The sequence below is a fragment of the Nitrosospira sp. TNL300 genome (assembly GCF_055385915.1).
In genome coordinates this window covers 3162542-3218383 of the sequence record NZ_AP041005.1, presented here as the reverse complement: position 1 = coordinate 3218383, position 55842 = coordinate 3162542, and the positions used below count along the sequence as shown (strand labels likewise).

Here is a 55842-nt window from a genome sequence, read left to right as displayed (position 1 = left end):
TTTGCGGGAACAACACGGGGATGACCGGCAGCGCATGCATCAGGCCATGATGGATTTTTATAAAACGGAAAAAATCAATCCGATGGGGGGGTGCCTGCCCATCCTGGTGCAGATTCCGGTATTCATTTCGTTGTACTGGGTGCTGCTCTCGAGCGTGGAATTGCGCTACGCGTCTTTTGCGTTGTGGATAGAGGATCTTTCCGCACCGGATCCCTATTACGTGCTGCCGGTGATCATGGGCATTTCCATGTTCCTGCAACAGCGGCTCAGCCCCCCGGCGACCGATCCCATCCAGGCGAGAGTGATGCAGATCATGCCTTTGGCATTCAGCGTTTTCTTTTTCTTCTTTCCTGCGGGCCTGGTGTTGTATTCCCTGGTAAACAACGTGCTTTCCATTGCGCAGCAGTGGCAGATCACGCGCATGATTGAAGGTTCGGTCGCGAATACGAGCAAGCAGAAGAAAGCAAATTAGCGATCAGGGGAATTGCCGGCGCCACTCTCCTCCCTTCCCGCCTTCATAAAGGGGGGTGACATCGAACTCAGGATGATTCATTCTGATGTGATTGCCGCGATTGCAACGCCCCCAGGCCGGGGAGGCATCGGGGTGGTGCGTGTTTCCGGCAGAAACCTGCAATCGCTTGCTCTCAAGGTCGCAAGCTGTGTGCCGGAGCCCCGGCGCGCCAGCCTCACCCGATTTCGTGATGAAAATGGTCGCGTTATCGATCAGGGAATAGCGCTCTACTTTCCCGCTCCCCAGTCCTATACCGGAGAAGAGGTTCTGGAACTGCAAGGACACGGCGGCCCTGCAGTCATGAACCTGTTGCTGTCGAGTTGTCTTTCCGCTGGCGCGCGGCTGGCGCAGCCAGGGGAGTTTACCCTGCGTGCATTCCTGAATAATAAGCTTGACCTGGCGCAGGCTGAAAGCGTGGCGGACCTTATTGACGCCAGCAACGAGGAAGCTGCCCGTTGCGCCATCCGTTCCCTCCAAGGTGAATTTTCCAATACCATTCATGCTTTGGTGCAAGCATTTACTGACCTGAGAATGCTTGTGGAGAGTAGCCTTGATTTTTCGGAGGAGGAAATTGAGTTCATTTCTGGAAAGGAACTGGAAGTCAGGCTGGAGCGCATCCGGCGCCAACTTGAACAGGTGTTCAGCTCCGCCCGGCAGGGTAGCCTGCTGCGGGAAGGAATATGGATTGCTTTGGTCGGACAGCCCAATGTTGGAAAATCCAGCCTCCTGAATCGCCTCGCCGGGGAAGAAGTTGCTATCGTTACGGAAATCCCGGGCACCACAAGGGACGTTATCCGGCAGGCCATAGAGATCGAAGGTGTGCCCTTGCATCTTTTGGATACCGCCGGCTTGCGGGAGACGGAGGATGCACTCGAAAAAATGGGTATGGCACGCACGCGTTCCGCGATTGATAAAGCAAGTATCGTCCTGCTGGTTGTGGATAGCCGAGTGGGAATAACGCCAGAAGATCGGGCCATACTCGCCTCGCTTCCCGCGGGTCTGCGGCTCATTGTCGTCCATAACAAAACCGACCTGCTCGAACCGGTACTGAGTTCTGCCACCTCTACCACAGCCACCACAGATATCCGGGTTTCCGCTAAAACGGGTGCAGGAATCGGCTTGCTGCGGCAAAGGCTGCTGGAGATGATTGGATGGCAGTCATCAGCAGGAGAAGGAGCCTTTATGGCCCGCCAACGTCATCTTTCTGCATTGACAGCTGCCCAGGCGCATCTCGAAGCTGCTTGCGCGCTGGTAAACAGCATGGATCAACTCGATCTTTTTGCTGAGGAGTTGCGCCTTGCCCAGCTGGCTCTATCGTCGATTACCGGGGAATTCAACGCAGACGACCTGCTGGGCGAAATTTTTTCCCGCTTCTGCATAGGGAAGTAGCAGAACCTTCCCTCTCGCTCTCCGGGAATTCCTCCTCCCACTCAGGTTTCAGATTGACTCTCGCTTGCTTTGCTCTCGCCGCGGTTATCGGCGCTGGACATCATGTGGCGTGCCTCGGCGCCAAGTCCTTTCGCACGGTTGGCCAAGTCGCGTGACTTTGCATCGATACGCTTGCGGGTTTTAACGCCAGCGCTGTATATCTTGTCTCTTGCCAATGCGCGACGGCGTCTTCCTTTGTCGGGATCAAGGAGGAACATGGTGAGCGCGCCGAGTGCGAGCCCGCTGAACAACCAGTTTGCCCTGCCAGTCGAGTGTAGATTCATCTTCGTCTCCTTCTCATCAAATTTTCTGCATTAATCGAACTTGATTAGCTGTATAGATTTGCAATCGATCCTGTGCAGCAGATAGTTCCAGTTCAAGCACGGCTTATACCGTGCGGCCTTTTTATCGAAGCCCGAAGTGGAGCGCTTCTTAGTCGTGGATTAATTTCATGGTAGTACATATTTTTTAAAAGTACAGGCAACAACGCTCTTGGGAACAAACTTCTTAAAAAGATAAGGAGGGGTACAACAGAAGCAAGCATTCGCTCACGTCGCCGGTACTCCAATTTGAGGAGGGTTATCGATAGAGACAGGCGTGAGAAGCAGATTTACCTCGAGATGCTTCTGAATGGCCGTCACCGGCCAAGCGTGTCAGCATGGTAGGGTTTGGAGGTTGCCGTGTGGTTGCGCAGCATGCGATTCGGTTGTTAAGTCACCGAACTCTCAAATCCATATGGTACTTGTGACTCGCCATACGATCGGTCTGAATATTCCGGATGATGGAAGTGGGAACGAGAAATGCATATCAACTCCCTGGAATCTGTTTTCAGACCCATTCCAAGGAAGGTTGCGCGAATAGCAGATGTTATCGGAGAAATAATCGGGTTTCCGCCGATGAGGAAGTTCGGATCAAGGATTTTGGCGGTGGAGAGGTGAGTAGCAACGAGGTACGTTGCTGTGGCGGCAATATTAGAGGAGGCGTCCTGTATCTGGATCGTGAAGATCCGAATAAGCAATGCGTCGTCACGTTGTTTGAACAATCGTGACCGCATCTGATAACGGTCTGAGTTTAGGTATTAGATTACTGCCTGGGGAAACGGCAGCACGACTGGATGAGTATCTGCGCGATGCAAAGGGGGTCATTCGTGAGTTTTCTCGGTTCCGTTCATACAGCCCCTGTCGAGTTCGCCCTGGACTTCGACGCATCGGAGAGTCGATGCATGGAAGTAACAGGACTTGTTTGGTCGATAGATCCCGTCTACTGCATCGCTTCGATACTGGTAAGCGATGGCGAGTACAGCTTCGGATTGTCCCGGAAGCATAACCTGACCCCAGGGGAGAGCGAGGCACTCCATAGTTACCTTCATTCGCTCGGATTAAAGGAAATGTTCGTCGGTTGCACAAAAAAGCGGCAAGCGTAGAAGCTCTGTAATCGATTATTTTGGATGAGTTAAGGCATGGGTATAGGCTGAAACCAAATCTCGATGGAGAGGCTGGAGAGGCCACAGCAATTGAACAAGAAGTTGAATGGCTAGTGGAGATCGAAACAGGTTCAATTTTAAGCGGGGTAAGGCAATCTACCAAGACCATTAACGTTTCTACCGCTGTATGTGTTTCGCAGCGAGCAACTGCCGGTATTGTATTTGCACCCTTACTGGATCGACGCTGCTGGTTAAAGCGGCAGCGTGGACTGATCACAGGCGCGCATCATCCTGCACGGTGATTCCAACACTCGCCGCCAGAAGATGCTCAATTAGTGGGAGGGCATAATGTGGATACTGCAGGGAGCTGGAAAAGAATTTCAGTACTCCGTTATAGAGTGTAATTCCCTTGCCTTTCGATTTTCCCCTGCGGCCTTCTCACTAGCTTTTGTTTCACGTGAAACAGTTTTGCTTTGTTGTTTCACGTGAAACAAAGAGACACTGGAACTCCTTTACCGCAAGACCTTTCCATGATTCTTACATGGCTCCGCGTTTTGCCGTAGAATGGCGCTACTCCCATTAGGATTTCCATTTTTGTCCGATTGCTTCCATGGCGGTTCCTGAAATATTTGATGTGATAGTTATAGGCGGTGGACATGCCGGTACTGAGGCGGCGCTCGCTGCCGCTCGTATGGGGCAAAAAACGCTATTGCTATCACACAACATTGAAACCCTGGGGCAGATGTCGTGCAATCCTTCCATAGGTGGTATCGGCAAGGGGCATCTGGTGAAAGAAATCGATGCGCTCGGAGGCGTGATGGCGGCGGCGGCGGATGAGGCAGGTATACAGTTTCGCATCCTCAACTCGCGCAAAGGACCTGCGGTGCGCGCAACACGTGCCCAAGCTGATCGGGTCCTCTACCGACAAGCGATCCGGCAGCGGTTGGAAAATCAGCCGAATCTCTGGCTGTTTCAGCAAGGAGTGGACGACCTTGTGCTTGAAGGGGAGCGTGTGGCCGGGGTTGTTACACAGCTTGGCATTCGCTTTAACGCGCGTGCTGTAATCCTTACTGCCGGAACCTTTCTGGCTGGACTGGCTCACGTAGGCTCGGCAAATTTTCAAGCCGGACGGGCGGGAGACCCGCCATCCAATAGTCTTGCCGGCCGCCTGCGCGAATTGAAGCTTCCCGTCGGGCGGTTGAAAACCGGAACTCCACCGCGAATAGATGGCCGTACCATCGATTATTCCGCTGTTGCCGTTCAACCTGGCGACGCGCCTGTTCCCGTTTTTTCCTTTATGGGCAATGCTGCTTCCCACCCAAAGCAGGTGTCCTGCTGGATCACGCATACCAACAGTCAGACGCACGATATTATTCGCAGGGGTCTTGATCGCTCTCCTCTGTTCTCCGGCGCGATCGAGGGTATCGGACCTCGTTATTGCCCTTCTATCGAGGACAAGGTCGTGCGCTTCTCCGCTAAGGAATCGCACCAGGTTTTTCTCGAACCGGAGGGTCTCACGACCCACGAGGTGTACCCCAACGGAATCTCCACGAGTCTCCCTTTCGACATGCAGGTGAAACTGGTGCGTTCCATCAAAGGATTGGAAAGCGCCCATATCACCCGTCCCGGTTATGCGATCGAATATGATTATTTTGATCCGCGTGCTCTAAAAAGCTCGCTTGAAACCAGGATGATCGAAGGTTTGTTCTTTGCGGGACAGATCAATGGCACCACCGGTTATGAAGAGGCTGCGGCGCAAGGGCTGCTTGCGGGAATCAACGCCGCACTAAAAGCGCAGGATAGGGAACCGTGGTGTCCGCGCCGGGATGAAGCCTATCTGGGCGTCCTGGTGGATGATCTCATTACCCGGGGTGTCACTGAACCTTATCGCATGTTCACCAGCCGCGCGGAATACCGGTTGCAATTGCGGGAAGATAATGCCGATCTCCGTCTGACGGAAGCCGGGCGCAGGCTGGGGGTGGTGGATGACGCGCGCTGGGGGGCGTTCAATATCAAACAAGAGGCTATCGCTCAAGAGCAAAACCGATTGAAGACCACGTGGCTTAGCCCGAAAAGCCTTTCCGAAACAGATGCATTGCGTGTCATCGGGAAAAACATCGAGCATGAGTGCTCTCTACATGCTTTGTTGCGTCGGCCCAATGTGTCGTACGCGGAACTCATGACACTGCCCGGCGCAGGTGAACCTGTTACCGATTCCGCAGTGTCAGAGCAGGTCGAAATCCAGGCGAAGTATCAGGGATACATCGAGCGGCAGAAAGATGAAGTAGCACGTAATGCTTATTATGAAGACATTCGCCTGCCGCCGGACCTGGATTATAAAACCGTGCGCGGCCTTTCGAATGAAGTCCAGCAGAAACTTAATCAGTTCAAGCCTGAAACGGCAGGCCAGGCGTCCCGCATTTCCGGAATCACGCCTGCAGCAATTTCGCTATTGCTGGTCCATGTCAAGCGCGGTTTTTCCGGCGCGAATACGAAGAAAAGCGCGTGAATCCGGTTAAACAACTCGCTGACGGAATTGCGGCGCTGGGACTGTCTATTTCCGAGTCAAATCAGGGGCGCCTCCTGCAATACCTGGCGCTCATCCAGAAATGGAACCGGGTGCATAATCTGACGGCAGTACGCGAACCGGAAGCCATGCTCGCACTGCATGTGTTGGACAGTCTGGCTGTTCTGCCGCACATCAGCGGACCACGCATCGCTGATGTGGGCAGCGGCGCCGGCCTTCCTGGAATCCCTGTTGCGTTGGGCTGCCCGGAGTGGCGCGTGGCGCTAGTGGAAAGCAACCACAAAAAAGTCGCGTTCCTGCAACAGGCGCGGATTGAATTGGGGCTTGAAAACGTGGAAATCATTGACGAGCGCATGGAAAGTGTCCGTTCGAACACCGGCTTTAATACCGTTATTTCGCGCGCTTTTTCCGATCTGGCAGACTTCGTCAAGCTCGCGGGACATTTGTGCGCATTGGGGGAGGAGCAAGGGGCTGACTATGGACGGTTGGTGGCGATGAAAGGCGTGTATCCCCACGAAGAACTTGCACAGTTACCCGAGACATTCATTGTCGACAAAATATTGTTGCTAGCGATTCCCGGTTTGAGGGCGAAGCGCCATCTGGTTGTGCTCAAGCGTGCCGGACGGTAAAGTAAGATTCCTTGGCTTTTCGCCAAGTGTTTCATCTCGTATTGATCGGCTTCCGGTATTTCGGTTCTAGGAGTGGCGATGGCGAAAATTCTGGCAGTAACCAATCAAAAAGGTGGCGTAGGTAAAACGACCACCAGCGTCAATCTGGCGGCAAGCCTTGAAGCTGTGCAGCGGCGAGTGCTGTTGATAGATCTTGATCCGCAGGGTAACGCTACGATGGGCAGTGGCGTAGACAAGGGCGGGTTGCAGCACACGGTTTATCAGGTCCTGCTGGGAAGCAAGGGCGTCGTGGACGTAAGAGTGTCCTCCACCAGTGGCAAGTATGATCTGATTCCCGCCAATCGCGAGCTTGCCGGGGCGGAAATAGAGTTGATTGATTTGCCTGGGCGGGAAACACGCCTGCGGGAAGCGTTGCAGGAAGTCGAGCGGGAATACGACTTTATTCTCATTGATTGCCCACCCGCTCTCAATCTGCTCACGCTGAATGGTCTGTGCGCAGCCAAGGCTGTGGTGATCCCGATGCAGTGCGAGTACTACGCTCTTGAGGGATTGAGTGATCTCGTCAACACCGTTAAGAAAGTGCGCGCTCACTTCAATTCCACCCTGGAGATCGAGGGATTATTGCGCACCATGTTCGATCCACGCAATATCCTGGCACAACAGGTTTCCGACCAGTTGCAGCAGCACTTTGGAGACCGGGTCTACCGTACGGTAATTCCCCGTAACGTGCGATTAGCCGAGGCGCCCAGCTTTGGAATTCCGGTGCTGTACCATGACAGGCTATCCAAAGGTACGCAGGCTTACCTGGCACTAGCGCGTGAAATATCAGCCCGATACTTTCCGGAGAGCGCCAAGCCGGACCAGCAGTATGAACAGACACTTGAAGCCTAGAAGATATGAAGCCGGACGAAAGAAGAGTGAAAGTGAGAGGGTTAGGGAGAGGGTTGGATGCGTTGCTCGCGGGCAGCGGCGATAACGTTGTTGCGGAGGAGACGCTTCAGAACATCAAGGTCTCGCTGCTGCAGGCGGGGAAATACCAGCCGCGTACACGCATGGACAAGGAATCGCTGGGGGAACTGGCGGAATCCATCAAGGCCCAGGGTGTGATGCAGCCAATACTCGTGCGACCAGTCGGGGGTGGAAATTACGAAATTATCGCCGGCGAGCGCCGCTGGCGTGCAGCGCAACTGGCGGGATTGGGCGAGGTGCCGGCGCTGATCCGCGAGGTACCGGATGAGGCTGCGTTGGCGATGTCGCTGATCGAGAACATTCAACGTGAAAATCTCAACTCACTGGAAGAAGCACTGGGAATCCAGAGGCTTATCAGGGAATTCGGCATGACGCATCAGACTGCCAGCGAAGCCTTGGGTAGTTCGCGCAGCGCGGTTTCCAATCTCCTGAGATTGCTCAATCTGGCTGCGCCTGTCCAGGAACTGCTGATGCAGGGAAAGATCGACATGGGGCACGGTCGCGCATTGCTATCACTCTCCGCGGCCAAGCAGATAGAGACGGCAAATCTTGTAGTACATAAAGGACTTTCAGTACGTGAAACAGAAAAGCTGGTATATCAGATCGAACATCCGGTGGTAAAACATCATCCCCAGCGCGACCGTGATTTACTACGATTGCAGGAGAATTTCTCGGCAAAACTCGGAGCGCAGGTCGTGATAACGCCCGGGAAAAAAGGTAAAGGAACCATACTGATTCATTACGAAAGCCTGGAACAACTGGATGGAATATTGTCACGATGGTAATCCCCCGATTCCCAAATAATCCAGAGCCTCTTGCGGAGTAAGCGTTCACTTCTATATCGCAGACAAACTGCTTGACTTAAGTGCGGGACGGGGAGTAGTCTTTACGGGCTTATGGGTATGTAAAGTACTGGTAGTGGCAATATAGGTGGTACCAGGGAGGGATTTGGGGTATGGTCTGGTTGCCGCTATTTAGCGCTACCGGTATTGGGAAGTAAGCGACAGTTTGTTGTTTGTTCTTGCAAGCCATTTTTTGGGTAGTGGAAGCGGCAGCAAGCGGATATCGGAAGTTGGAAGTATCAGGCAGCATGAAGGGCAAGCGCTTCTGCCGGGGTTGGAGAGGGAGGAAGCGGCTGCTGGAAGCAAGGCAGTACTTGATTAACAAGATAGCAGGAGGAAGCAAAATGGCAACAACGATGGGAACGTCGAGCCAGGCCAAGACGAGTGGCCGGGACTACGACATGTCGCTGTGGTATGACTCGAAGTGGTACAAGTTTGGTCTGATCACGATGCTGGCGGTAGCGATATTCTGGATCTGGTACCAGCGCACGTTTGCCTACTCGCACGGGATGGACTCGATGGAACCCGAGTTCGAGAAAGTGTGGATGGGCTTGTGGCGTGTGCACATGATCGTGATGCCGCTGTTTGCGCTCATCACCTGGGGGTGGATCTGGAAGACGCGCGACACCAAGGAGCAGTTGGACAATCTTGATCCGAAGCTTGAAGTCAAGCGCTACTTCTACTGGATGATGTGGCTGGGCGTATACCTGTTTGGCGTGTACTGGGGCGGCAGCTTCTTTACCGAACAGGACGCCTCCTGGCACCAGGTCATCATCCGTGACACGAGCTTCACGCCAAGTCACGTAGTAGTGTTCTACGGCTCCTTCCCGATGTACATCGTCTGCGGGATAGCGAGCTACCTGTATGCGATGACACGCCTGCCGCTGTATTCGCGCGGCACCTCGTTCCCGCTGGTCATGGCCATTGCAGGGCCGCTCATGATCCTGCCGAACGTAGGGTTGAACGAATGGGGCCACGCCTTCTGGTTCATGGAAGAACTCTTCAGCGCACCGCTGCACTGGGGCTTCGTGATACTGGGCTGGTCGGGATTGTTTGCAGGCGGGATTGCGGCCCAGATCATCACCCGCTACTCCAACCTGACGGACGTCGTCTGGAACGGCCAGAGCAAAGTCATCCTCAACAACCGCATCGTACCGTACGACAAGAAGTTTTAGGATTGACTCGCTGCCATACGCAGTGAGATACGCAGTGAGCAGCACCTGGCCGCATCGCTCCCGCACGGAAGAGCGATGCGGCCAGCGGTAACACAACCAGGCAAGCTCAAGCAATGCGAGGCGGCGGCACCTGGAGCAAAAGGGGAAAGGAGCCGCTGAACCTGGGAGCAGCAAGGAAGCAGCAAGGGATTCATGCAGGATTTATCCAGTCATGTAGACCCTTGCTGAATCACGAGGTTCCCTGGAACTCGCAGCAACAATTGACAGTTTTAGTCGCGTAACATTTGAGGGAGGGTGCGATGAGCAGAACAGATGAAATACTGAAGGCGGCGAAGATGCCGCCTGAAGCGGTAAAGATGTCCAGGATGATAGACGTGATTTACTTCCCGATTCTATGCATTCTTCTGGTTGGAACCTACCACATGCACTTCATGCTGCTGGCGGGTGACTGGGACTTCTGGCTTGACTGGAAGGACCGGCAATGGTGGCCGGTGGTAACCCCGATCGTAGGGATCACCTACTGCGCTGCCATCATGTACTACCTGTGGGTGAACTACCGCCTGCCGTTCGGGGCCACCCTGTGCGTGGTGTGCCTGCTGACGGGCGAATGGCTGACCCGCTTCTGGGGCTTCTACTGGTGGTCGCACTACCCCATGAACTTTGTATTCCCCTCCACCATGATTCCTGGCGCGCTGGTGATGGACACCGTCATGCTCCTGACGCGCAACTGGATGATCACGGCTCTGGTTGGCGGTGGCGCCTACGGCCTGTTGTTCTACCCTGGCAACTGGACCATCTTCGGCCCGACCCACCTGCCGCTGGTGGCAGAAGGCGTGCTGCTCTCGGTAGCCGACTACACGGGCTTTCTGTATGTCCGTACCGGCACCCCTGAGTACGTGCGCCTGATCGAACAAGGGTCGCTCAGGACCTTTGGCGGTCACACCACGGTTATTGCCTCCTTCTTCTCCGCGTTCGTCTCCATGCTCATGTTCACCGTCTGGTGGTACTTTGGCAAGGTCTACTGCACCGCCTTCTACTATGTCAAGGGTGCGCGCGGCCGTGTCAGCATGCAGAACGACGTGACGGCATTTGGCGAAGAAGGCTTTGCCGAGGGGATCAAATAATGAACGCAAAGAACCTGTTCAAGAAGAGCATTGCAGGATTCTGCAGTATTGCCGCCCTGGGACTGGCGCTGACGCTTGACATCCAGCCGGCGGCAGCGCATGGAGAGCGTTCGCAGGAACCGTTCCTGCGCATGCGCACCATCCAGTGGTATGACATGAAATGGGGCCCCGAGACCACCAAGGTCAACGACATCGCCACCATGACCGGCAAATTCCACCTGGCCGAAGACTGGCCGCGCGCGGTGGGCAAGCCTGGTCGCGCCTTCTTCAACGTAGGCAGCCCCAGCCCCGTGTTCGTGCGCCTGTCCACCAAGCTCAATGGCGAGCCCACCTACATCTCCGGACCGATGGAGATCGGGCGCGACTACGCCTTTGAAGTCAGGCTCAAGGCCCGCATTCCCGGACGCCACCACATGCACGCCATGGTCAACATCAAGGACGCAGGCCCGATTGCAGGTCCTGCCGCCTGGATGAACATCTCTGGCAGCTGGGACGACTTCACCAACCCGGTGAAGCTCTTGACGGGCGAGACCATCGACACCGAGACCTTCAACTTCAGCAACGGCATCTTCTGGCACATCCTGTGGTTGTCCCTTGGCGTCTTCTGGATCGGCTACTACGTAGCGCGGCCCATGTTCCTGCCAAGGAGCCGGGTGCTGCTGGCCTATGGAGACGAGCTCCTGCTCGACCCCATGGACAGGAAGGTAGCGTGGGTGGTGCTGATCCTCACCTTTGGCATTGTCTGGGGCGGCTATCGCTACACCGAGAACAAGCACCCCTACACGGTGCCGATCCAGGCGGGCGAATCGAAGGTCGAACCGCTGCCGGTGAAACCCAACCCGATCGCAATCAAGGTCACGCACGCCAACTACGACGTGCCGGGACGCGCCTTGCGGGTGACGATGAGTGTGACCAACAGCGGCGACAAGGCCTATCGCATCGGGGAATTCACCACTGCGGGCGTGCGCTTCATCAACAAGGTGGGCTTGAAGCACCTGGACCGCGGCTATCCGAAGGAACTGGTGGCCACCGGCCTGTCGTTTGACAGCGATACGCCGATCCAGCCTGGCGAGACGCGCGAAGTCAAGATGGAAGCGAAAGACGCGCTGTGGGAAGTGCAACGGCTGATGGCGCTCCTGGGTGACCCGGAAAGCCGCTTTGGCGGACTTCTCATGACCTGGAGCGATGACGGCGATCGCAACATCAACAGCATCGCAGGTGCGGTCATCCCGGTCTTCACCAAGCTCTAAGGTCAAACCCCGGGGTCAGCCCCTATAGGGTCAAACCCTGGAATCAACCTTAAGCAGCCTGGCTCCTGCCCTGATCAGGGTGGGAGCCGGGGAAAAAGACTGGAACATGGCAACACGCAAACACCGGTCCGCCACCGTTACAGACGGCAAGGTGGATCGGTGTTTTTTTAACGAATCTAGAGAAATGCAAGCGAAAGGCACTTCGAGCAGACAAGGCAGCCGGGCAGGTGCCCTGGCGCTGCTGCTGATTACCACCCTCTACAGCGGGTTTGTCAGCGCGCACGGCAGGGAAACGCTGGAAGAAGACAGCTGCGTGCGCCGCATCGGCGAGAACATGGTGCATTTGAGCGCCTACCAGCCGCAATTTGAACCCACTGCACAATACTGCACCGAGATTCCCAAGGGAGGCGATACCTTCCTCGTGATAGACCTGGTCGACCCTGCCATGCGCGACATGCCCATTGGCATGAAAGTGGTGCGTGGCACGAGTGAAGAGGACGAAACGGTCGCGCAACTGAGTCCTGCCCACCATCCGGATGGCGTCATCCAAGGGCAGACCAGCCTCGATCAGGGACTCTACACCGTATTCATCACCGCAGAGGGCGTGCCGCCCCTGCGCTACCAGTATCCCCTGCGGGTACAGATGATCAACTATGCCGAAATATTCCGCGCCGCAGTAGGCCCCCTGATCGGCCTGCTGCTGCTTGCCGTGCTGGGATACAAGCTCATGAAATCCCCGCGCGTGCAACGCTGGCGCTCCTCGCGCAACCCGTGATGCAGGAAAGATCACCGGATAGAAAGATCACCGGATAACCGGCTCCTGCCGCAGCCGGGGAGACACTGGGCCCACCTGGCAAAACAGCGGCGGATAAACGCAACCGCGATCCTTCAGGATCATTGATTCACTGGCCCATCATACTTATAGAGGCGAATTGATAATGTTCTCATCCTCACTCAAACCTGCCTTGGTCGGACTGGTATTTGCCCTGTCCCTGCCCTTCTCCTCCCAGGTGGCGGCGCACGGCGGCCTGTCGCTTGCCGATGACATATGCAAGCTCACCATCGGCCCCTTCACCATGCACTTTACCGGCTACCAGCCGGATGCCACGCAGGAAAAGGAATTCTGCGAAGACATTCCTAATACCGGCCGCACCGTAGTCGCCCTGGACTACATTGAAGAAGCGCTGCGTCCCCTGCCCACCGAAGTGCGCATCATCCGCGACACCGGCTCAGGCGGACAGCCGGCCCCCGACGAACAGCAGAAGCTCGATGAAATCACCATCCTGCACATACCGCCCAAGGTCTATCCCAATGGCTCCATCAATTTTGAATACAACTTCACCCAGCCTGGCAAGTTCGTGGGGCTCGTGACCGTCACCGACAAGGAACCGATGGTCTCGCGCTTTCCCTTCTCCGTGGGTGAACCCAGAGGCATGTCGCCCTACCTCATCATAGTCATTGTGGCAGTGATCATAGGGGCGGCTGTCTTCTTCTTGCGCGGGCGTAAATCAGCCGGTGCGAGCGCCTAGGAGAGAAAAAAGAGAAGCAAGCGCTCACTGTCGTTCTCTGGGCAGGCCCGGCGCAACAAACAGATGACTGCGGGACTGCCGATGCAGCGCTGCACCGTGCAACGATACGAGGTGCTACCCCTTCGGCACATGCTCCGGTCGCAGCGCCTGCTTTCCGGTCACGCGCCGACTCTGCTCTGAACCATGCGCGCGGAGAAGAGTCCAAGGTTCAATAAGGCAAAAAGGGAAATGGGCAGGAAGGCAGGAACAGAAAAGACAGTAATAAAGCCGGGTGCAGACAATGAAACCGGGCGTGGATCAAACAGGAACAACCGGGGACAAATAAAAAAGACAAGGATCACAGTGGCTGCCCGAAGCCGATCTTCGGGTGCAGAGCCCATATATAAGAGGAGCAAAAATGCAACCATCGATGATATCTGCTGACAGGAGAACAAGGAGAGCAAGAACAGGAAATCGGCTTCACCTGCTGGCACCCAGTCTTTTGTCGTTCCTGCTGCTCGCGGCGGGGCTGCATAGCACACCGGTGCTCGCACACGCCATGCTGGTCAAGTCAGAACCTGCGCGCCGCGCGCAACTGACACAGGTCCCCGCCCAGGTACGGCTGTTCTTCAACGAAGAAGTCGAAAAGGACTATGCAGCGCTTTCCGTGCTCGACTCCTCCAAGGCGCCTGTCACCGAAACCAAGCCGCACGTCGATGCCGGCGACCCCAAAGCCATCGTTCTGCCCCTGCCGGAGTTGAATCCGGGCAAGTACACGGTCAAGTTCCGGGTGCTGTCGGTGGACGGACATGTGGTTGACTCGTCCTACGACTTCACGATAAAGAACAAAGCTGCCGCGAAATGATCGAGGTCATCGCGACGCTCCTGCGCTGGTCGCAGCTTGCGTCCAACATGATCCTGGTAGGCGGCTGCGTGTTTCTGGCCATTGCCGGCTCCGTCCACTCGCCCTGGGTCATGCGGGTGGAGCGCGCGCTGCCGTGGCTCGCCCTCATCCTGCTCGCCGGCCTGCTTGGCATCCTGGCGACCACCACGGCACAAGCCACCGGGATTGACGAGAACGCCTGGCATCCGGCCGCCTGGCTCTCCCTCATGGAAAATACGCGCATGGGGCATATCTGGCTCGCACGCGCCGCCTGCGCTCTCGTCGTCTTTGCCATTGCCCTCTACATCCGCTTCTCCCCGCCTGCGCGCTGGCAATACATCCTGTGCGCAAGCATGGCGGCCCTGACCTTAGGGGTCGGCTCGCTTGCCAGCCACGCCGCAGCCGAAGACCTCTCGGTCGTCTCGCTTCTGCCCTACGCCCTGCACATCATCCTGGGCAGCGTCTGGTTTGGCGCCTTGCCGGCTTTCCTCGTGGTCTGCTTTGCCTGCAAGCCCGAGAGCGAACTGAAACAGGCCTCCACCAGAAATACCGGCATACAGCCTGGCCTGCAGACGCAGGCGCTCCAGCGCATCCACGCCGTATTCCAGTCGCGCGAGGAAGCCTTCCGGCAGGATGCCCAGGCCCTGCGGCGCTTCTCCACCCTGGCGCTGCCCGTCATGCTGGCGGTGATTGCAACCGGCATCCTCATCACCTACCGCATGGTCGATGCCAACTACAGCGGACTGGTTGCCACCCAATACGGCTGGCTGCTCAATGGCAAGATCGCCCTGCTGGTGGTGGTGCTCATCATCGCCTCGCGCGCGCGCTCGAGCTGGCTGCCGCTGTTCTACAAGGACGCAGGAACAAAAGGAGCAGATAACGGCGGACGAAAGCTCAGGAAATGGGTGAGCTTCGAATTCGTGCTGGCCTTAGGGATAGTGCTGCTTGCCACCATCGTTGCCAACACGGTTCCTGCCAAGCACGCCCTGATCCAGGACTGGCCCTATTCCTTCCGTTTCTCCCTTGCCGCCACCTGGGGGGAGCCTGCCATCATGCTGCGCGTCTACAGCGGCATCGCCCTGCTCGCTCTGGCCGCGGCCGCAGTCTTCTTTGGGCGCAGGAAGCACTGGGACAAAAAGCTGCGCTTCGGGTTGCCCGTCCTCCTGGCACTCGCAGGTTTAGGCGTAGGCCTGCCGCCTTTGACGGTGGATGCCTATCCCGAGACCTACCGCAAGACCCCGGTGCCATTTGACACCATCTCCATTTCCAATGGCGCCGTCCATTTTGCCGAGAACTGTGTAGCCTGTCACGGGCTGCAAGGCAAGGGCGATGGCGTGATGGCCAAGAGCTTTGCCAAGCCGCCGGTGGACCTTCTGACCGAACCGCACACGGCCCGCCATACCGCAGGCGACTTCTTCCACTGGCTCTCCTTCGGCATCCCCGATACCGGCATGCCTTCCTTTGGCGACAAGCTCGATGAGGAAGACCGCTGGGACGTTGTGAACTTCCTGCACGCCATGTCGCGCGGCTACCAGGCGCGCCTGATGAGTCCCACTGTCAAGCCCGAGCAGCCGCAGCCCAACATGGGTCCGCCCAATTTCTCGTATATGGCGCAGGATGGCTCAAGCGGCACCCTGAAGGACTTCCGCAACCAGAAGAACGTACTGCTGGTATTATTCTCCTGGCCGCAATCGCGCGAGCGCCTGGCACAATTGGAAGCGCTCCATGCAGAACTGCAGGCCGGCAACACGGTGCTTCTGGCGGTGCCCGAGCATGATTTGAGCACAACCGCTCTTGGCCAGCTCAAAGCGAGCGTTCACTTCCCCGTCGTGACCGAAGGGGCGGAGGAGATCGTGCGCAGCTATGCCCTGTTCCGGCGCACGCTCTCCCATCCGGACCTCCTGGGTGCTGGCACGGTGCCTGACCACATGGAGTTCCTGGTGGACCGCTTCGGCTTTCTGCGCGCGCGCTGGATACCCGAATTCGATGGCGCGGGCTGGTCCAGCCCCGACATGCTGATGCAGCAGGTGGCGCAACTCAACCGCGAAGGGGAAATCCTCCCGCCGCCGGGCGAGCATGTGCATTAGCGACCAGCGGTAAAGAACGGATGTCTGCCTTGAAAGCGTTCGTCCTTTTTACAGGGCGATCCCCGGTGCCACTCCCCTTCGACAGGCATGTGCTGTGCCCTTCAGGCAGGCTCAGGGCGCGCAGATAAGAAAGGTGGAGTGACTGAGGCGGAGCACCGGGCGAATACAGCCGGAAAGCGGGAACACGCCGCGGGAATTCCAGAAAACCTTGGAGAAGAGAAGCAAGAGCAATCCAAGTAAGAGAAGCAAACGGCAATACGGTTCCCGCGATGGGGCACGCATTACAATTCTTCAATTCGTACCTACAAGGAGTAGAGCAAATGATTAAATCGATGGTCATGGTCTTGACGAGTGCTGTTCTGGCCGTGTCATTGCCCGCCTCGGCGCACACCGACGAATATTTCGACACCCATGCCGCGCCTCACGGCGGGCAGGTGCGTATGGCGGGACCCTATCATCTGGAGCTTGTAACAAAAGATAAAGAATTGACGGTTTATGTAACAGATCATGCAGATGTTCAGATCAAGACAGAAGGGGGCGTGGGCAAGGCAGCATTTCAGGTCGGTAAAGCCAAGCCGAAAACTTCCATAAAGCTCGAACCGGCAGGAAATAACATGATGAAAGGAACGGGAGATTTTGTCCTGACCCCGGATACGGTAGTCGTCGTATTTGTCAAATTGCCGGAACAAGAGGCACAGTCCGCCCGGTTCACTCCGTTGAAGGCTGCGGCAAAGGATTCGCAGAAAAAGGGCGATAAAAAATCAGAAGAGGGTCATGGCGACCACGCTGACCACGGAAATCATGGCGGCCACAGCGGGCACGGCCAAAGCGGGAACCAAGGCGGCGACCATAATCACCACATGCATCATTGATTATCACCGCGAGGTCAACAAGGATGGAACGGCGGGTATCTGCGTTTATAAAGAATAAGCGCAGATAAACGAGCAGCAACGGCGCCAGACTCAAAAAGGAGATAACAGACAGCTGAAACGGGAGGGTTGGCGATGTGGGGCCTTGCGGTCGATTGCTATCAGCGATTCCCGATATCGCTCACCACCGGAGTAATGGTGTTCAGTGCGGCCCGCCGTCCCCGTTGTATATCGATGCTCATCAATATCCCCAAGCCTATAATAAAATAACTGCCCGTAATCAACATGGCCAGCCGATGATCACCGCCGGAAATCCAGCTCACGATCCCATACGTGATCGGACCGAGTATCGAGGACAGATTGACTGCAAGTCCCCACAGTCCGAAAAATTCGGCGCGTCTCGCATCCGGACTGAAATAACCTATCAGTGCGCGCCCTGCTGATTGTGACGCTCCAAGGCAGAGGCCGGCGACATTGGCAGCGAGCCAGAACATGGGGCGTGTCGCAGCCATCCATGCCAGCAACACCATTACAATCCAGCCTCCGAGAGTCAGCGCGATGGTGGGAATATGGCCGATTCTGTCCTGGATATTGCCGAAGGCGAACGCACCGATTGATGCCGTAACGTTGACAACCAGAACCAGAAACATGGTATCGCCGGTATCAAAGCCCATTACCTGTTGCGCATATATGGCGGCTAAAGTAATTACGGTCTGAATGCCCGCCTGGTAAAACACGATACATGCGAGAAAGCGTAGGAGGTCGCGAAAATCGCGCACACGATGGAACGTGACGAGCAAGCGGGCAAATGCTTCGCGCACGACATTACGTTCCACCGGATGTGATTGCGGCAGCGCACGTTCCTTAAGAAAGAGAAAGGTCGGTATGCTCGAAATCGCGAAAAGTCCGGCGGTTATAAGCATTGTGCCCGGAACGAATTGCTCTGCAGGGCTGCCCTGGTTTTGTGCCCAGGTCACATAAGCCAACGACAATCCTAGGCTGATCAGCCCGCCAACATAGCCGAAACTCCAGCCCCACCCGGAAACCTTTCCCAATGCGTCGCCGTGTGCGAGTTCCGGCAGAAAAGCTGAAATCAAATTCGCGCCGCTGCTGAAGAAAAAGTTACTTAGCACGATCAATACCACGGCCAGCATCAGATCACCCGGACCGACAAAGTAAAGCAATGCGGTAAAAAGCACGCAACCGATTGTGCTCACCAGCAGCAAAGGCTTTTTCATCGCATACGCATCAGCATAAGCGCCTATCACCGGAGCAGTCACCATAATAAGCGCATAAGACACCGACAACGCTGCTGTCCAGGCAAATGTCCCCCAAGCTTCATTATTCGCCACCACCGCCACAAAATAGGCGTTAAAAATGGCGGTAATCACAACGGTGGTGTAGCCTGAATTCGCGAAGTCGAACATTGCCCATGACCAGACTTCACGCCGGCTTACCCCAGGAGCGAGGTAGCGCGGCTTATCTTGTACCTGCATGAGATCCGGTATGGTCTGATACGCTTGTTGGCCTGATTCGCTCTCGTCCAGCGCCCATAATTACCTGGGATAGGTGTGCTTATATGATACCCGAGTATCCTGGAAATACTCAGCCATAGCAAGTTCAGCACCCGCTATTCATGTTAAGTAAGCGCTTACTTATAAAAAACGTCAATGCTTTGACTGTCCTACCCCACCGCAGACGTTTACCAGGACGCCTATCAGATTCAGCATGCCTTCCATCAACACATTCAGGTGCTCCTCGGTACACTCAAATGAGCGTAGCAAGGTTAACGTGTCTATTACTGCAATCTCTCCGTGTTTCACCTGATGGTGAGCAAGATTTAATGCAAGCAGGCGCGCGCACTCCGCCAGTTCCTCTTTGGTCGCCTTCTTGATCAGTATATTCGCGAGATCGTACGCTTGATCGTAAGTTATCAGGTTATTCATCTTCAGTTGTCTATTATTGGTTTATCAAGCAAAGTCCCCTGGTCAGAGCCTGCCTCCCAGTAACAGGAGCAGGTCCCGGTACAACTCTTCCCTCCTGGCTGATACAGTTTAATTCCTCTCACCAGCAAGAGTTTCCAGTTCTCCATGGTAATCGCATCGCAGCATTTTACTATTGGACCTTGGTACGCCTATCGACACAGAGTGCTGAAATGGCAGCAAGAGGAAGCAAAAGAAGCACTACCCCGACCGCGAAGCGGGCATTGATTCACTGTCAAATGAAATATTGGTGCTGTTGAGAGGAGTCGAACCTCCGACCTACTGATTACGAATCAGTTGCTCTACCAACTGAGCTACAACAGCCTGAGAAGGGATCAGAATAAACCATGTCAATTATAGTCTTTTGGAAAACGGCGGGCAAACGTTCCCCATTCGGGAGCATCGTTCGCAGGTGAAAGAAGTAAAAGGAAAGCAGAGAAGTCGCTGTGCCAGTGCAATAGATGCGAACTCATCCAACCAAACCCCGCCATAAATCTCTCAACCCTCCATTCCAGCCCCCACAAAACCTGCGACTAATCCCAAATGTGACACCCTTTTTTCTCCAGAAAGGGCTCATCCGAGCGCTTGAATTCCCTGTTGAAATAAAAAAACGTAAATTCCAACATATTCGCCGAATGACCGAGAATCACTAGACAATTTCCCGTGATTGGGTCAAACTTGCCGCCATGAAAAATGGCTTAACCCCCTATAAAAATATTCTGGTCATCCATGGGCCGAATCTGAATTTCCTGGGAATTAGGGAACCTTCGATTTACGGGACTGTCACATTAGAAGAAATTAACGGAAATTTAGCGAAGTTAGCCGAAAAAGAGGGCGTTAGTCTTAATTACTTTCAAAGTAACGCTGAGGGAGAGCTGATAGACCGAATCCAGCAGGCGAGCGCTGAAAAAATAGACTTCATTATCATCAATCCTGCCGCTTATACGCATACCAGTATTGCCTTGCGTGACGCACTCGCTGCTACCCGGATACCTTTCATTGAAATTCACCTTTCCAATATTTTTGCTCGCGAATCTTTCCGTCAGAAATCTTTTTTTTCCGATATGGCGGTGGGTGTCATAAGCGGCCTGGGAGCAAAGGGATACGAACTCGCCTTCAATTATGTGCTGACCGCAACTGATGAGCGTCAAGGATAGCAATGAAGTGATCGGGTATCGTTGAGGAGCTGAGAATTCCTTTTGATAGGCCAATGCAGTTTTGGCTCATCTCACCCTTAGCGTGTTTTGAAACGGGGGTATTTCCAAAAACAGAGACACGAAGTCTGCGCCTTAGCGCGATGAGCAGATGGTTAGAAGTTTTGGTTTTGACAGAATATAACGCAAAAGGAACCCGATCGGGAGACCCTATATGGACCTGAGAAAGCTTAAAAAACTGATTGACCTGGTGGAGGAATCCGGCATTGCCGAGTTGGAAATCACGGAAGGCGAAGAAAAGGTCCGTATCAGCAGATCCACGCCTTCGATGCAGATATCCGCTCCCCCAGCCGTAACATATCCGCCACAACCCGCCGCACCGGCCGCACCCGCCGCTATAGCCTCTCCACCCGCCACTGTTACGCCGGCGACGGCTGCCGCCGAGATATTGCCTCAAGGCCACATGGTCAAATCGCCCATGGTGGGCACGTTCTACCGCAGTTCCGCGCCGGGCAGCAATGTCTTTGTAGAGGTAGGTCAGACAGTCAAGGAAGGCGACACGCTCTGCATCATCGAGGCAATGAAATTGCTCAATGAGATCGAGTCCGACAAGAGCGGCGTCATCAAGGCGGTACTGGTGGAGAATGGTCAACCGGTCGAGTACGGCGAACCGCTATTCGTGATTGAATGATTCGGCGTTTTGCGCGTTGCACGCTCTCCTGCGGGAAGCCTGCATCAATAGAAGAGGAGAAATCACCTCCATCATGAAACGAGATACGAGCGGCAGACATGTTTGAAAAAATACTGATAGCAAACCGCGGCGAGATTGCCCTGCGGATACAACGTGCATGCCGTGAGATGGGTATCAAGACAGTAGCGGTGCACTCCCAGGCCGACGCCGAGGCAAAATATGTAAAACTCGCTGATGAGTCAGTGTGTATCGGACCTGCTCCTTCGACACAGAGCTATCTGAATATCCCCGCCATCATCAGCGCCGCCGAGGTCACCGACGCGGAAGCCATTCATCCGGGTTACGGGTTTTTATCGGAAAATGCGGATTTTGCCGAACGTGTAGAAAAAAGCGGCTTCGTCTTTATCGGCCCCCGGCCCGAGACGATTCGGCTGATGGGCGACAAGGTCAGCGCCAAGAACGCCATGAAAAAGGCCGGCGTGCCTTGTGTCCCGGGCTCGGAAGGCGGTCTCCCCGAATCCGTGGACGAAATCAAGGCCATAGCTCGCGCCATCGGCTACCCTATCATTCTCAAGGCCGCGGCAGGTGGAGGCGGTCGTGGTATGCGCGTGGTGCACACTGAAGCAGCGTTATCGAACGCGGTTATCATTACGCGCAACGAAGCTCAGGCCGCATTCGGCAACCCGACGGTCTATGCGGAAAAATATCTGGAGAACCCGCGCCACATCGAATTTCAGGTGCTGGCTGATGAACATCGCAACGTCATCTATCTGGGGGAACGGGATTGCTCCATGCAGCGCCGCCATCAGAAAATTATCGAGGAAGCGCCGGCCCTGGGCATTCCCCCGAGATTGCGCGACAGAATGGGAACCCGCTGCGTCGACGCATGCAAGCGCATCGGCTATCGGGGCGTGGGAACCTTCGAGTTTCTGTTCGAAAAAAACGAGTTCTATTTCATTGAAATGAATACACGCCTGCAGGTCGAGCATACCATTACCGAGGCCATCACCGGAATCGATCTGGTGCAAGCGCAGATTCGCGTGGCAGCCGGCGAAAAGCTCACTCTGCGGCAGCGCGACATCGTGTTGAAGGGTCATGCCATCGAATGCCGTATCGCTGCCGAAGACCCGTACAAGCTCACCCCATCGGCAGGGCGTATCACCCAGTACCATGCTCCCGGAGGCCCTGGCATTCGTGTGGATTCCCATATATATCATAACTATTTCGTGCCGCCCTATTACGATTCCATGATAGGCAAAATAATCGCTTATGGAGACAATCGCGACCAGGCGATAGCACGCATGCGTATCGCACTGTCGGAAATGGTGATCGAGGGCATCAAAACCAACACGCCGCTCCATCTTGACCTGTTGTCCGATGCCGCATTCCTGAATGGCGGCACGAGCATCCATTATCTCGAGCAAAAGCTCGCCAATCACAATAGTAATTCCGGATGAGGTTCCATCGCTTCGCTACTGAACTCTCGTAACGGACGGGGAGTTTTTGAGGTAAGAGCCTCTCTGGAAACGGGCTCTTGGAACGTTCTGTCCACCTGCTTACGCAGCCAAATGCAAGGTACGTACCATCCATGCCCTGGATTTCGGTCATCATAAAAACGGACAGCATGCATGTCGAAGCGTTAAGCGATGCGATGCTGGAGTTGGGCGCGCTATCAACCGACATCCATGATTCCGCAGCCGGGACCGAGCATGAGCAACCCCTGTTTGGCGAACCAGGGGAGCCCCTCGCAGGCATCTGGCTTGCACCGGAACTTACCGCGCTATTCAAGGGGGATACCGATACTTCCGCCGTAATGCGCGCTGCGGCAGAAGCGGCTGGCCTGCCTGCCCCTCCGAGCTACCGTATCGAATATGTGGAAGAGCAGGATTGGGTACGGGTAACCCAGTCGCAGTTCAATCCGATCCGCATTTCCTCGCGCCTATGGGTGGTGCCAAGCTGGCATGAAATACCCGATCCGACTGCCATCAACCTGATCCTCGATCCCGGGCTTGCCTTTGGAACGGGAACACATCCTTCTACGCAGCTATGCCTTGAATGGCTTGACGAAAATCTCGGCGGAGGGGAAGATGTTCTCGATTACGGTTGCGGTTCAGGCATATTGGCGATTGCGGCCCTCAAGATGGGCGCCCGCCATGTAGTCGGAATCGACATAGATCCACAGGCGGTGGAGGCAAGCCGCCAGAACGCAAGGCTTAACCAGTGCGCAGAAACCGAAATAGCGTTTCATACGCAGATGACGGGGCAGGCGGGCGCAGAACATGGGGGCTGGGCGGACGTGGTTGTCGCCAATATCCTCGCCAATCCGCTGATCATGCTGGCTCCCATATTGACGCATGCTGTCCGGCCGGGGGGAAGCATTGCGCTATCCGGTATACTCGCGGAACAGGCGGAAGAGGTAATGCGGGCTTATCGGCAATCGCATGATATGCATATTGCACGAAATCGCGAGGGATGGGTCTTGCTGGCAGGCACGAGAAAATGAACAGATTAAACAGAAACCAGAACCGATATGGCACTTGTAACTCGATGTCCTGACTGCTTCACAGTCTTTCGCGTCACACCCCTGCATTTGCAGGCGCACGGGGGCGAAGTGCGCTGCGGACAGTGCAACCGCATATTTGATGGTTTCGCTGCCCTGCTGACCGTGGAGGAGTCGGAAACCATAAAACCGGTGAAGACCGGGGAAGCGGCGAAAGCGTCGGAAAGTGCTCCACGGCTTTCCCCTGATATAGCGATGTCTCACGCGGAAGCGCTACAGGACGGGGGCGTCCAGGAGCCCATGAGGCTGGAACCACACATCTCTGAACCGATTCCATCAGCACAAAATCCACCGGAACCGCATACATCAGAGCCGACCGATGCAGCACCTGTCAAGCCAGAGGCAGCAGAGGCTCGCACTCCTGAAACGCCTGCAAGGGAAAAACCTGACTCCAAGGCGGCGAAAATAGCAGACAGAGTACGGGAGAGGCAGGCTGCGAGAGAAAAAATTTCGCAAACGGGTGACGCGATGTACGCCGGACTGGAAGACGACATGCTGGATAATTATTTGCCAGGGCACTACGCTTCCAGGAGAAAGCAACTGCCCGAGATCACGGCCGCCTGGGGCGTTGCCAATCTTTTTATGCTCATCGTGCTCGTGGCACAGGTTATCTATGCATTTCGCAGCGACCTGGCGGTTCACATGCCGGGCGCCAGGCCCTTTCTCGAGCAATATTGCAGAGTTTTGCAATGTACTGTTTCTTTGCCGCCATCTACCGGTTGGGAAAATACAGCATCATCCGGGATGACCACGAGCCCGTCCATTGATCTTGCTGCCCCTGCTGACAAGCGGTCATCTGTTTCCGATCATTATCGCCGCGTCCACCCACTTTCCCCGACAGGGCGAGTTGCCTGACTGCGCCAATTCCTCACTACCTGTCTCAGGCTTCCTGGCCGCCTCTGGCTACCCGATTTGGGGTAAAATCGATATCCCGCTAAATTAGGTATTCCTCTTCCGGAAGATGGTGTCTGAAAGCCTGATCGAAATCGAAGGCCTGAATTTCTCTTATGGACAGCGTCCGATTCTCAAGGGAATCGACATGACGATGGAACGAGGGAAAGTCATCGCCATCATGGGTGGCAGCGGCAGCGGGAAAACAACCTTGCTGCGACTCATCGGAGGCGCCCTGCGTCCGACTTCCGGCTATGTGAAAGTTGCAGGCGAGGTAGTGCATAAACTGAAGCGGGATGAGCTTTTTCGCATGCGTCGAAAAATGAGCATGCTATTTCAGTTCGGCGCATTGTTTACCGATCTCTCGGTATTCGACAACGTGGCTTTCCAGATGCGGGAACATACGGATCTGCCGGAGTCCATGATACGGGATCTTGTGTTAATGAAACTCCAGGCGGTGGGTTTGCGTGGCGCGCACGAGTTGATGCCTACCCAGCTCTCCGGCGGCATGGCGCGCCGCGTCGCTCTGGCCCGCTCGATTGCGCTTGATCCCCTGCTTATCATGTACGACGAGCCTTTCACCGGACTCGATCCCATTTCACTCACAGTGATCGGAAACCTGATACGACGCCTGACCGATGCCTTGGGCATGACCTCCATCGTCGTAACTCACGACGTGCAGGAATCCTTGAAAATTGTCGATTACGTTTATTTCATCGCGGACGGAGTGATTGCGGCCCACGGTACGCCGGACGAGGTGCGCCGATCGGTTGCGCCGTTTGTGCATCAGTTCGTTCATGGAGAAGAAGACGGTCCCGTCTCGTTTCACTATCCCGCCAGGCCCTATGCACAGGATCTGCAACTGGAGGGCAGTTTTGCCTAGACGTATCGTAGCTGGTATCCAGAGCGTAGGTCATCGCGTCATAGACAATATCTGGCGCCTGGGCTACGCCAGCCGTTTCTTCCTGCTGACCTTGATCAAGTCCGGCACCAGCTTGCGCCGCTTCACCCTGGTGATACGGGAGCTTTATTTTACCGGGGTACAGTCGCTCATCATCATCCTCGTGTCGGGACTTTTTGTCGGCATGGTGCTCGGCTTGCAAGGCTTCGAAACCTTGCAGCGGTATGGAGCAGAATCTGCGGTAGGCACCATGGTGGCCTTGTCCCTGTTACGCGAATTGGGGCCGGTGGTGTCGGCGCTGTTGTTCGCCAGCCGCGCAGGTTCGGCAATCACAGCGGAAATCGGCCTGATGAAAGCGACCGAGCAATTGGCGGCAATGGAAATGATGGCTGTAGATCCGATTGCGCGTGTAGTCGCACCCCGGTTCTGGGCCGGCGTGATTTCAATGCCGTTGCTGGCCGCGCTGTTTTCAGCCATAGGCGTTTATGGTGGTTATCTGGTGGCTGTCATACTTATCGGAGTGGATGAAGGTTCGTTCTGGTCGCAAATGCAAAGTGCCGTCGATTTCCACTACGACGTGGTCAACGGCATCATAAAAACCTGTGTTTTCGGCATCGCGGTGACGGCAATTGCCGTGTTTGAGGGATATGATGCGGCGCCAACGGCTGAAGGCGTATCCGGTGCGACAACCCGCACCGTGGTGACTTCTTCACTCGCAATTCTTGGACTCGATTTTATCTTGACCTCGTTCATGTTCAGGGGAATGGGCTGATGCAGCGCGCAACAATGGATTTGTGGGTAGGACTGTTCGTCATGGCAGGTATCGGCGCTCTGCTCGTGCTGGCGTTGAAAGTCGGCAACCTTGGCACTTATAGCGCGAATGACAGCTATCAGGTGACAGGCAACTTCGAAAACATCGGGGGGTTGAAAGTGCGGGCGCCGGTAAAGAGTGCCGGTGTCGTTGTCGGCCGGGTGACGGACATCCAGTTCAGCACAGAGACATATGACGCTCTGGTGATCATGAATATTGACAGCCGTTATAAATTTCCCAAGGATACTTTTGCCAGCATCCTTACTTCAGGTTTGATCGGGGAGCAGTATATCGGCCTGGCTGCCGGTGGTGATGAAGCGACGCTCAAGGATGGCGACACCATCATGAAAACCAATTCTGCCCTTGTTCTGGAAGAAATGATCGGGAAATTTTTGTTCAATAAAGCTTCAGAAGGAAGCAGCAGTGAAAATTCCGACAAGAACTAGAAAGGGCGGTAATGAGTCCAATGCCCACGGCAATGTCTGAGTTTTACGGATAAGGGCCTGCGGACAGGAAGCAGGAAGCAGTTGATGCGGGTGCCGGAAGCGTCAATCGCATAAGCATTTCGTGTGTTGAGCAGTCTATTCAAGTGAGGAAATCATGAAAAAATATCTTGGTATTTCAGGTCTGCTGGCAGCCTGGTTGGTTGCATTCCCTGCTGCCGCCGCAGAAGTCAGTCCTGATACGCTGGTGGATAACACCGCCCAGGAAGTATTGTCAATCGTTCGGCAGGATAAGGAGCTGCGCGCGGGCAATATGGCCAAGATTCTTGATCTGGTCGAAGCCAAGGTTCTGCCGCATTTCAACTTTACGCGTATGACCCGGCTGGCCATGGGCAAGAACTGGAATAAGGCAACACCCCAGCAGCAGGAGGAATTGGTGAAAGAGTTTCGCACCTTGCTAGTGAGGACTTACTCCAACGCCCTCAGTACCTACAGTGACTACAAGATCAAGGTTGAGCCGCTCAGGAGCAAGGCAGGGGACACGGATACCACTGTCAAGACGAAAGTCATGCAGGATAGCGGGCAACCCGTGGATATCGACTACAGCATGGAAAAAACAGGCGACGGGTGGAAAGTCTACGATGTGACCGTGGCTGGTGTAAGCCTGGTTACGAATTACCGCAGCACGTTCAACAGCCAGGTTCGAGAAGGCGGTGTGGAAAAATTACTGAAAACCCTCGGGGACAAGAATCGCGCGTTGGCCGCAAACGATAAAAAAGCGGCCGGTAATTTAAAGACCGTGGCCACACAGTAGCCGATGACGGCTGATGTGATCCGGCGTGAAGGCGGGGAACTGAGCGTAGAGGGATCGATTACGATCGACAACGTCGTTTCGGTGGTTGCGAGCGGCGTTGCTCTGTTTGACGGGGAAGATGTGATAATTGATCTCGGACGGGTTACCGAAGCCGATTCCGCTGCCGTCAGTTTATTGCTGGAATGGCAGCGCGAGGCCGCGCGTCACCGCCTCCAGATACGCTTTCTCAACATGCCGCAGAATCTGCGGAGCCTCATGCAACTGTACGGGGTATCCGAATTGATGAATGGTGCATAATTCGCAGAAATCAGACTGTCGCCCAGGAATCGCATAACGACAGTGTTCTCCGCTCACCCGCATCCCGGCTTCTGGCGGATACACTGCACTCCCGTTTTGGCTCCTTCCTATTTTATCTTCCCATGACACCCGCCATAGAAGTCGAGCAGATGCACAAACGTTATGGTGCACTGCAAGTTCTGGCGGGCATCGATCTCAAGATAGAGCCAGGTGAGTTTTTCGCCTTGCTGGGCCCCAACGGGGCGGGCAAGACTACGCTTATCAACATCATAGCAGGGCTTACCCGAGCAACCAGCGGCCGGGCGCGGGTGATGGGATACGACGTGGTCTCTCGTTACCGCGAAGCGCGACGCATGCTGGGCGTGGTTCCCCAGGAACTGGTTTTCGATCCGTTTTTTACTGTCCGTGAAACACTGGTCATTCAATCGGGATATTACGGCTTGAAGAACAATGGGGCGTGGATAGAGGAAATCATCCACCATCTCGACCTCGCGGATAAGGCCGATACCAACATGCGAGCGCTCTCAGGCGGCATGAAGCGGCGCGTACTGGTGGCCCAGGCATTGGTGCACAAGCCCCCGGTCATCGTGCTGGATGAGCCGACCGCGGGTGTGGATGTCGAGTTGCGCCAGGGACTCTGGCGCTTCATCAAGCAGTTGAATCGGGAAGGCCATACCATAGTATTGACCACCCATTATCTTGAGGAAGCGGAGGCGCTGTGCAGCCGCGTGGCAATGATGAAGCAAGGCAATGTCGTTGCCCTGGACAGCATCAGAAACCTGATCGGCAGCGTATCGGGATGTTCTGTACGGTTGCGGCTGTCGCCCGATACGTTGCCTCCGGCGCTACAGCCGCTAATGAGCAGCCGCGAAGAGGGTTGTTACATTCTGACCCTGGCAGAGTATTCCCAGCTCGAGCAGGTCATGGCCGCGTTGCGTAAAGCGGCACTGCATGTGCTCGAGATGCAGGTGTTGCAGCCTGATCTGGAAGAGGTATTCATACGGATCATGGGCACACACAAAATCAGGAAGCCCGAGACCCTGCCCGTATGACCGGATTTCTTACACTACTCTACAAGGAGTTGCTGCGATTCTGGAAAGTCGGATTCCAGACGGTATTCGCGCCCATGGTATCCACCCTGCTATATCTCCTGATTTTTTCGCATGTGCTGGAAGAGCATGTACAGGCGTACCCCGGCGTAGCGTATACCGTTTTTCTCGTGCCTGGCCTGGTGATGATGGCGATGCTGCAAAACGCTTTCGCCAACTCCTCATCGAGTCTGATCCAGTCCAAGATCACCGGTAATCTGGTCTTTATCCTGCTGTCGCCGCTTTCGTATCACGAAATATTTTTCGCCTACGTCACTGCGTCGGTCGTGCGGGGTCTGGCAGTGGGCCTGGGCGTCTACCTGGTTACCCTGACGTTCTTCGATGTGCCCCTGTCCTCGTTCCCCTGGGTGCTGATGTTTGCGTTGATGGGCAGCGCATTGCTGGGGGCTATCGGCGTCATTGCCGGTATCTGGGCAGAAAAATTTGATCAGCTCGCCGCGTTTCAGAATTTTGTCATTCTGCCGCTGACGTTTTTATCCGGCGTATTCTACACAATTCCCTCATTGCCGCCTTTCTGGCAAGGCTTGTCTCACCTGAATCCGTTTTTCTACATGATCGATGGTTTTCGCTACGGTTTTTTCCGCGCATCCGATATCTCACCCTATGTCAGTCTTGGCATTGTAGCCACGTGCTTTGTGGCGGTATCATGCCTGACGCTGCAAATGCTCAAAAGAGGCTACAAGATCAGGCACTGACTGCGGTTTTTTTAGTGGTGGAACGGGTATATGAACGGGATACCTCCGTTGCCGTTCTCGTTTTTTACGGCAATCTACCGGCCGGCAACGTTACATGAAAGGGAAACTACAGATGGTTACAGCGGACAGCATAAAAACTCATATCGAGACTTCCATGTCTTGTGAAGTGGTGCATGTGGAAGGAGACGACGGCTACCATTTCAGTGCCATCATCGTCAGCCCGGAATTCCGTGGAAAAAATATGGTGCAGCAGCACCAACTGGTTTACCGGGCACTCGGCGACAGAATGAAACAGGAGATTCACGCACTGTCCATGAAAACCATGACGCCGGAGCAGTGGGCGGAAAGCAACAACCAGAACTGAGTTCCCCTGAGGCGGCGCAATTTGGATTCGAGAACAGAGGCTCCTCAGGTATCAGGCGGCAGGAGCCATGGCCGTACGCAGCTTCTGCATGGCTTTGGCTTCGATCTGTCGAACGCGCTCTGCGGATACTCCCAACTCATCGGCGAGCTCATGCAGCGTCGCAGTGTCTTTTTCCCGCAGCCAGCGAGCCTCGATGATGTGACGGCTGCGTGCATCCAGGCTCCCGAGCGCCTGCTCCAATCCCTCGCCCCGCAGACGCATGGTTTGCTCGTTCTCCAGCACATGCGAGGGTTCGGAACCATCGGTCAGGTAAGCAATGGGGCTGAATGCTTCCTCACTGTCGTCTTCCGACAACGGTTCGAGTGAAATATCACGGCCGCTGAAGCGGGTTTCCATTTCTACCACTTCCTCGGGCTTCACATTCAGTTGTTTTGCAACCTCCGCAACTTCCTCCTGGCTCATGGTATCGAGAGCCTGTTTCATGCTGCGCAAATTGAAAAACAGCTTGCGCTGGGCCTTTGTCGTGGCAATTTTAACCAGCCGCCAGTTGCGCAGTATGAATTCGTGGATTTCAGCCTTGATCCAGTGTACTGCAAATGAAACCAGCCGGACGCCGCGCTCAGGATCGAAACGCTTGACGGCTTTCATCAATCCGATATTTCCTTCCTGTATCAGGTCAGCTTGAGGCAAGCCATAGCCTTTGTAACCCCGCGCGATGGCGACGACCAGGCGCAGGTGAGACAGCACGAGCTGGCGGGCAGCGTCTATGCTGCCTTCATCACGCAGCGATCGGGCCAGTTGCAGTTCCTCTTCCTGAGTAAGGATGCGAGACTGATTGACGGACTGAATGTAGCTTTCGAGGCTGCCTGTTGAAGGCACAGTTAAAGCGAAAGTCATTTATCCTCCTTGGTTTCTGTGAGCGTTAACTTTTTCCCGTTAACCGTTAAGAGCGTCAACATTCTTGAAAGTTCCTCCCACTACCCATTGTAAAATGCCTTAACCTCATGAATTATCGGGGTTCTATTTTCAGGAGATGACTAACGACAGATAACCAGGCGCCGAGCCAGCCAAGGCCAGCCGAAAACAGAAACATGACCAGGCTATCTCCCATGGAAAGATGATAAAGGCGGAAATCCGTTTCATACAATTGCATGAGATGCTTTACTGGCTCGTCAGTGAGGTGGATACCCAGAGAGATGATGAGCCATGCCACAATGCCGCCTACCAGTCCCTGTATTGTCCCGAAATATAAAAAAGGGCGACGGATAAAGCCGTTGGTTGCGCCAATCAGCTTTGCCACTTCTATTTCGTCCCGCATGGTCAGGATCTGGAGGCGTATGGTGTTGAATACCACAGCGATTACCAGAAGGCTGAGCAGCACGCTAAGCATCCAGGCCGCAAGCCGTCCCAGTTTGAGCAGCGCATCCAGACGCTGCGTCCAGGCAGAGTCCAGCTGCACATGTTCGACCTGGCGGAGTTCCGACAAGGCCCTGCTCAATGTTTTCAGTGTCTCTGCTGAGACGTCCCTGGCGGTAACAACGAACGCATCAGGCAGCGGGTTTCCTTCGAGGCCATCCATCACTCCGGCCAGTCCGGGGCTCTCCTTGAACTGCTCGAGGGCGCTGGCCTTGGGAATGAACCTGAAACTCGCCACGTGCGGATTTTCTTTCAGAAAAGATTCAATTTTGCCTACCTCACTCTGGGTCGCATTCAGTTTTAAAAAAAGACTCAACTGAGGACCGCTCGAAAACTGGCCGGAAAGTGTCTCGACATTCTCGAGAAACACATAAATTCCTGCTGGCAGACTGAAGGCAATACCGATCACTCCCAGGGTCAGCAGCGTGCTGAACGGGATCAAGGCCAGCCGCTTGAAGGCTAGCACCAGGGCCTGCCAGTGATACGAAAACCAGATGTTCATCCAGTCAACTCGCCGTGACTGAGAGTGAGAATACGTTGCGGGATGTCACCGAGCAGTTCAACATCGTGGGTGGATATAAGTACGGTAACGCCTACCTGATGAAAAGATTTGAAAATAGCCATGATATCCCTTGCATACTCCATATCCAGATTGCTCGTCGGCTCATCGGCGATGAGTATCGAAGGCCTGCTGACAATGGCGCGCGCGATGCACAGCCGCTGCTGCTCTCCACCCGAAAGCGTGATGGGACGCGCTTTCTCCTTACCCAGCAGTCCCACCTTATCGAGCGCGGCGCGCACCCGCCTGACAGCCGCTTTCGACTCGAAACCGCTGATCTGCAGGGGAAGCAGAACATTCTCAAAAACGCTGCGGTCGAACAGCAGCTTCTGATCCTGAAACACCAGTCCGAAGTTGCGGCGCAGGAAAGGAACAGCGGCGTCATTGAGTCTGCCGACATCCTGGCCATTGACGATAACGCTGCCGGTGGTGGAACGCTCGATCGCGGCAATGAGCCGCAGCAACGTTGTCTTCCCCGCTCCCGAATGGCCGTTGATCAAGGCCATCTCGCCTGTTTCTACTGTGAAACTGACATTCCGGAGTGCCTCGAAACCGTTGGGGTAGCGCTTGGAAACCTCACTGAAACTGATCATTTATTGATACGACGAGTTGGCCGAGTCAACTCCATCTCAACTCCATCCTTTTCGTATATTCCCTCAATCAAACAATGCCTCGACAAATTCGCTTGCGACGAAAGGCCTCAAATCGTCCAGACCCTCACCTACACCGATAAACCGGACCGGCAACGGGACTTTTTGCTGGCGTTGGCGGGCGATGGCGGCAAGCACGCCTCCTTTTGCAGTTCCATCCAGCTTGGTGACAATGAGACCTGTCAGGCCAAGGGCATCGTCAAATGCCTGTACCTGATTGACTGCATTCTGCCCGGTATTCGCATCCAGAACCAGTAACGTTTCATGAGGCGCGCCGGGCTCGGTTTTGGCAATAACGCGCTTCACTTTTTTTATTTCCTCCATGAGGTGCAGTTGTGTTGCCAGCCTTCCGGCAGTGTCCGCCAGTACGATATCGATGCCGCGCGCTTTTGCCGCATTGACGGCATCGAATATGACCGCCGCCGGATCACCTCTTTGTTGACCGTTGCTTTCCTGTGCGATCACCGCGACGCGGTTGCGTTCCCCCCACGCCATCAGTTGCTCGCGCGCTGCGGCACGGAAGGTATCGCCTGCGGCGAGCAGCACGGACCTGCCCTGCAGTTGATAATAATGCGCGAGTTTTCCGATGGAAGTGGTTTTTCCAGCGCCGTTCACCCCGGTGAGCATGATGATGAAAGGCCGATGAGTGCCGGTATCAAGGGGTTGCGCAAGCGGCTCCAGCAGATCGACCAGCGCTTCCTGCAACGCATCTTTGAGCTGCGACGCATCCGTCAGGCCGTTACGTTTGACTTTTCTGCGCAACTCCTCCAGCAGCCAGGTAGTGGCACTGACACCCGCATCCGCAGTGAGCAATATGGTTTCCATCTCCTCGTAGAGGTCTTCATCGATTGCTCCGCCACCGAAGAGACCCGAAAGGCGCTTGCCGAGATTGTCGCGCGTGCGAGACAGGCCTTGCCTGACCCTTACCCCCCAATTCGAATTCGTGGGTTCGCTCGTCGTGGAATCATTTTTGGATTTGAAGAAACTTGCCATTCTGGTAGGCTGTCAGTATTCGGGACTTCGATGTAAATCTCACGCAAATCTTATTCCGGATTTTATTCTGTTTATCCGGATTCAGGTATTAATTAAAAAAGAAGATGACTTATCCGTGTTTTCGCTTTTTGCCGACTTGTCGCCTTTTGCCGGCTTGCCTATGGGCAGCTCTCATAATTCCCATCTCGCTGTTCTCCCCCGCCGCTCCTGCCAGCACGCATGAATTCATTCTCGGTAACGGCTTGAGGCTCATCGTCAAGGAAGATCATCGTTCCCCGGTCGTCATCTCACAAATCTGGTACAAGGCGGGGAGCATTGACGAGGTAAACGGCAGGACTGGGGTCGCCCACGTGCTTGAGCACATGATGTTCAAGGGCACGAAGAAAGTACCGGGCGGCGAGTTTTCCCGCCTTATCGCAGCGGCGGGGGGGCGTGAAAACGCTTTCACTGGACAGGATTATACGGCCTATTTTCAGCAATTGCATAAATCCCGCCTGCCGCTGGCGATGGAACTGGAATCGGACCGGATGCGCAACCTGGTGCTGACAGAAGAGGAGTTTTCCAAGGAAATCAAAGTCGTGATGGAAGAACGGCGGTTACGTACGGATGATCAGGCGCGCTCCCTGGTGCATGAGACACTGATGGCGACCTCCTATCAGTCGCACCCTTACCGGCATCCGGTGATAGGCTGGATGAACGATCTGCAGAATATGACCGTGGAGGACGCCAGGCAGTGGTATGAACGCTGGTATGCGCCCAATAATGCTGTGCTTGTGGTGGTCGGGGATGTAGTCCCCAGGCAGGTCTTCGATCTGGCGCGAAAATACTACGGACAGATAAAAAAGGCGAAGTCCATACTGTCCCTGGATCAACGCAAGCCGCAGATCGAGCCGAAGCAGCTCGGCGTCAAGCGGCTGACAGTGAAGGCGCCGGCGCAGTTGCCCTACGTTGCAATGGCCTATCATGCTCCATCGCTGCGCAAGCCGGAAAAGGACTGGGAGCCGTACGCACTCGAAATGCTGGCGGGCGTGCTGGATGGGAACGAATCGGCGCGGCTCAATAAAGTACTGGTGCGTGAGCAGCGCGTCGCGAGCGCGGCAGGGGCCAGCTATGATTCCACCGCCCGGGGTCCCGCAGTGTTTTATCTCGATGGCACACCGAGCGAAGGAAAAACAGTGGTTGATGTAGAAGCGGCGTTGCGCGCCGAGATCGAAAAGCTCGTACGTGAGGGCGTGACAGAGGAGGAGCTTGCGCGTGTCAAGGCACAGGTGGTAGCGGGACACGTTTTTCAGCTCGATTCCATGTTTTTCCAGGCAATGCAGATCGGCCAGCTCGAAAGCATAGGCTTGTCATACCGGGATGTAGACATCATATTGCGTAAATTGCAGGCGGTTACTCCTGAACAGGTGCGCGATGTGGCAAAAAAATACCTGAAGGACGATAATCTGACGATTGCGGTACTCGATCCGCAGCCCCTGGAACAGAAAGCACCCGCGGCAGTACCGGCGGGGTTGCGGCATTAAGCGGCGAGGTTGAGAGATGGTCCGTCACCTGTTTTTCCTTCTGCTGGGTTTTTATTCTCAATGGGCGTACGCCACTCTGCCAATCCAGCACTGGCAGGCAGCCTCGGGTGCTCGCGTTTTCTTCATCGAAAGCCGCGACTTGCCCATTCTCGATGTGAGTGTGGATTTCAGTGCGGGTAGCAGCACCGACACACCTGATAAATCAGGCCGCGCGGCGATGGCCCTGCATCTCGTGAACCTGGGGGCGGGAGGATTGACCGAAGACCAGCTCACCAAGGGATTCGCTGATGTCGGCGCGCAGCTCGGCGCCCATTTCGATCAGGATCGGGCGGGGATTACGCTCAGAACATTGAGCAGCGCGCGCGAGCGTAGCCGCGCACTGGAATTGTTCGGCAAGGTCATCCAGCACCCGGAGTTTCCTGGATACGTCCTGGAGCGGGAAAAAGCGCGTGTCATTGCAGGGCTCAAGGAAGCGGATACCAAACCCGGCAATATTGCCGACCGATCGCTGATGAAAATGCTCTACGGTACCCATCCTTATGGACTGAGAGGTTCGGGTGAGATCGAGAGCGTGAGTAAACTGGGACGTCAGGATATGATCGATTTTCATCGGTTTCGCTATACGGCGGGAGACGCGGTTGTGTCCATTATGGGAGATGTAAGCCGTGACGAAGCTGCAGCGATTGCCGAATCCCTGACGAGGGATCTGTCACGCGAGAGACGGGGACAAAGCATTCCGGAAGTGAGGCCACCCGCACAGGGCACACAGCGGATCGCCCATCCGGCCACCCAGAGCCATATCCAGCTCGCCTATCCCGGGCTCAGACGCGATGATCCCGATTATTTTCCTCTCGTCGTGGGTAATCACATCCTTGGCGGAGGCGGATTCACCTCACGCCTGATGGAGGAAATCCGCCAGAAACGCGGGCTGGCCTACAGTGTTCACAGCTCGTTTACCCCCCTGAAAGAAGAAGGACCATTCGAGATTGCATTGCAAACCCAGAAAGAACAGTCTGAAGAGGCGCTTTCCATAACCCGGAAAGTCCTGGCTGATTTTATTGCCGGAGGGCCAACGGAAAAAGAACTGATCGAAGCCAAAAAAAATATCATCGGCAGCTTCCCGCTGCGCATCGACAGTAACAAGAAGATACTCGGGTACCTCGCCATGATCGGTTTTTACGATCTGCCCCTGACCTATCTGAATGATTACGTAAAGGCGGTATCGAAGGTAACCATCTCCCAGGTAACCCAGGCTTTCCAGAGACGCATCAACCCATCCGGCATGGTAACGGTAGTGGTGGGCCTTCCGGACACGAGTGGAAAGTAAAAGCACTTTTTGCAAGCCACTACCTCCTGACAGAAGTTTTTCTCTTTTTTCATCGCGCGCACGATGAGAAATAGGGTTCGAATCATAGGAGGTGAGTGGCGCAGCCGCATCCTGACTTTCCCCAATGATATGGACCTGCGTCCCACCCCTGACCGGGTGCGCGAGACGGTCTTCAATTGGTTGGGGCAGGATATGAGCCACAAGCGCTGCCTCGACCTGTTCGCGGGCAGCGGGGCAATGGGTTTCGAAGCAGCTTCGCGTGGAGCCGCGGAAGTCGTGATGGTGGAATCCAGCCCTGTGGTATTGAAAGCGCTTCGAGCCACAGCCCGGAAACTGGGAGCAACGCGCATTGAACTGGCGGGAGGCGATGCCATGAATTTTATTGATTCCGATCGACGCCGCTTCGATGTGATATTTCTCGATCCACCCTATCGTCTCGATCTGTTGCCCAGGCTACTGCCCAAATTGCACGCGCATCTTGCCGACGGAGGATTGGTCTATCTGGAAGACGATTGCCCCGCGGAGTTTGAGGGATGGGCAGTGCGGCACAGGGGGCATGCGGGAAAGGTGCGTTATCACTTATTGAGTTCCACAATAAATAAATTAAATGGATAAAGCGATATACCCCGGTACTTTCGATCCCATTACCCGGGGCCATGAAGATCTGGTGCGACGCGCCTCCGGTTTGTTCAGGGAAGTGGTGGTAGCGGTCGCTGCAAGCAGCGGAAAAAAACCGTTCTTTACACAGGATGAGCGGGTGGCGATGGTGCGCCAGGTGCTGATGGATTATCCCAACGTTAAAGTCATGCCGTTTTCAGGTTTGCTGATGGAGTTTGCGCAACAGCAGCATGCCAGGGTAATCCTGCGCGGTTTGCGTGCTGTCTCGGATTTCGAATATGAATTCCAGATGGCAGGAATGAATCGTACGCTTTATCCGGATGTCGAGACTTTGTTTCTTACGCCCTCCGAGCAATACATGTTTATATCCGCCACTATCGTGCGCGAAATCGCTTTATTCGGTGGCAATATAGAAAAGTTCGTGCATCCCCTTATTTCGACGCAGCTTAGAATGAAGATCGAGTCGAAGGATAAATCACCGAGGTAGCCATGGCTTTAATGATCACCGACGAATGCATCAATTGCGACGTGTGCCAGCCCGAGTGTCCGAACAGTGCCATTTCGCCCGGCGAGGAGTACTATGAAATAAACCCTGATCTGTGCACGGAATGCGTAGGACACCACGAAGAATCGCAGTGCGTGGAAGTATGTCCGGTAGACTGCATCGTTCTCAACCCGGATATCGTCGAAACCCGAGAGCAGCTATACAAAAAATACCTCGATCTTACCGGGCAAGCGATTCAGGGGTAGCCGATGTCGAACGAGCAAGGCTTGTTCAGGGCTGTGCCTGCCGGGCAAGCTCCTCCGGGATAGGGTAGCGCCTCGGCCCAAAAATGGCTGTACCGACCCGCACCATCGTTGCTCCTTCCTGAATGGCGAGTTCGAGGTCTTCCGACATCCCCATCGAGATGGTGTCCACATCATACCCGCTCTGCTTGAGCTGGTCGTAGGCTTCTTTCAGCATTTGGAACTGGCTGCGCTGCAAAGCGGTGAATTTGGTCAGTTCCGGGATTGCCATTACCCCCCGCAACCTCAACCGCGGCAATTCGACAACATGCGCTGCCAGATCCGCTACCTCTTCCGGTGCCACACCGCTTTTGCTGTCTTCCCCGCTTACATTGACTTGCAAGCATATCTGAAGCGGGGGAAGCGACGCGGGCCTGTCCTTTGATAAACGCTCGGCAATTTTTTTGCGGTCTACACTGTGTACCCACGCAAAGTTTTCTGCGATGCGTCGGGTCTTGTTGCTCTGTATAGGGCCGATGAAATGCCACTCGATTGGTAAATCGTTAAGCGCTGGCATTTTTTCCAGCGCTTCCTGCAAGTAGTTTTCGCCGAAAATGGTTTGTCCTGCGACAAACGCTTCCCGCAACCGCTCTGCGGGATTGGTTTTGCTCGCGGCCAAAAGCGTAATTTCCCCGGCTTGCCGGCCTGCCTTCTCTGCGATCTCTGCGATATGGGCTCTTACTTTTTTCAATCCAGAGGCGACGGTTGATGTGTTCGGTTCCAATTTTCTGCCTTTTACCAGCCACTCCGGGCAACTTGGTCCGTGAGGGTGGAACGATAGTTGAGGGTGTGCGTGAGCATAGTAGAACTACTCATCCCTGGGGTCAAGAATGCTTCCCATTCGAATCCTCTCCAGAGATAGTTGGTATAGATCATCAGTAGACGATTCTGACATTTTCCATCTTGAAATGCGCGGTCAGAGATTGCAGCGCCGGCTCATGCAGGGGGATGCGCCAGGCATCGCCCAGTTCGAGCTCACAGGCGGCATTCTGGCTCCGGTAGATAATCCGCACAGGACAGGCTTCAGCGTTGACGCCACTCGAATTACCGGCAGGTCCTTTTTTTGTGCCGACACTGCCGGCACCGAGTCGATAGGGCGCAAGCAGTTCTTTCAATCTGGTAGCGCTGGCGGATCCATTGCAATGCACCTCCACTCGCCTGGCGTAACGGGAGCGGGCGCTACCCAGATCATACAGCACATCGGCGGTTATCCGCAGTCCGTTTCCATACTCATCATCGCCCATCCTGTTACTGACTCTTGCTTCCGCGATCACAAGCTGGTCTTCCTTCAACCAGCTGCGGGCAGACTCGAACAGCTCGCTGTACGCAACGAGCTCCACCTGACCGCTCCCATCATCCAGCACGATCACGCCCATTCTGCCTCGCCGGGTTACCTGTATGCGTATTGCGTATACGATGCCTGCGAGGAGTTGCGGTTCCCGCTGAGGCACCAGTCGATCCAGCCGGGTGCGCACGAAATGATTCAATTCTTCCCTGTAGGCATTGAAGGGATGACCGCTCAAATAGAGCCCGAGAGCCAGTTTTTCATTTTTCAGCATTTCCTTTTCCGGCCATACGGGCACCTTGACTAAGGCCGGCCGCTCGATGACATCCGTTCCCTCCCCAAACAGGCTTACCTGGTTAATCGAGCGTTCCGCCTGCTCCGCCGATTCGAGGGCGATTCCAACCGATGCCAGCAAGGCTGCGCGATGGCTGTCGATGGCATCGAATGCGCCCGCGCGTATAAGGGATTCCACCACGCGCCGATTAACAATACGTTTATCTACCCGATGACAGAAATCGAACAAGTCGCTGAAAGGGCCTCCCTCACCGCGCGCCTGGATGATAGCCGCTATCGCCGATTCTCCCGTTCCTTTTACTGCCCCCAGGCCATACCGTATGGTTTTCTCGTCTACCGGGACAAAGCGATAACCGGACAGGTTGATATCGGGAGGCAGGATAACCAGTCCATTGGCAATGCTGTCCTCAAAAAATATGTGTACCTTGTCCGTATCATCCATGTCGGCAGACAGGGTGGCCGCCATGAATTCAGACGGATGATGCGCTTTCAGGTAGGCGGTCTGGAAGGCTATCAAGGCGTACGCGGCTGCATGGGATTTATTGAATCCATAGCCGGCGAATTTTTCCATCAGGTCGAACAATTCGGCAGCGCTGCCCTCTGTCAGCCCATTCTTCACTGCGCCGGACACGAAGATATCGCGCTGCAAAGCCATTTCCTCAGGCTTTTTCTTGCCCATCGCACGGCGCAGCAGATCGGCGCTCCCAAGGCTGTATCCGCCAATCACCTGTGCGATCTGCATCACCTGTTCCTGGTAAACCATGATCCCGTAGGTAGGCTCGAGTATCGGTTTCAGGCGCGGATCGAGATATTCCACCACCCGCTTGCCATGCTTGCGTTCGATAAATTCCGGGATCAGCGACATCGGTCCGGGACGATACAGGGCTACCAGCGCGATGATGTCTTCGAACCGGTCCGGCCTGGCCTTCTGCAAAAGGTCCTTCATGCCGCGCGATTCGAACTGGAAGATTCCCACCGCGTTACCTTGCCGCATCAGCCCGTAGGTACCGGGGTCATCCAGCGGCAGGTTCTCAAGCGAAAACGGCTGAGTTCCGGGACCATTCTCCGTCTTGCCCGACTCGCGCTGCCTGATATACCGCACGGTCCAGTCGAGTATGGTTAAAGTCCTCAATCCCAGAAAATCGAACTTCACCAGACCGATTTTCTCCACATCATCTTTATCAAGCTGGCTTACGACCGATTCTCCCCCGTCCGCGCAATATACAGGACAAAAATCGGTAATCTTTCCCGCGGCAATCAGCACGCCTCCCGCGTGCATGCCCACATTGCGCGTCAGTCCCTCCAGCCGTTCGGCCAACTCGAGCAGATTGCGGACCTCCTCCTCCGCTTCTGCGCGTTGATTCAATTGCGGCTCTTCCTTCCGCGCTTTTTTCAGGGTCATGCCCAGTTCGAAAGGAACCAGTTTTGCCAGCTGATCGACAAAGTTGTAAGGCAGGTCCAGCACCCTGCCCACATCCCTTACCACCGCCTTGGCCGCCATGGTGCCGAAAGTGGCGATCTGTGAAACGCTCTCGGCTCCGTATTTCTGTTTCACGTATTCGATGACATGCTCGCGCCCGTCCTGACAGAAGTCGATATCGAAGTCGGGCATGGAGACGCGTTCGGGATTGAGAAAGCGTTCGAACAACAGATCATAGCGGAGCGGGTCCAGATCGGTAATGCCGAGGGAATAAGCAACCAGCGAACCCGCTCCGGAACCCCGTCCCGGCCCGACCGGCACGTCATTCTGCTTGGCCCAGTTGATAAAATCAGCCACGATCAGAAAATATCCGGCAAAGCCCATTTGCACGATAGTATCGGCTTCGAAATCCAGCCGGGCGCGATACCTCGGCATCTCCGCAGCGCGTCGCTCGGGATCAGGAAAAAGCGCCCGCATGCGCTTTTCCAGGCCTGTGCTGGCCTGATTGCGCAGGTACAGTTCCAGGCTTTCGTTGTTCGGCGTCGGAAACTGGGGAAGACGATTGACTCCCAGTTCCAGGGCAAGATTGCATCGCCTGGCAACTTCTACGGTATTGGCAAGCGCCGAAGGTATGTCGGCAAATAAGGCGGCCATTTCCGCCTGGGTTTTGAAATATTGCTCCTCGGTACAATGCTTTGCGCGGCGGCGATCGCCCAGGACATAGCCCTGCGAAATGCAGACCCGCGCCTCGTGCGCGCGGTAGTCTTCCGGATTCAGGTATTGCACCGGGTGCGTTGCCACCACCGGGATACGCAAGGCCGCCGCCAAAGCAAGGGAACGTTGCACCAGCGCTTCGGCGTTGGCGTGCCCTGCCCGTTGCACTTCGATATAAAAGCGACCCGGGAAGAGTTCCGTCCACCCTTGTGCAAGGGTACGAGCCTGATCGAAGTCATTGTGTATAAGCGCCAGCCCTATGTCGCCCAGACTGGCGCCTGAAAGAGCAATCAGGCCTTCCGTTCCGAGATCGCCGTCGGTTAACCAGGATTTCCTGATTTCCGCCCGCCCCCGGTATTGATTTTCCCGGTAGGCGCGCGATAGCAGGCGGCACAGCGCGAGATAGCCGGGATAGGATTGACACAGCAGCAGCATTCGAGAGGATTTGTCCCGATCGATGTCGTTACTGATCCACACATCGCAGCCGACAATCGGCTTTATTCCTTTATTGCGCGCCTCCTGGTAAAACTTGATGAGGCCGAACAGGTTCGAGAGATCGGTCAGCGCCAGGGCTGGCATTCCATCGGCAACGGCTTTGGCTACCGCCTCGTCTATGCGAACGATGCCGTCTACTACGGAATACTCACTGTGCAACCGTAGATGAATAAACGTTGTCGGAGCAGGCACTTGGAGGACTGACGCGGCGAAAGGTTAGGGACTGTGGCAGCAAGCCGACTCGCGGGAAGCCGGCTAAATTACATGGGGCATTTTACACCAGTTAACCGCATTAAGGTCCCTGCCGAAGGACAACAGCTTTTGATCGGATGCCGTTCTGGACTCTGAGTTCGGTGCCAGCACGGCAGTATTTCTGAATGGGAAGCCTGAAAGGTGCGACGAAAAGTGCGACGACAATCGTGGTCAGGAAATCTGGGTTGCCGGCATTGCATCGCTGGCTTGCAGCACAGCCCGGTTCCCTTGCTTGCCAAAAAATCTGACGATTCTTTCCGGCAACCAGGTCAGCCTGCCGGGAAACGGGGAATCGAGGAAGCCTACATGCCCTCCCTCGTCCGGGTATTCTAGGACGACCCTGGAAGAAACATCTGCACAGGTGGGCAAGGCATGCGATGGCATGAACGGGTCATTGATTGCATTTACAACGAGGGTAGGCACCTCGATGTACTTGAGCCATGGTTTGCTGCTCGATTGATTCCAATAGTCTTCCGCATTGCGAAAACCATGGAGCGGCGCGGTTACGAGATTGTCGAACTCATACAGCGTAGTGCAGGCGCCGACCGCGGCTGGATCGAACAAATCCGGAAAGAGGTCGAGTTTCCCGACTGCCTTGCGCTTGAGCGTATCGAGAAAATGGCGCGTGTAGAGCAGATTGAAGCCGGAAGCGAGAGCATTCCCCGCGGCGGCAAGATCGAGGGGCACGGAAACGACCACAACTCCATCCACCAACCGGCACGCCTGCCTGCCCTGTTCACCCAGCCATTTCAGCAGTGCGTTGCCTCCCAGCGATACCCCGACCGCATAAATCGAAGAGTGCTGCATGCCGGACTGCCTTTCTCTGATGTTGATGCGTTCCAATACCCAATGGATCTCTGCCGAATCGCCCGCATGATAGGCGCGCGGCAGCCGATTCGGTGAACCGGAGCAGCCACGAAAATGTACCACCGCCGCGCGCCAGCCTATCTCCTGAAACAGGGTCATGGTGCTCACGACATAGTGGCTGTTCGAGCTTCCTTCGAGGCCATGAAACAGCACTACCAGGGGCGCGTCCCTCGCACCCTCCAGCCAGTCGATGTCGATGAAATCCCCATCGTCCAGTTCCCAGCGCTCGCGCCGATAGGGAATCGAAGGGCGGGCAAGAAAATAGGGATAGATGGTTTGGGCGTGACCGCCCCGCAGCCACATCGGGGCGACATAAGGTCTTGCTGGCTGAATGGATAGGGAGGAAAGGAATGTTTTCACATCAGGTCTTATAATCCTTGCCATCTCGGAATGAGCGAACTGCCGCGCTCGACACGTTTTAAATATAGCAATAAAAAAAGCGGATGGTCCAGCTGAAGATTTCCTTGTGCTCCTGATTGTTGCCGGCACCCATTATAGACAAGAGCTCAGCTCCATGAATCGGCTGAAGGCAAGACCGACCTGTATCGCACATCGGAACAGCAGTACTATAATAGATGTACCTTCGCACTTCCATTTTGCAATTGCCCGTTTTGAAGTTATCGGGACGCCAGGAAGAGAAACAATATTTCGTCCATCTCGGTTGATCTTCATCCCGCGCAGATCCCGCTGAACGCCAAGTCATGAATCTGAATCTTTAAGGAGCAGCATGAAAAACCTGTTTTTGTTATTGTTTCTCTTGGTTTTTTCCAGCACCGTTAGCGCCACCGAAGAGGATTACAAGCTGTGTACGATAGGAGGTTATTTTTCAGGCACAAACGACAAATTCCTGAGCGGATTAGCCGCCCATATTGCCGAAAAGAAGCATGTTTTTGGTGACCCCATTTGCGATGCGGCGTGGGCGAACGGCTACAGAGTCGGCGAAAAGCTGACGAAGACGGGAAAGATCAAGGACCCATCCGAGCGGGAGATTATCCAGCAGGCAACCGCATTCAGTTCGAAGATATACGAGACAATCAGTTCGCGCGTAAAATTTTAGTGGCATCCGGTCCAGTTTCCATTTCCGCTGTTTCTGCAAAAATCCGGGCATAAGTACTGGAGCGGACATTCCCCTCACAAGTTCAAGCTCAGCGCAAGATTTTTGTTTGCGCAAGGAATTTTTTAATGACTCGCGTCTAAGACTGTGCGAGCGAAGTTTTTCGAGCGCGTTTGCTGTTCCTGATAAAGCAGGACAGAGTCAGCAGGCAGGTTTGAGCCGCAACCTTCCTTCAATTATCCCCTCATTACCCCGAAATATCTGGATTGTCTTGCTTCACAGAAGCAGGTGTTACTGCTCCCATAGCGTTTATTGATATCCTGGGAAGAAACCGGGAGCGGTTATCGCTATGAGTTTGAACGGCAGTTCAATCAGTGCGTATTTTTTGAGCGCATGGGCGACCTATCTGATGCAATGAATATCATCGGATGATATTATTAAATCATGGAGCCTGATACGAGACTTGATGTCCTGCTTGATCTTAACGGCTATATCGTCGATCAGGATTTGGGATGTTGGGTCAAGGTCGAGGCATGGCAGGTAATTGCAACCCCCGAAATTCCTCATGGTATCCGCTATCCGCTATTCGCTCACGCTCCACGAACCGTATGGAAAACGAATCATGGGATACGACAACAGCCACGCCGTAAAGCTGCCGAAGAAATTCAAATATGCCGGGCAGCGGCTAGCGTATGACCATAAGCATCGTCACAATTTCGGACAAAGGAGTTCCTTACGAATTCAAGGATGCCTACCAGTTGCTTGCTGATTTCTTTGAAGAAGTGGATCGTGTGCTGAAGGAAATGAGGTTATGAAAAGAATTGTGATTGGCATCATGCCGCAAGAGAAAATCCGTGAACGCATGCTGGCCATAGCGAAAGGTGCCTATAAACCTGAGCCGGATGAACCGAAGGTATGGTTTACCTCGATGAAATCGCTTGCCGAGGTCTTGAGTGACGAAAATCGTGCCTTGCTTGCAATTATCCAGGAGTCTCAACCTGCATCGATTGCTGGTCTTGCAGCGATTACCGGACGAAAGCCGAGCAATCTCTCCCGTACTCTGAAGACCATGTCTCATTATGGAATTGTGGAAATGCGGCGCGAGAATCGGCATATGCGGCCTATCGTCAATGCTACCGAATTTCAAATTCTAGCTAGTTAATCATCGAGAACCTCTGCATCCGCAAGTAGGCTCAAGAATGATGCAAACCGGAGGGTAAATCTCCTCCTGCATTGCGGAGGGCGGAATTGCGAGTTAGCTTCCGACCAGGGCAGGAAGAAGGTAGGACAGGGTACTTCGCGTGCTACGGTTTGCCTTAACAGCGTTTGACGCGAACGCAATCGCTTTCACTAGTCATCGCTCATCCTGTTTCTCTCTGCCCTTTCTCTTTCTTTAAGGCCAGCCCTCTTCCTCCTGATTATTTCGTTTCTCATTTCATTGAATTGCTCCCGCATTTCATGCTCGATGAAGATCTTTCCCACTGCCGCAGGAATCCAGACTTTTGGGATAGCCTCAGTACGATGGACCACGCGAGTCACCCCGGCCTCATCAGTCAGGTAAGTAGTACCTTCCAATTTGCGCATGTTGCCACTGATCAGATGCGTTAATATCGTATGGTAAGGGATCAATCTTACTTCCCGTGTTGACTCGAACGGATAGCGGATGGGGCCGTAAGCGGCAGCGCCGCGTTGGAAAATAGTAAACTTGTCTTCAGAAACACCGACAATCTTGCTCTCCTTCAAGTTGGAGACAAAATCAGCCATACCGTCGAAGTCGGTGAGCACGTCCCAGACCTCCTGCTGACTTGCTGGCACAGCAAAATTAAGATCAATAATAATGTTTTCCCCGACCATGTTAACCTGAACTTCAATGTCTCTACCCTGGGGCGAGTCTGCTGACGATCCTGCCATGAATGGCACTGACCACAAGAATAGCAAAAAGGAAGCGTTTCTCATTGGCAGCACAAGAGAGCAACCGTGTCAAGGGGTGATTAAATTCTTCCAAGGGGTTTGAGTTTTTATAATCACATTTACGGTTGTCAGGAGTTTGCGCATGCAGGCTGTCATGGCTACCTTGAAAGGTTTGCCAGAGGCGATCAGGCGTTCAAAGAATTGCCTGATTGCCGGGTTACAGCGTTTGGCCGTCAGAGTCGCCATATACAGCACGCAATGCACGTCGCACCACCCTCCCCGAATGTATCGCTGTCCACGCCTCTGGCCGCTGTCATCATTGAAGGGGGCTACGCCAGCCAAAGCAGCAATTTGTCCCCGATTGAGGCATCCCAGTTCAGGCAGTCTGGCAAGCAGGGTGAAGATCGTTACCTTGCCCACGCCTGGTATGGAATCCAGCAGTTCCACTTTCTCCTTCCATGCCTCCGAGTTACGCAGCCGCTGATCCAGGTCACGCTCGAATCTTTCAATGCGCCGATCCAGCCAGACAATGTGTTCCTTGATATCACGCTTTGCCACCGGCAATACTGTTCCCAATCGGGCCTTTTCCTGGGCACGCATTACCACCAGTTGCATGCGCCGATCCAGAAGCTCCGCCAGCTCGCGCTGCGCTTCATCAGGCAGGGCACGCACAGGCGGATCAATGACCTGGCCAAATAGCGCCAATACTCGGGCATCAAGCCGATCTGTCTTGGCTAGAATACCGCTTGCTTTGGCAAAGTCACGCACCCGTTTGGGATTGATCACCACAACCGGCAAACCCGCTGCCGCCAGGCAAGCAGCCAGGTTGGTTTCATATCCGCCGGTTGCTTCCAGCACAATACGCTCCACTCCACTTCCCCTTAACAATTCAACCAGGGCTGCAATGCCTTCCTCATCATTGCTAAACTGCTGGGGCGCACTCTGCGGCAAACAGTCAAAATCAAGCCAAGCCTTGCTAACATCAATTCCCACAAATTTAATTTCCATATTGCTTATCCCTGCCTTGTATTCAATGCGGTTTGTCACCTCACAACCGTTCGGGTTTGGGCAACTGGCAATTAATCAGTTGGGACTGTCGATCTTCGCTCTCTCCCGAACTTGACATGCAGAGCCTGGGCCAGTCGATCTGGCAATCCCTAAATGCTATTTTCTAACATACAAGGGCCGTACCTATTTCGGGAGTTGTTCGCTTGTATCGGAAAGTGGTTTAACAAGTTTATTCTAGGCGGGTAAGTAAATGTTGCCGTACCGCGCTTATTGTCTGGCATTCTTAAAGTTCGGAGAAATACCGGCAATAGAAACTCATTCCAGAGCATCCAAGGAGTTGGCCAAGGTGATCAATGCCCAGCTTAAAGAAGAAGCTGCTGCAAAGAAAAGGCCCTGGATAAACGTCCGGATCGAGAAAGCCCTAACGGGGCCCTATTTCCGCCACATGTTTCACGAAAGGCGAGTAATCATTCCCGCGAGTGGATGGTTTGAGTGGTTGCTTGAAGGGGGAAAGAAGCAACCTTGGTATATCTCCGTCTGGTGTTGGATAAATCCGGAAACACCAGTAGAGGAAGCGGCCCATATTGCCCGAGCAGGTCGCTGCCGACTGAAGAGTTCGATGTGGCGCGTGAGTCGGGAGGTGAATCCGGCTGATCCGAACAACAATCGGAGAGAGTTGCTGGCGCCCCTCGAAAGTACATCGTGCAATCAATGACAAAGGTTCAAGCTTATCCTGCCAAACCATTTTTTTATGCCAAAGCCTGGTGGTGGTTGTGCGGGGAAATAAAGTCGAAAAACTGAACATCTTGGGTGAATTTCCCAGGCTCTGGATTCATATCAGCTTGATATTATAAATAAAAATGATCTGGCACGGCTATTGCTTGAAGCCTGGATATCTTTAGCGATTATTTAGTACGTTCGTTAATCAAGCCCGTTTGGGGTAACCATTGTGCCTGCTTTCGGGCAGGACCGAGTGCGATGGCTTACGGGACTCATCCCCCACGGTTTTACGCTCTAGCGTGAGGATGTTTTTCGTGCCATCTAATCCTCGCCGCGTTACAGTCATTGAGAAAAGCCCTTGTCGTCTGAATTTTTCCCATATAGGGGAATGGCAGCAGAATCACTTATCCGGCAATCTTCCCGCCTTGCGCAGGAAGCCTGCCAAAAGCTAGCGAAGTAAATAAAGAGATCAAATGACTTACGTCCTATTTGACTACAAACCGGGCAGCATTGAGGCCCGATTCAGTCATGAACTGGAATTCGACTTCATCGAACTCGATATTCGAATGACTGGAGATATCGCTACAACTACCGAATGTGATGAGCACGGCCGCAAGACGGAGCCGGTAAGTTACCAAAAGGAATCGGTCGATTTTACGATTTATATTTCATCGGTATTTTGTCCCTTCAAAGACTTCATACGCTTTCTGGAAGCGATTACCCTGGATGTGCAGGAATGCGCATTTGACTGGGAAGCAGAAGGTCCGGACGGACGCATGCATTGGCTTCGGCGCTTACCTCAAGACACCGGATTTCTTACGGTGGAATGGATGTCATCGAAGGAGAACTTCAGTCATCGGATGATGTTGAATACTCGCGAAACAGTAAGCACACTCTATCTGGCTTTTCGAGCATTTGTCGACTCGCCCGAGTACGATCCGTTACGGTACGAAAAGCTGAATTATGGCGAAAGTTTTGCGTTGATGCTCTCTGATGCGTCTCTGTGCGATCTCGCTGAAAGGCTTGCGCAGATGAACGCTGACACGGCAAAAATGGTACTCCAAAGTCTGGCGAATAGTGTTGATGATAGGCACATGAAGGGACCCAAACTGAGCTTCCCCATCAAGCATTTTCTTGAGGCAAGTGAGCCTGTTGAGGCTTCGAGTAAGTACGAGTGGGTTGATCCCGAGTGGGACACCTGGGATACCAGCCGCCGCCTGATTCAGCTGGAAAAAATATTCAGCTGGGGAGGCATGAGCTGGGACGGCCACAATTTGCGCCAAATGAGATCGAAGTTGATTGAAGACTGGCTGTCGCTACCTGAAGCTGTAGCTGCTCGCACTAATACCACTTGAGTTCATGATTTCCAGTGTTGCACTCGACGGAGCATTAGCGATCTCCCGCACCTAATTGGAGTCCCCACAGGAGTCACTTCTTATGCTTCCGGAAACGCTTCGCCTGCAGCGTCTTGGCATATACCGTTACGTACCCAAAGGCCATCTCTTTCTGGATGATCCGATCGTGTCTGATCTGCTTCTGGATGAAGGGCAGAGCGGAGATACGTACGCCGGACACAAGCCAGAAATAATAGGCACGAATTTCGGTTACGAGCCTGGAAGTATCAAGGCGTGTTTTACTCAGAAGGAATTCGATTATATCTATCTCGATATCAGCTTAACTGGCCACGTTGTCATACAAACGCACCTTCAAAGTCACAACGATCCTGGAACGCCGATTCGGCACCAAAAGAAAGGCATCGATTTAGCGCTGCACATAACATCGCAGGAATGTCCGTTCAAGGATTTCGTTACTTTTCTTGAGGCTATCGCCATAGATGTCGAAGAGTGCGCCTTCAATTGGGACGCCGAATTCTGCTATGGGCGGCTGTACTGGGAGCGCCGCTTCCCCAAAGACACCGGATTTCTCACGGTCGAATGGAGTACGTCCAAGGAGCAGCTGAGCCACAGAATGATGCTGAACACGCGCCAGACGGTAGGCGCCCTTTATTTGGCATTCAGGGCCCTCGTCCAATCATCTGACTACGATCGGTTACGGTACGAAGGGGTTACCTATGGGGAGGCTTTTGCGCTACTGCTGTCCAACGCTTCGCTTGATGATCTTGTCAGAGAATTTGTTCGAAGGAACGCCCTTGAAGCAAAAGGCCTTCTCCTGAGACTGGGGCAGATATATAGCAGTCGAAGTACTGATGGACAAAAAAACGAAACCCGGCCTATTGAGTACTTTCTGGAGAAAATGGATCCCACTGATCTCTGGAACGATTACCGCGAGTACCATGGATGGATCGGTCCTGAGTGGGACACATGGAATATAGATCAACGAAAAAATCAGCTGGAAACGCTGCTCAGTTATAGAAATCATGACTGGGAAGGGAATAATCTGCAAAAAGCCAGATCGGAGCTGATCGAAGAGTGGCTTGTCTTGGAATCTTTGCCGTTCCTGTAAGCGGGTCAGGAACGGTCGAAAGTTGGAGAAGAAACGAGGGTTAATAATCTAGTCGCTCCTGAAATACGGCCTAATCCTTATAGATATTAGCATTGAGGGGTATACAACGGCTGATGGAATTGCCAGAATTGGGAATATTTTCCCTGGATTTCTGGTGAATTCATGAAGCCGAAGAAGCAAGAGAGGCCTGCGTGTGATGACATGTTTCGCCTGCGTTTGCAACACATACTCGATCAACGGCATGCGTTGTATCGGCTGGCGGAGAAGATTGACTGGAATGCAGCAGAAGCGCGCTTTGGCAGGCTGTATGCCGAGGAAGGGCGTCCTGGTATTGCGATCCGGCTCATGGTGGGATTGCACTACCTCAAACACGCCTTTAACGAATCGGATGAAAGCGTAGTGGCACGCTGGGTAGAAAATCCTTATTGGCAATACTTCTGCGGGGAAGAATACTTCCGTCACACCTTGCCGATTGATCCGAGCCAGATGACGCGGTTTCGGCAGCGGATCGGCAAGCAGGGTTGTGAATTCATGCTTGCTCTTACGGTTAAGGCCGGACTTGAAACCAGGACCGTATCCAGAGCCTCGCTGGCCGTGGTAAATGTGGACACCACAGTGCAAGACAAAGCCATTGCATTTCCGACCGATGCCAGGCTCTACCACAAAGCCAGAGGCGCGTTGGTGAGAATGGCCAAAGGTATGGGCATTGGGCTTCGTCAGAGCTATGAGCGCTTATCCAAAGTAGCGCTAGCCAAACATGGGCGCTATGCTCATGCCCGGCAGATGCAGCGCGCCAAACGTGAACAGAAGCGGCTCAAGACCTATCTTGGACGAGTGATCCGTGACATCGAACGCAAAGTGGCGGCTGGGCAAATACCAGGGGAACAGGAACAGTCCAAGCTCAAGCGATTGCTGGAGGTTAGCCAGCGTATCCAGGCACAACAACGCCACGACAAAGGCAAGGTGTACAGCGTGCATGCACCCGAAGTCGAATGCATTGCCAAAGGCAAAGCCCACAAGCCTTATGAATTCGGCGTCAAGGTAGGAGTGGTCACCACCAGCAAGGAGAGCTTCGTCATCGGCATGCAAGCCTTACCCGGCAATCCCTATGACGGACACACGCTTAAAGCATCTTTGGCGCAGGCACGGCGGCTGACTGGACGGGTGCCCAGGCAAGTGTACGTGGATCGGGGTTATCGCGGTCATGGCATTGCTTCAGATCGGATAAAGGTATGGGTTGCCGGCGCCAAACGAGGTGTCACGGTACCCATCAGGAAGAAGCTAAAGCGCCGTAATGCCGTGGAGCCCGTAATTGGGCATATGAAAGCCGATGGGCGCCTGGCAAGAAACTTCCTCAAAGGTACAGCAGGTGATGCCATGAATGCTCTCTTGTGCGGTGCTGGGCACAATCTGCGTAAGATTCTGCGCCGAGTGGCGCTTTTGTACGCCTACATTCTGCAATGCCTGGAACATAAACAAAGTGAACACACCCATCAGTTCCTGATGCTTGTCCGCTAAAAACAGGTTTTTCAGGGACGACTAATCTACAGAGGCGACATAATGAAGAGTTTTGTCACAGCGCTCATCTTTATCATTCTGCCCCCGGTCGCGCTGGCGGGGGTGGCCGAAGACTTCCTGAGCGATCTGCCGATTACCCGGCAACTCAAACCGAAAGAGAAGTCCAAGAGTAAAGGGTCTGCCGAAAATCCTCCAAAGTATTTAAGCGAAGAGCAAATAATCAGGAACGAGAATGGCGATGTTATTGGCTATGCAGTGCGTGGTAAGGGCACAAAGGTTAATATTTTTTCAATCGATGGGATAGAAGTTGGGTTTATTGATCGGGGAAAAAATGGGAATGTTGTATTCACGCCTACTCTTCAAGCATTACAAATAGAAGCTGACGCCAAGCGTCAGGAGAGAGAGGCGTCACGACGATGGATTGAGGAATTCAACCGTTCACGGGAGAGAAAACAACAAGAAGCTTTATATGAAATGATGCTGTTTATGTTAATCTGAAAGGTTACCCTTACGTTACCCAGTAAGATGGTAAGGGATTGGAGCAGAAACATAAGTCTTTGAAATATGGTAGGCCGTGGCAGATTCGAACTGCCGACCAACGGATTAAAAGTCCCGCTGAAGCAGTATTTATCCCTGTTGATCCCTATTCCGCTATCCCCCTAGTTTTCATTAAAAACAATGAATTAAGGCATTTTAGCCTGTTCGTTGTGTTGATTCCTGTTCCGCTATATACTGAAAACCGGGTTACAAATCGGTTACAAATTTTATGACAAAGGCAAAACTCACTGCTGGCAGGATAGAAAAATTCCATTGTCCTGAAGGCAAGCAACAAGCCTTTCTCTGGTGTGATGAGGTTCAAGGCTTGGGGGTGCGCGCCACTGCCGGCTCAGGTCGGAAGAGTTACATTTTCCAGGCCAAGGTTGACGGCAAATCCATGCGCGTCACAATTGGGGACGTGAGCGCGTGGAGCATTGCGGAAGCTCAAAAGAAAGCACGTGAGCTAAAAGTCACCATAGACAAGGGCGACGATCCCCGGCAGGTGGAAGCCGATAAGGAAGCTGCCAAGAAAGCAAAGGTGGCGGCTTTGAAAGCACAAAACCTGCGCGAATCGGTAACGCTGGGCATGGCATGGGAAGAATACCTGACCGCTCGAAAGCCCTATTGGTCTGAGCGCCACTATCGGGACCATGTGGCCGACATGCATCCGGGCGGCGTGAAAAGAAAAAGGAGCAAGATACCGCTGACCATCCCCGGCCCCCTCGCCTCACTGTCTGCCGTTCGCCTGGTAGACATCACCCCCGAACTGGTGGAAGAGTGGGCGCGGCTTCAATCAGCGCAGAGACCGACCCGCGCCCGTCTCTCATTGCGATTGCTGAAAGCTTTTCTCTTCTGGTGCGAAAGCCATCCGAAATACAAGGAAATCGTTACCCATAATGCGGCAAAGAGCAAAACCGCACGCGAAAGCCTGGGCAAACCCTCAGTCAAAAATGACGCGCTTCAACGTGAGCAATTGGCCGCATGGTTCGACGCGGTAAAGCAGATCGGCAACCCTGTCACCAGCGCATATCTGCAAGCCCTGCTATTGACCGGCGCAAGGCGAAATGAACTGGCTACGCTTCGATGGGAAGATGTGGATTTTCAGTGGAACAGCCTGACCATTCGCGACAAGGTAGAAGGCACTCGAATTATTCCTCTCACGCCTTATGTAGGCCATTTGCTGAGCGTTTTACCGCGTCGCAATGGTTGGGTATTCAGTAGCCCTATGGCAGAGTCTGGAAGGCTTGTAGACCCGCGTATAGCCCATAATAAAGCATGTGCAGTTGCAGGGCTTGAGATGACCCTACACGGACTCAGGCGCAGCTTTGCAAGCCTCTGCGAGTGGATAGAAATGCCCGCCGGAATCGCAGCACAAATCCAGGGACACAAACCGCAAGGCGTACGGGAGCAGAACTATATTCGCCGGCCGCTCGACCTGCTGCGCAAGTGGCACAATCACATCGAAGCATGGATCCTTGAACAGGCAGGAATTGAATTTATAGCAGAGAAACCCGGTTTACAGGTGGTGAGAAACGCCTGACGATCAAGCTCCAGACTATCCCGACGGGGAGAAAAGCGGAAACCTTCACCGCCTGTCTGGCGCCCTTATTCTGAAGGACACCGGAAGGGGTGTTATGAAATCATTGCCTTTACCTGAATGGACAACTTTAGAGGAGGCCGTAGACTATTTAACGGAAAAGCTTGATGAGCGATGGACAACCGGTCACGTCATGGATGCTGGCAAAGACGGCTTATTTTCTGTGCGGGGAACACCAATGCCACCCTTCAATATCTCTCGGGGAATTAAAGTTATAAGAAAATCCTGGAAGGTAAATGGCAAGGAGCTTGAAGCGTACGTGACTACGCGTCTAGCAAACGAGAAAAGGCCCGCGCTAACCACCGTTAAATCCAATAAATTGCGACGAAACATCCTGGACCCTGCAATCGACAAGGCAATAGCTCTTGCCGGAAATACCGAACTTGCGGATGTGTATTTGCAGCTGAGGGATTTGGCTATCGAGGAAGAAAAGCCCTTCAATGGCATTATTGAGGGTGACGCGCTGTGCTATACGAACGACAATGGAGAGCCGGCAAGATTAACCAAGGACGCTTTGGGAAAACGACTTAAAAGCCGCGCAAAGTAGCGGTTTACCGCCGTTAAGCGCCGCTAAGGGAGAATAGCCGCCGAGCATAGCGGTGTTTATAAGCCTCTGATAAATAATGAACCATCTTAAACGAAGCCGAAGGGCGAAAGGTGGTTCAACATGCATTCAGCAGCAAATCAACGCTTCACTCCCCTCGAACATGAAATCCGGCCCGCAGTCCCCACTGATGCCGCCGCGTTCTACTTAAACAGAAAATCCCAAACCCTACGCGCCTGGGCCTGCCTTGAGAATGGTCCTATCCGTCCTATCCGCATAAATGGCCGGCTAGCCTGGCCTGTTGCTGCGATCCGTGCTCTTCTGAATGGAGGTGCGCAATGAGCCCGGTAGCCTACACAATCGAGCAATTCTGCGAAGCGTATCACTGCCCCCGCGAGTATTACGAAGTCCTAAAGCAGCAGTATCTTGCCCCCGACGAAATCAAACTTGGCGATCAAATCATCATCACCCGGCGCGCTGCCGAGGAATGGGAAAAACGGATTGCGAACGAGCAGCGGTCGATTGAATGTGGATTCGTCTCGCTATGAATAATTGCTTGACATTCGCATTACCTCCGGATTATGCTTTCCACACCTCTGCAAATTCAGAGGCCGAGTTTGACAGCTCGGTAGCAAAGGCGGACAACCGCCACCTTGAGCGGTTTTTTTACGTCCGTAGCATGATCGTCACCCCTTTACGGGTGGCTCGTGCGGGGAGCCGAAAGGCTCGCCGGTCCTTTGCCCGGTCTGTCAACCCGCACGAGTCCGCCCACCAGTTTGACAGCTGGGAAGCGGAAAACTTAAACCGCTTGCAAAGGAGTCATACCATGCCTAAGGCATCCCCTCGCGCGTCCGCGCACAAGTTCATCGTTATTTCCGCAGCCCCACGTGCCACTACATATACCGGCACTCGCGAACAGCTAATCTCTTCTGGTATTGCTAAACCAGACCAATTCCCCGAAGGCAGAAAACGCCTGAAATGGGATTACTCGAAATTTCCTGATACGTGGGAAGTGAGAAAGCTCAAAGGTGGAATTTTCAGTATTAACAAAGGCCATGAGCATCAGTACGCAGCACCCAAAAAACCCCCAGAGTTCACCTTAAAAGTAAGTCCGGAAGAAAACGACTGGACACTTGGCGGGAGCGGTCTAGATGAATTCTCCTATGACAGTTCATACCGCGCCATCTACCAAGCGGCTGAATTAATCGTTAATGCGGTCAAGCGCGAACAGTATCAAGCCAAAAGAAGCCACTTGCAGTTGGTAAGGCAGATTACCGCGACAGGAGGCAAATAATGGCCGGGGGCAGCATGCTGTCCCCAGACTTCAATGCGATGCCCGCAGAGCTTCACAGGC

The 55842-nt window shown here is 54.2% G+C and carries 59 protein-coding genes and 2 tRNA genes (2 of these 61 only partly in view); 47 read left to right on the top strand and 14 right to left on the bottom strand.

Translation table 11 applies throughout. From position 1 onward, the window contains the following. A protein-coding gene (gene yidC / locus ACZ5BW_RS14815; protein ID WP_464541283.1) for a membrane protein insertase YidC crosses the window boundary here: on the top strand, positions 1 to 472 show its 3' portion. 1229 nt of this gene lie to the left of the window's left edge; 472 of the gene's 1701 nt are visible here — the last part of the coding sequence; the start codon falls outside the window, past its left edge; the stop codon is at positions 470 to 472. A gap of 72 nt (positions 473 to 544) precedes the next feature. Beyond that, positions 545 to 1900: a tRNA uridine-5-carboxymethylaminomethyl(34) synthesis GTPase MnmE gene (gene mnmE, locus ACZ5BW_RS14810; RefSeq protein ID WP_464541281.1), complete on the top strand. Its 1356-nt coding sequence runs from the start codon at positions 545 to 547 to the stop codon at positions 1898 to 1900. A gap of 41 nt (positions 1901 to 1941) precedes the next feature. On the opposite strand, the gene ACZ5BW_RS14805 is transcribed toward mnmE, so the two are convergent. Continuing rightward, a complete protein-coding gene (locus ACZ5BW_RS14805; protein ID WP_464541279.1) occupies positions 1942 to 2223 on the bottom strand; it encodes a YtxH domain-containing protein in 282 nt (93 codons plus the stop codon). An 863-nt stretch (positions 2224 to 3086) separates the two neighbouring features. On the opposite strand from ACZ5BW_RS14805, the gene ACZ5BW_RS14800 reads away from it, so the two are divergent. From ACZ5BW_RS14800 to ACZ5BW_RS14740, 13 genes are all read left to right on the top strand, one after another. Then, positions 3087 to 3362 (top strand): hypothetical protein, encoded by a 276-nt coding sequence (locus tag ACZ5BW_RS14800; RefSeq protein WP_464541277.1) that lies wholly within the window; start codon positions 3087 to 3089, stop codon positions 3360 to 3362. A gap of 610 nt (positions 3363 to 3972) precedes the next feature. After that, positions 3973 to 5871: a tRNA uridine-5-carboxymethylaminomethyl(34) synthesis enzyme MnmG gene (gene mnmG, locus ACZ5BW_RS14795; protein WP_464541275.1), complete on the top strand. Its 1899-nt coding sequence runs from the start codon at positions 3973 to 3975 to the stop codon at positions 5869 to 5871. Then, positions 5868 to 6518, top strand: a complete 651-nt coding sequence (rsmG, locus tag ACZ5BW_RS14790; RefSeq protein WP_464541273.1) for a 16S rRNA (guanine(527)-N(7))-methyltransferase RsmG — start codon at positions 5868 to 5870, stop codon at positions 6516 to 6518. The genes mnmG and rsmG overlap by 4 nt, the downstream gene beginning before the upstream one ends. Positions 6519 to 6596: 78 nt before the next feature. After that, on the top strand, positions 6597 to 7409 hold the full coding sequence (locus ACZ5BW_RS14785) for a ParA family protein (protein ID WP_464541270.1): 813 nt from the start codon (positions 6597 to 6599) through the stop codon (positions 7407 to 7409). Between the two features lie 5 nt (positions 7410 to 7414). Further along, positions 7415 to 8272: a ParB/RepB/Spo0J family partition protein gene (locus ACZ5BW_RS14780; protein WP_464541268.1), complete on the top strand. Its 858-nt coding sequence runs from the start codon at positions 7415 to 7417 to the stop codon at positions 8270 to 8272. A 401-nt stretch (positions 8273 to 8673) separates the two neighbouring features. Beyond that, positions 8674 to 9504, top strand: coding sequence for a methane monooxygenase/ammonia monooxygenase subunit C (locus tag ACZ5BW_RS14775; protein WP_464540292.1), 831 nt, complete (start codon positions 8674 to 8676; stop codon positions 9502 to 9504). A gap of 299 nt (positions 9505 to 9803) precedes the next feature. Further along, positions 9804 to 10628: a methane monooxygenase/ammonia monooxygenase subunit A gene (locus ACZ5BW_RS14770; RefSeq protein ID WP_464540290.1), complete on the top strand. Its 825-nt coding sequence runs from the start codon at positions 9804 to 9806 to the stop codon at positions 10626 to 10628. Then, a complete protein-coding gene (locus tag ACZ5BW_RS14765) occupies positions 10628 to 11878 on the top strand; it encodes a methane monooxygenase/ammonia monooxygenase subunit B (protein WP_464540288.1) in 1251 nt (416 codons plus the stop codon). Before ACZ5BW_RS14770 ends, ACZ5BW_RS14765 begins: the two co-directional genes overlap by 1 nt. A 184-nt stretch (positions 11879 to 12062) precedes the next feature. After that, a complete protein-coding gene (locus ACZ5BW_RS14760; RefSeq protein WP_464543704.1) occupies positions 12063 to 12653 on the top strand; it encodes a hypothetical protein in 591 nt (196 codons plus the stop codon). 163 nt (positions 12654 to 12816) lie between these two features. Beyond that, a complete protein-coding gene (locus tag ACZ5BW_RS14755; protein WP_464540286.1) occupies positions 12817 to 13407 on the top strand; it encodes a hypothetical protein in 591 nt (196 codons plus the stop codon). 397 nt (positions 13408 to 13804) lie between these two features. Next, positions 13805 to 14251: a copper resistance CopC family protein gene (locus ACZ5BW_RS14750; RefSeq protein WP_464540284.1), complete on the top strand. Its 447-nt coding sequence runs from the start codon at positions 13805 to 13807 to the stop codon at positions 14249 to 14251. After that, positions 14248 to 16356, top strand: a complete 2109-nt coding sequence (locus ACZ5BW_RS14745) for a CopD family protein (protein ID WP_464540282.1) — start codon at positions 14248 to 14250, stop codon at positions 16354 to 16356. The genes ACZ5BW_RS14750 and ACZ5BW_RS14745 overlap by 4 nt, the downstream gene beginning before the upstream one ends. Positions 16357 to 16676: 320 nt before the next feature. Then, positions 16677 to 17228 (top strand): hypothetical protein, encoded by a 552-nt coding sequence (locus tag ACZ5BW_RS14740; protein WP_464541266.1) that lies wholly within the window; start codon positions 16677 to 16679, stop codon positions 17226 to 17228. A gap of 158 nt (positions 17229 to 17386) precedes the next feature. Here ACZ5BW_RS14740 and ACZ5BW_RS14735 read toward each other — a convergent pair whose 3' ends face one another. The 3 genes from ACZ5BW_RS14735 to ACZ5BW_RS14725 all read right to left on the bottom strand — a co-directional run bounded on the left by ACZ5BW_RS14735 (position 17387) and on the right by ACZ5BW_RS14725 (position 19531). After that, a complete protein-coding gene (locus tag ACZ5BW_RS14735) occupies positions 17387 to 18721 on the bottom strand; it encodes an MFS transporter (protein ID WP_464541264.1) in 1335 nt (444 codons plus the stop codon). Positions 18722 to 18892: 171 nt separating this feature from the next. Further along, positions 18893 to 19171 carry a hypothetical protein gene (locus tag ACZ5BW_RS14730; RefSeq protein WP_074974988.1) on the bottom strand — a complete coding sequence of 93 codons (279 nt, stop codon included), beginning with the start codon at positions 19169 to 19171 and terminating at the stop codon, positions 18893 to 18895. Positions 19172 to 19455: 284 nt separating this feature from the next. Then, a tRNA-Thr gene (locus ACZ5BW_RS14725) sits at positions 19456 to 19531 on the bottom strand. A gap of 362 nt (positions 19532 to 19893) precedes the next feature. Here ACZ5BW_RS14725 and aroQ point away from each other — a divergent pair. From aroQ to ACZ5BW_RS14660, 13 genes are all read left to right on the top strand, one after another. Then, positions 19894 to 20364, top strand: a complete 471-nt coding sequence (aroQ, locus tag ACZ5BW_RS14720; RefSeq protein ID WP_464541262.1) for a type II 3-dehydroquinate dehydratase — start codon at positions 19894 to 19896, stop codon at positions 20362 to 20364. A 211-nt stretch (positions 20365 to 20575) separates the two neighbouring features. Further along, positions 20576 to 21052, top strand: coding sequence for an acetyl-CoA carboxylase biotin carboxyl carrier protein (gene accB / locus ACZ5BW_RS14715; protein WP_464541260.1), 477 nt, complete (start codon positions 20576 to 20578; stop codon positions 21050 to 21052). A 98-nt stretch (positions 21053 to 21150) separates the two neighbouring features. Continuing rightward, a complete protein-coding gene (gene accC, locus ACZ5BW_RS14710; RefSeq protein ID WP_464541258.1) occupies positions 21151 to 22509 on the top strand; it encodes an acetyl-CoA carboxylase biotin carboxylase subunit in 1359 nt (452 codons plus the stop codon). A gap of 131 nt (positions 22510 to 22640) precedes the next feature. Beyond that, complete coding sequence (gene prmA, locus ACZ5BW_RS14705; RefSeq protein WP_464543730.1) at positions 22641 to 23555, top strand: 50S ribosomal protein L11 methyltransferase; 915 nt, start codon at positions 22641 to 22643, stop codon at positions 23553 to 23555. Positions 23556 to 23582: 27 nt separating this feature from the next. Next, positions 23583 to 24467, top strand: a complete 885-nt coding sequence (locus ACZ5BW_RS14700; RefSeq protein WP_464541256.1) for a DUF3426 domain-containing protein — start codon at positions 23583 to 23585, stop codon at positions 24465 to 24467. A gap of 106 nt (positions 24468 to 24573) precedes the next feature. Next, positions 24574 to 25386 carry an ABC transporter ATP-binding protein gene (locus ACZ5BW_RS14695; RefSeq protein ID WP_464541254.1) on the top strand — a complete coding sequence of 271 codons (813 nt, stop codon included), beginning with the start codon at positions 24574 to 24576 and terminating at the stop codon, positions 25384 to 25386. Further along, entirely contained in the window at positions 25379 to 26176 is a 798-nt protein-coding gene (mlaE, locus tag ACZ5BW_RS14690; RefSeq protein WP_464541252.1) for a lipid asymmetry maintenance ABC transporter permease subunit MlaE, read from the top strand. Before ACZ5BW_RS14695 ends, mlaE begins: the two co-directional genes overlap by 8 nt. Beyond that, the gene (gene mlaD, locus ACZ5BW_RS14685) at positions 26176 to 26661 is read left to right on the top strand and encodes an outer membrane lipid asymmetry maintenance protein MlaD (RefSeq protein WP_113067797.1); all 486 of its coding nucleotides are present in this window, start codon (positions 26176 to 26178) and stop codon (positions 26659 to 26661) included. The genes mlaE and mlaD overlap by 1 nt, the downstream gene beginning before the upstream one ends. 154 nt (positions 26662 to 26815) lie before the next feature. Beyond that, entirely contained in the window at positions 26816 to 27472 is a 657-nt protein-coding gene (locus ACZ5BW_RS14680) for an MlaC/ttg2D family ABC transporter substrate-binding protein (protein ID WP_464541249.1), read from the top strand. 3 nt (positions 27473 to 27475) lie between these two features. Continuing rightward, positions 27476 to 27769 (top strand): STAS domain-containing protein, encoded by a 294-nt coding sequence (locus ACZ5BW_RS14675; protein ID WP_464541247.1) that lies wholly within the window; start codon positions 27476 to 27478, stop codon positions 27767 to 27769. 122 nt (positions 27770 to 27891) lie between these two features. Next, on the top strand, positions 27892 to 28821 hold the full coding sequence (locus ACZ5BW_RS14670; RefSeq protein WP_464541245.1) for an ABC transporter ATP-binding protein: 930 nt from the start codon (positions 27892 to 27894) through the stop codon (positions 28819 to 28821). After that, on the top strand, positions 28818 to 29573 hold the full coding sequence (locus ACZ5BW_RS14665; protein ID WP_464541243.1) for an ABC transporter permease: 756 nt from the start codon (positions 28818 to 28820) through the stop codon (positions 29571 to 29573). The genes ACZ5BW_RS14670 and ACZ5BW_RS14665 overlap by 4 nt, the downstream gene beginning before the upstream one ends. 112 nt (positions 29574 to 29685) lie before the next feature. Further along, on the top strand, positions 29686 to 29937 hold the full coding sequence (locus ACZ5BW_RS14660; RefSeq protein WP_464543729.1) for a BolA family protein: 252 nt from the start codon (positions 29686 to 29688) through the stop codon (positions 29935 to 29937). Between the two features lie 51 nt (positions 29938 to 29988). Here the strand turns inward: ACZ5BW_RS14660 and rpoH are convergent, their stop codons facing one another. From rpoH to ftsY, 4 genes are all read right to left on the bottom strand, one after another. Next, entirely contained in the window at positions 29989 to 30834 is an 846-nt protein-coding gene (rpoH, locus tag ACZ5BW_RS14655) for an RNA polymerase sigma factor RpoH (protein ID WP_464541241.1), read from the bottom strand. 112 nt (positions 30835 to 30946) lie between these two features. Continuing rightward, complete coding sequence (ftsX, locus tag ACZ5BW_RS14650; protein WP_464541239.1) at positions 30947 to 31855, bottom strand: permease-like cell division protein FtsX; 909 nt, start codon at positions 31853 to 31855, stop codon at positions 30947 to 30949. Continuing rightward, positions 31852 to 32505, bottom strand: a complete 654-nt coding sequence (ftsE, locus tag ACZ5BW_RS14645; protein WP_464541237.1) for a cell division ATP-binding protein FtsE — start codon at positions 32503 to 32505, stop codon at positions 31852 to 31854. Before ftsE ends, ftsX begins: the two co-directional genes overlap by 4 nt. Positions 32506 to 32568: 63 nt before the next feature. Continuing rightward, the gene (gene ftsY / locus ACZ5BW_RS14640; protein ID WP_464541235.1) at positions 32569 to 33555 is read right to left on the bottom strand and encodes a signal recognition particle-docking protein FtsY; all 987 of its coding nucleotides are present in this window, start codon (positions 33553 to 33555) and stop codon (positions 32569 to 32571) included. 104 nt (positions 33556 to 33659) lie between these two features. On the opposite strand from ftsY, the gene ACZ5BW_RS14635 reads away from it, so the two are divergent. The 5 genes from ACZ5BW_RS14635 (at position 33660) to ACZ5BW_RS14615 (ending at position 37773) form a co-directional block, all read left to right on the top strand. Then, the gene (locus tag ACZ5BW_RS14635) at positions 33660 to 35078 is read left to right on the top strand and encodes a M16 family metallopeptidase (protein WP_464541233.1); all 1419 of its coding nucleotides are present in this window, start codon (positions 33660 to 33662) and stop codon (positions 35076 to 35078) included. Positions 35079 to 35094: 16 nt separating this feature from the next. Then, the gene (locus ACZ5BW_RS14630) at positions 35095 to 36405 is read left to right on the top strand and encodes a M16 family metallopeptidase (protein ID WP_464541231.1); all 1311 of its coding nucleotides are present in this window, start codon (positions 35095 to 35097) and stop codon (positions 36403 to 36405) included. A 63-nt stretch (positions 36406 to 36468) separates the two neighbouring features. Further along, complete coding sequence (rsmD, locus tag ACZ5BW_RS14625; protein WP_464541229.1) at positions 36469 to 37020, top strand: 16S rRNA (guanine(966)-N(2))-methyltransferase RsmD; 552 nt, start codon at positions 36469 to 36471, stop codon at positions 37018 to 37020. Next, entirely contained in the window at positions 37013 to 37510 is a 498-nt protein-coding gene (gene coaD, locus ACZ5BW_RS14620) for a pantetheine-phosphate adenylyltransferase (protein WP_464541227.1), read from the top strand. Before rsmD ends, coaD begins: the two co-directional genes overlap by 8 nt. Before the next feature lie 2 nt (positions 37511 to 37512). Continuing rightward, complete coding sequence (locus ACZ5BW_RS14615) at positions 37513 to 37773, top strand: YfhL family 4Fe-4S dicluster ferredoxin (protein WP_464541225.1); 261 nt, start codon at positions 37513 to 37515, stop codon at positions 37771 to 37773. Positions 37774 to 37798: 25 nt separating this feature from the next. Here ACZ5BW_RS14615 and ACZ5BW_RS14610 read toward each other — a convergent pair whose 3' ends face one another. The 3 genes from ACZ5BW_RS14610 to ACZ5BW_RS14600 all read right to left on the bottom strand — a co-directional run bounded on the left by ACZ5BW_RS14610 (position 37799) and on the right by ACZ5BW_RS14600 (position 43439). Next, the gene (locus tag ACZ5BW_RS14610) at positions 37799 to 38533 is read right to left on the bottom strand and encodes a YggS family pyridoxal phosphate-dependent enzyme (RefSeq protein ID WP_464541223.1); all 735 of its coding nucleotides are present in this window, start codon (positions 38531 to 38533) and stop codon (positions 37799 to 37801) included. A gap of 151 nt (positions 38534 to 38684) precedes the next feature. Next, positions 38685 to 42209, bottom strand: coding sequence for a DNA polymerase III subunit alpha (gene dnaE, locus ACZ5BW_RS14605; RefSeq protein ID WP_464541221.1), 3525 nt, complete (start codon positions 42207 to 42209; stop codon positions 38685 to 38687). 231 nt (positions 42210 to 42440) lie between these two features. Beyond that, positions 42441 to 43439: a YheT family hydrolase gene (locus ACZ5BW_RS14600; RefSeq protein ID WP_464543728.1), complete on the bottom strand. Its 999-nt coding sequence runs from the start codon at positions 43437 to 43439 to the stop codon at positions 42441 to 42443. Positions 43440 to 43863: 424 nt separating this feature from the next. On the opposite strand from ACZ5BW_RS14600, the gene ACZ5BW_RS14595 reads away from it, so the two are divergent. From ACZ5BW_RS14595 to ACZ5BW_RS14580, 4 genes are all read left to right on the top strand, one after another. Continuing rightward, entirely contained in the window at positions 43864 to 44193 is a 330-nt protein-coding gene (locus ACZ5BW_RS14595; RefSeq protein ID WP_464541219.1) for a hypothetical protein, read from the top strand. A 441-nt stretch (positions 44194 to 44634) separates the two neighbouring features. Continuing rightward, positions 44635 to 44886, top strand: a complete 252-nt coding sequence (locus tag ACZ5BW_RS14590) for a hypothetical protein (RefSeq protein ID WP_464541217.1) — start codon at positions 44635 to 44637, stop codon at positions 44884 to 44886. Further along, positions 44883 to 45005 (top strand): hypothetical protein, encoded by a 123-nt coding sequence (locus tag ACZ5BW_RS14585; protein WP_464541215.1) that lies wholly within the window; start codon positions 44883 to 44885, stop codon positions 45003 to 45005. Before ACZ5BW_RS14590 ends, ACZ5BW_RS14585 begins: the two co-directional genes overlap by 4 nt. Then, entirely contained in the window at positions 45002 to 45352 is a 351-nt protein-coding gene (locus tag ACZ5BW_RS14580; protein WP_464541213.1) for an HVO_A0114 family putative DNA-binding protein, read from the top strand. Before ACZ5BW_RS14585 ends, ACZ5BW_RS14580 begins: the two co-directional genes overlap by 4 nt. Positions 45353 to 45540: 188 nt before the next feature. On the opposite strand, the gene ACZ5BW_RS14575 is transcribed toward ACZ5BW_RS14580, so the two are convergent. Further along, positions 45541 to 46044, bottom strand: a complete 504-nt coding sequence (locus tag ACZ5BW_RS14575; protein WP_464541211.1) for an SRPBCC family protein — start codon at positions 46042 to 46044, stop codon at positions 45541 to 45543. A gap of 126 nt (positions 46045 to 46170) precedes the next feature. Further along, positions 46171 to 47109: an IS110 family RNA-guided transposase gene (locus ACZ5BW_RS14570; protein WP_464541209.1), complete on the bottom strand. Its 939-nt coding sequence runs from the start codon at positions 47107 to 47109 to the stop codon at positions 46171 to 46173. Positions 47110 to 47455: 346 nt separating this feature from the next. On the opposite strand from ACZ5BW_RS14570, the gene ACZ5BW_RS14565 reads away from it, so the two are divergent. The 5 genes from ACZ5BW_RS14565 to ACZ5BW_RS14545 all read left to right on the top strand — a co-directional run bounded on the left by ACZ5BW_RS14565 (position 47456) and on the right by ACZ5BW_RS14545 (position 52308). After that, a complete protein-coding gene (locus tag ACZ5BW_RS14565) occupies positions 47456 to 47824 on the top strand; it encodes an SOS response-associated peptidase family protein (protein WP_464543727.1) in 369 nt (122 codons plus the stop codon). Positions 47825 to 48302: 478 nt separating this feature from the next. Beyond that, positions 48303 to 49184, top strand: coding sequence for a hypothetical protein (locus ACZ5BW_RS14560; RefSeq protein ID WP_464541207.1), 882 nt, complete (start codon positions 48303 to 48305; stop codon positions 49182 to 49184). 82 nt (positions 49185 to 49266) lie between these two features. Beyond that, positions 49267 to 50292: a hypothetical protein gene (locus ACZ5BW_RS14555; RefSeq protein ID WP_464541205.1), complete on the top strand. Its 1026-nt coding sequence runs from the start codon at positions 49267 to 49269 to the stop codon at positions 50290 to 50292. Between the two features lie 162 nt (positions 50293 to 50454). Beyond that, positions 50455 to 51810, top strand: coding sequence for an IS5 family transposase (locus ACZ5BW_RS14550; RefSeq protein ID WP_464540020.1), 1356 nt, complete (start codon positions 50455 to 50457; stop codon positions 51808 to 51810). Positions 51811 to 51852: 42 nt separating this feature from the next. After that, on the top strand, positions 51853 to 52308 hold the full coding sequence (locus ACZ5BW_RS14545) for a hypothetical protein (RefSeq protein WP_464541203.1): 456 nt from the start codon (positions 51853 to 51855) through the stop codon (positions 52306 to 52308). Positions 52309 to 52375: 67 nt separating this feature from the next. On the opposite strand, the gene ACZ5BW_RS14540 is transcribed toward ACZ5BW_RS14545, so the two are convergent. Beyond that, positions 52376 to 52470: transfer RNA gene (locus ACZ5BW_RS14540), tRNA-Lys, on the bottom strand. A gap of 106 nt (positions 52471 to 52576) precedes the next feature. Between ACZ5BW_RS14540 and ACZ5BW_RS14535 the strand changes: the two genes are divergently transcribed. The 5 genes from ACZ5BW_RS14535 to ACZ5BW_RS14515 form a co-directional block, all read left to right on the top strand. Next, the gene (locus ACZ5BW_RS14535; RefSeq protein WP_464541201.1) at positions 52577 to 53887 is read left to right on the top strand and encodes a tyrosine-type recombinase/integrase; all 1311 of its coding nucleotides are present in this window, start codon (positions 52577 to 52579) and stop codon (positions 53885 to 53887) included. A gap of 94 nt (positions 53888 to 53981) precedes the next feature. Beyond that, the gene (locus ACZ5BW_RS14530) at positions 53982 to 54491 is read left to right on the top strand and encodes a hypothetical protein (RefSeq protein ID WP_464541199.1); all 510 of its coding nucleotides are present in this window, start codon (positions 53982 to 53984) and stop codon (positions 54489 to 54491) included. Between the two features lie 335 nt (positions 54492 to 54826). Beyond that, positions 54827 to 55036 carry a hypothetical protein gene (locus ACZ5BW_RS14525; protein ID WP_464541197.1) on the top strand — a complete coding sequence of 70 codons (210 nt, stop codon included), beginning with the start codon at positions 54827 to 54829 and terminating at the stop codon, positions 55034 to 55036. Between the two features lie 8 nt (positions 55037 to 55044). Further along, a complete protein-coding gene (locus ACZ5BW_RS14520) occupies positions 55045 to 55782 on the top strand; it encodes a hypothetical protein (protein WP_464541195.1) in 738 nt (245 codons plus the stop codon). After that, positions 55782 to 55842, top strand: the start of a protein-coding gene (locus ACZ5BW_RS14515; protein ID WP_464541193.1) for a hypothetical protein. The gene runs 1076 nt beyond the window's last position; only the first 61 of its 1137 coding nucleotides appear in the window; it begins with the start codon at positions 55782 to 55784; its stop codon lies beyond the right edge, outside the window. The genes ACZ5BW_RS14520 and ACZ5BW_RS14515 overlap by 1 nt, the downstream gene beginning before the upstream one ends.

Excerpts from the sequence above, each read along its gene's own strand:
- mnmE (WP_464541281.1), top strand. The coding sequence starts at position 545 with ATGATTCATTCTGATGTGATTGCCGCGATTGCAACGCCCCCAGGCCGG.
- ACZ5BW_RS14805 (WP_464541279.1), bottom strand. The coding sequence starts at position 2,223 with ATGAATCTACACTCGACTGGCAGGGCAAACTGGTTGTTCAGCGGGCTC.
- mnmG (WP_464541275.1), top strand. The coding sequence starts at position 3,973 with ATGGCGGTTCCTGAAATATTTGATGTGATAGTTATAGGCGGTGGACAT.
- ACZ5BW_RS14785 (WP_464541270.1), top strand. The coding sequence starts at position 6,597 with ATGGCGAAAATTCTGGCAGTAACCAATCAAAAAGGTGGCGTAGGTAAA.
- ACZ5BW_RS14780 (WP_464541268.1), top strand. The coding sequence starts at position 7,415 with ATGAAGCCGGACGAAAGAAGAGTGAAAGTGAGAGGGTTAGGGAGAGGG.
- ACZ5BW_RS14775 (WP_464540292.1), top strand. The coding sequence starts at position 8,674 with ATGGCAACAACGATGGGAACGTCGAGCCAGGCCAAGACGAGTGGCCGG.
- ACZ5BW_RS14770 (WP_464540290.1), top strand. The coding sequence starts at position 9,804 with ATGAGCAGAACAGATGAAATACTGAAGGCGGCGAAGATGCCGCCTGAA.
- ACZ5BW_RS14765 (WP_464540288.1), top strand. The coding sequence starts at position 10,628 with ATGAACGCAAAGAACCTGTTCAAGAAGAGCATTGCAGGATTCTGCAGT.
- ACZ5BW_RS14760 (WP_464543704.1), top strand. The coding sequence starts at position 12,063 with ATGCAAGCGAAAGGCACTTCGAGCAGACAAGGCAGCCGGGCAGGTGCC.
- ACZ5BW_RS14755 (WP_464540286.1), top strand. The coding sequence starts at position 12,817 with ATGTTCTCATCCTCACTCAAACCTGCCTTGGTCGGACTGGTATTTGCC.
- ACZ5BW_RS14750 (WP_464540284.1), top strand. The coding sequence starts at position 13,805 with ATGCAACCATCGATGATATCTGCTGACAGGAGAACAAGGAGAGCAAGA.
- ACZ5BW_RS14745 (WP_464540282.1), top strand. The coding sequence starts at position 14,248 with ATGATCGAGGTCATCGCGACGCTCCTGCGCTGGTCGCAGCTTGCGTCC.
- ACZ5BW_RS14740 (WP_464541266.1), top strand. The coding sequence starts at position 16,677 with ATGATTAAATCGATGGTCATGGTCTTGACGAGTGCTGTTCTGGCCGTG.
- ACZ5BW_RS14735 (WP_464541264.1), bottom strand. The coding sequence starts at position 18,721 with ATGCAGGTACAAGATAAGCCGCGCTACCTCGCTCCTGGGGTAAGCCGG.
- ACZ5BW_RS14730 (WP_074974988.1), bottom strand. The coding sequence starts at position 19,171 with ATGAATAACCTGATAACTTACGATCAAGCGTACGATCTCGCGAATATA.
- aroQ (WP_464541262.1), top strand. The coding sequence starts at position 19,894 with ATGAAAAATGGCTTAACCCCCTATAAAAATATTCTGGTCATCCATGGG.
- accB (WP_464541260.1), top strand. The coding sequence starts at position 20,576 with ATGGACCTGAGAAAGCTTAAAAAACTGATTGACCTGGTGGAGGAATCC.
- accC (WP_464541258.1), top strand. The coding sequence starts at position 21,151 with ATGTTTGAAAAAATACTGATAGCAAACCGCGGCGAGATTGCCCTGCGG.
- prmA (WP_464543730.1), top strand. The coding sequence starts at position 22,641 with ATGCCCTGGATTTCGGTCATCATAAAAACGGACAGCATGCATGTCGAA.
- ACZ5BW_RS14700 (WP_464541256.1), top strand. The coding sequence starts at position 23,583 with ATGGCACTTGTAACTCGATGTCCTGACTGCTTCACAGTCTTTCGCGTC.
- ACZ5BW_RS14695 (WP_464541254.1), top strand. The coding sequence starts at position 24,574 with ATGGTGTCTGAAAGCCTGATCGAAATCGAAGGCCTGAATTTCTCTTAT.
- mlaD (WP_113067797.1), top strand. The coding sequence starts at position 26,176 with ATGCAGCGCGCAACAATGGATTTGTGGGTAGGACTGTTCGTCATGGCA.
- ACZ5BW_RS14680 (WP_464541249.1), top strand. The coding sequence starts at position 26,816 with ATGAAAAAATATCTTGGTATTTCAGGTCTGCTGGCAGCCTGGTTGGTT.
- ACZ5BW_RS14675 (WP_464541247.1), top strand. The coding sequence starts at position 27,476 with ATGACGGCTGATGTGATCCGGCGTGAAGGCGGGGAACTGAGCGTAGAG.
- ACZ5BW_RS14670 (WP_464541245.1), top strand. The coding sequence starts at position 27,892 with ATGACACCCGCCATAGAAGTCGAGCAGATGCACAAACGTTATGGTGCA.
- ACZ5BW_RS14665 (WP_464541243.1), top strand. The coding sequence starts at position 28,818 with ATGACCGGATTTCTTACACTACTCTACAAGGAGTTGCTGCGATTCTGG.
- ACZ5BW_RS14660 (WP_464543729.1), top strand. The coding sequence starts at position 29,686 with ATGGTTACAGCGGACAGCATAAAAACTCATATCGAGACTTCCATGTCT.
- rpoH (WP_464541241.1), bottom strand. The coding sequence starts at position 30,834 with ATGACTTTCGCTTTAACTGTGCCTTCAACAGGCAGCCTCGAAAGCTAC.
- ftsX (WP_464541239.1), bottom strand. The coding sequence starts at position 31,855 with ATGAACATCTGGTTTTCGTATCACTGGCAGGCCCTGGTGCTAGCCTTC.
- ftsE (WP_464541237.1), bottom strand. The coding sequence starts at position 32,505 with ATGATCAGTTTCAGTGAGGTTTCCAAGCGCTACCCCAACGGTTTCGAG.
- ftsY (WP_464541235.1), bottom strand. The coding sequence starts at position 33,555 with ATGGCAAGTTTCTTCAAATCCAAAAATGATTCCACGACGAGCGAACCC.
- ACZ5BW_RS14635 (WP_464541233.1), top strand. The coding sequence starts at position 33,660 with ATGACTTATCCGTGTTTTCGCTTTTTGCCGACTTGTCGCCTTTTGCCG.
- ACZ5BW_RS14630 (WP_464541231.1), top strand. The coding sequence starts at position 35,095 with ATGGTCCGTCACCTGTTTTTCCTTCTGCTGGGTTTTTATTCTCAATGG.
- rsmD (WP_464541229.1), top strand. The coding sequence starts at position 36,469 with ATGAGAAATAGGGTTCGAATCATAGGAGGTGAGTGGCGCAGCCGCATC.
- coaD (WP_464541227.1), top strand. The coding sequence starts at position 37,013 with ATGGATAAAGCGATATACCCCGGTACTTTCGATCCCATTACCCGGGGC.
- ACZ5BW_RS14615 (WP_464541225.1), top strand. The coding sequence starts at position 37,513 with ATGGCTTTAATGATCACCGACGAATGCATCAATTGCGACGTGTGCCAG.
- ACZ5BW_RS14600 (WP_464543728.1), bottom strand. The coding sequence starts at position 43,439 with ATGTGGCTGCGGGGCGGTCACGCCCAAACCATCTATCCCTATTTTCTT.
- ACZ5BW_RS14595 (WP_464541219.1), top strand. The coding sequence starts at position 43,864 with ATGAAAAACCTGTTTTTGTTATTGTTTCTCTTGGTTTTTTCCAGCACC.
- ACZ5BW_RS14590 (WP_464541217.1), top strand. The coding sequence starts at position 44,635 with ATGGAGCCTGATACGAGACTTGATGTCCTGCTTGATCTTAACGGCTAT.
- ACZ5BW_RS14585 (WP_464541215.1), top strand. The coding sequence starts at position 44,883 with ATGACCATAAGCATCGTCACAATTTCGGACAAAGGAGTTCCTTACGAA.
- ACZ5BW_RS14580 (WP_464541213.1), top strand. The coding sequence starts at position 45,002 with ATGAAAAGAATTGTGATTGGCATCATGCCGCAAGAGAAAATCCGTGAA.
- ACZ5BW_RS14575 (WP_464541211.1), bottom strand. The coding sequence starts at position 46,044 with ATGGTCGGGGAAAACATTATTATTGATCTTAATTTTGCTGTGCCAGCA.
- ACZ5BW_RS14570 (WP_464541209.1), bottom strand. The coding sequence starts at position 47,109 with ATGGAAATTAAATTTGTGGGAATTGATGTTAGCAAGGCTTGGCTTGAT.
- ACZ5BW_RS14560 (WP_464541207.1), top strand. The coding sequence starts at position 48,303 with ATGACTTACGTCCTATTTGACTACAAACCGGGCAGCATTGAGGCCCGA.
- ACZ5BW_RS14555 (WP_464541205.1), top strand. The coding sequence starts at position 49,267 with ATGCTTCCGGAAACGCTTCGCCTGCAGCGTCTTGGCATATACCGTTAC.
- ACZ5BW_RS14550 (WP_464540020.1), top strand. The coding sequence starts at position 50,455 with ATGAAGCCGAAGAAGCAAGAGAGGCCTGCGTGTGATGACATGTTTCGC.
- ACZ5BW_RS14545 (WP_464541203.1), top strand. The coding sequence starts at position 51,853 with ATGAAGAGTTTTGTCACAGCGCTCATCTTTATCATTCTGCCCCCGGTC.
- ACZ5BW_RS14535 (WP_464541201.1), top strand. The coding sequence starts at position 52,577 with ATGACAAAGGCAAAACTCACTGCTGGCAGGATAGAAAAATTCCATTGT.
- ACZ5BW_RS14530 (WP_464541199.1), top strand. The coding sequence starts at position 53,982 with ATGAAATCATTGCCTTTACCTGAATGGACAACTTTAGAGGAGGCCGTA.
- ACZ5BW_RS14525 (WP_464541197.1), top strand. The coding sequence starts at position 54,827 with ATGAGCCCGGTAGCCTACACAATCGAGCAATTCTGCGAAGCGTATCAC.